Origin of the sequence: Pseudomonas sp. MWU12-3088, from assembly GCF_023242405.1 — a bacterium.
In the GTDB taxonomy this organism is placed as follows: domain Bacteria; phylum Pseudomonadota; class Gammaproteobacteria; order Pseudomonadales; family Pseudomonadaceae; genus Aquipseudomonas; species Aquipseudomonas kribbensis.
This window is the reverse complement of the sequence record NZ_JALJEA010000001.1, coordinates 855,811-913,481: the sequence shown is the minus strand read 5'-3', so window position 1 is coordinate 913,481 and position 57,671 is coordinate 855,811. Positions and strand designations below refer to the sequence as shown.

The 57,671-nt window shown below is 57.5% G+C and carries 45 protein-coding genes (2 of these 45 only partly in view); 22 read left to right on the top strand and 23 right to left on the bottom strand.

The genetic code is table 11. The features are described 5' to 3' along the window. Together M5B98_RS04060 and M5B98_RS04055 are read right to left on the bottom strand one after the other, a co-directional pair. Positions 1–174, bottom strand: partial view of an AAA family ATPase gene (locus tag M5B98_RS04060; protein ID WP_248741909.1) — the 5' portion only. It extends 3,468 nt beyond the left edge of the window; only the first 174 of its 3,642 coding nucleotides appear in the window; it begins with the start codon at positions 172–174; its stop codon lies off the left edge, out of view. After that, positions 171–1,415 carry an exonuclease SbcCD subunit D C-terminal domain-containing protein gene (locus tag M5B98_RS04055; protein WP_248741908.1) on the bottom strand — a complete coding sequence of 415 codons (1,245 nt, stop codon included), beginning with the start codon at positions 1,413–1,415 and terminating at the stop codon, positions 171–173. Before M5B98_RS04055 ends, M5B98_RS04060 begins: the two co-directional genes overlap by 4 nt. Positions 1,416–1,835: 420 nt before the next feature. Between M5B98_RS04055 and M5B98_RS04050 the strand changes: the two genes are divergently transcribed. The 6 genes from M5B98_RS04050 to M5B98_RS04025 all read left to right on the top strand — a co-directional run bounded on the left by M5B98_RS04050 (position 1,836) and on the right by M5B98_RS04025 (position 17,817). After that, positions 1,836–14,858: a hemagglutinin repeat-containing protein gene (locus M5B98_RS04050; protein ID WP_248741907.1), complete on the top strand. Its 13,023-nt coding sequence runs from the start codon at positions 1,836–1,838 to the stop codon at positions 14,856–14,858. 19 nt (positions 14,859–14,877) lie between these two features. Continuing rightward, positions 14,878–15,288 (top strand): hypothetical protein, encoded by a 411-nt coding sequence (locus tag M5B98_RS04045; protein ID WP_248741906.1) that lies wholly within the window; start codon positions 14,878–14,880, stop codon positions 15,286–15,288. Positions 15,289–15,704: 416 nt separating this feature from the next. Further along, positions 15,705–15,983, top strand: a complete 279-nt coding sequence (locus M5B98_RS04040; RefSeq protein WP_248741905.1) for a DUF6966 domain-containing protein — start codon at positions 15,705–15,707, stop codon at positions 15,981–15,983. 338 nt (positions 15,984–16,321) lie between these two features. After that, positions 16,322–16,849, top strand: a complete 528-nt coding sequence (locus M5B98_RS04035) for a hypothetical protein (protein ID WP_248741904.1) — start codon at positions 16,322–16,324, stop codon at positions 16,847–16,849. 234 nt (positions 16,850–17,083) lie between these two features. Then, a complete protein-coding gene (locus M5B98_RS04030; protein WP_248741903.1) occupies positions 17,084–17,476 on the top strand; it encodes a hypothetical protein in 393 nt (130 codons plus the stop codon). A gap of 23 nt (positions 17,477–17,499) precedes the next feature. Next, entirely contained in the window at positions 17,500–17,817 is a 318-nt protein-coding gene (locus M5B98_RS04025; protein WP_248741902.1) for a hypothetical protein, read from the top strand. Positions 17,818–18,116: 299 nt separating this feature from the next. Here the strand turns inward: M5B98_RS04025 and M5B98_RS04020 are convergent, their stop codons facing one another. From M5B98_RS04020 to M5B98_RS03990, 7 genes are all read right to left on the bottom strand, one after another. After that, entirely contained in the window at positions 18,117–19,757 is a 1,641-nt protein-coding gene (locus M5B98_RS04020) for a BatD family protein (protein WP_248741901.1), read from the bottom strand. Continuing rightward, on the bottom strand, positions 19,754–21,490 hold the full coding sequence (locus M5B98_RS04015) for a tetratricopeptide repeat protein (RefSeq protein WP_248741900.1): 1,737 nt from the start codon (positions 21,488–21,490) through the stop codon (positions 19,754–19,756). The genes M5B98_RS04020 and M5B98_RS04015 overlap by 4 nt, the downstream gene beginning before the upstream one ends. Then, positions 21,487–22,566: a vWA domain-containing protein gene (locus tag M5B98_RS04010; RefSeq protein ID WP_114883579.1), complete on the bottom strand. Its 1,080-nt coding sequence runs from the start codon at positions 22,564–22,566 to the stop codon at positions 21,487–21,489. The genes M5B98_RS04015 and M5B98_RS04010 overlap by 4 nt, the downstream gene beginning before the upstream one ends. Next, positions 22,559–23,056, bottom strand: coding sequence for a DUF4381 domain-containing protein (locus tag M5B98_RS04005; RefSeq protein WP_085734027.1), 498 nt, complete (start codon positions 23,054–23,056; stop codon positions 22,559–22,561). Before M5B98_RS04005 ends, M5B98_RS04010 begins: the two co-directional genes overlap by 8 nt. After that, positions 23,053–23,997: a DUF58 domain-containing protein gene (locus M5B98_RS04000; protein WP_085711312.1), complete on the bottom strand. Its 945-nt coding sequence runs from the start codon at positions 23,995–23,997 to the stop codon at positions 23,053–23,055. Before M5B98_RS04000 ends, M5B98_RS04005 begins: the two co-directional genes overlap by 4 nt. 5 nt (positions 23,998–24,002) lie before the next feature. Continuing rightward, a complete protein-coding gene (locus M5B98_RS03995; protein ID WP_007913915.1) occupies positions 24,003–24,962 on the bottom strand; it encodes an AAA family ATPase in 960 nt (319 codons plus the stop codon). Positions 24,963–25,173: 211 nt separating this feature from the next. After that, positions 25,174–25,527, bottom strand: a complete 354-nt coding sequence (locus tag M5B98_RS03990) for a hypothetical protein (protein ID WP_248741899.1) — start codon at positions 25,525–25,527, stop codon at positions 25,174–25,176. 516 nt (positions 25,528–26,043) lie between these two features. Between M5B98_RS03990 and M5B98_RS03985 the strand changes: the two genes are divergently transcribed. After that, positions 26,044–30,930 (top strand): NAD-glutamate dehydrogenase, encoded by a 4,887-nt coding sequence (locus tag M5B98_RS03985; protein ID WP_248741898.1) that lies wholly within the window; start codon positions 26,044–26,046, stop codon positions 30,928–30,930. Positions 30,931–31,199: 269 nt separating this feature from the next. Here M5B98_RS03985 and M5B98_RS03980 read toward each other — a convergent pair whose 3' ends face one another. From M5B98_RS03980 to M5B98_RS03960, 5 genes are all read right to left on the bottom strand, one after another. After that, a complete protein-coding gene (locus tag M5B98_RS03980; protein ID WP_248741897.1) occupies positions 31,200–31,913 on the bottom strand; it encodes an ATPase in 714 nt (237 codons plus the stop codon). A 275-nt stretch (positions 31,914–32,188) separates the two neighbouring features. Continuing rightward, the gene (locus M5B98_RS03975) at positions 32,189–33,421 is read right to left on the bottom strand and encodes a hypothetical protein (RefSeq protein ID WP_248741896.1); all 1,233 of its coding nucleotides are present in this window, start codon (positions 33,419–33,421) and stop codon (positions 32,189–32,191) included. 228 nt (positions 33,422–33,649) lie between these two features. Next, positions 33,650–34,051, bottom strand: a complete 402-nt coding sequence (locus M5B98_RS03970) for a cupin domain-containing protein (RefSeq protein WP_248741895.1) — start codon at positions 34,049–34,051, stop codon at positions 33,650–33,652. Positions 34,052–34,276: 225 nt separating this feature from the next. Beyond that, a complete protein-coding gene (locus M5B98_RS03965; protein ID WP_085711307.1) occupies positions 34,277–34,570 on the bottom strand; it encodes a putative quinol monooxygenase in 294 nt (97 codons plus the stop codon). A gap of 120 nt (positions 34,571–34,690) precedes the next feature. Further along, positions 34,691–36,127: a PLP-dependent aminotransferase family protein gene (locus M5B98_RS03960; RefSeq protein ID WP_248741894.1), complete on the bottom strand. Its 1,437-nt coding sequence runs from the start codon at positions 36,125–36,127 to the stop codon at positions 34,691–34,693. A gap of 206 nt (positions 36,128–36,333) precedes the next feature. On the opposite strand from M5B98_RS03960, the gene M5B98_RS03955 reads away from it, so the two are divergent. Next, on the top strand, positions 36,334–36,777 hold the full coding sequence (locus tag M5B98_RS03955; protein ID WP_248741893.1) for a carboxymuconolactone decarboxylase family protein: 444 nt from the start codon (positions 36,334–36,336) through the stop codon (positions 36,775–36,777). A gap of 46 nt (positions 36,778–36,823) precedes the next feature. On the opposite strand, the gene M5B98_RS03950 is transcribed toward M5B98_RS03955, so the two are convergent. Beyond that, positions 36,824–37,138, bottom strand: a complete 315-nt coding sequence (locus tag M5B98_RS03950; RefSeq protein ID WP_025109823.1) for a hypothetical protein — start codon at positions 37,136–37,138, stop codon at positions 36,824–36,826. A gap of 195 nt (positions 37,139–37,333) precedes the next feature. Between M5B98_RS03950 and M5B98_RS03945 the strand changes: the two genes are divergently transcribed. Genes M5B98_RS03945 through M5B98_RS03935 form a run of 3 tightly spaced genes read left to right on the top strand, consistent with a single transcriptional unit; the run spans position 37,334 to position 39,540 of the window. Further along, positions 37,334–38,008 carry an STN domain-containing protein gene (locus M5B98_RS03945; protein WP_248741892.1) on the top strand — a complete coding sequence of 225 codons (675 nt, stop codon included), beginning with the start codon at positions 37,334–37,336 and terminating at the stop codon, positions 38,006–38,008. Beyond that, positions 38,005–38,556, top strand: coding sequence for an RNA polymerase sigma factor (locus M5B98_RS03940; RefSeq protein ID WP_011334580.1), 552 nt, complete (start codon positions 38,005–38,007; stop codon positions 38,554–38,556). Before M5B98_RS03945 ends, M5B98_RS03940 begins: the two co-directional genes overlap by 4 nt. Positions 38,557–38,601: 45 nt before the next feature. Then, on the top strand, positions 38,602–39,540 hold the full coding sequence (locus tag M5B98_RS03935; RefSeq protein WP_248742169.1) for a FecR family protein: 939 nt from the start codon (positions 38,602–38,604) through the stop codon (positions 39,538–39,540). Between the two features lie 155 nt (positions 39,541–39,695). Here M5B98_RS03935 and M5B98_RS03930 read toward each other — a convergent pair whose 3' ends face one another. Together M5B98_RS03930 and gspH are read right to left on the bottom strand one after the other, a co-directional pair. Continuing rightward, positions 39,696–40,304, bottom strand: a complete 609-nt coding sequence (locus tag M5B98_RS03930) for a prepilin-type N-terminal cleavage/methylation domain-containing protein (protein ID WP_248741891.1) — start codon at positions 40,302–40,304, stop codon at positions 39,696–39,698. Then, the gene (gspH, locus tag M5B98_RS03925) at positions 40,301–40,753 is read right to left on the bottom strand and encodes a type II secretion system minor pseudopilin GspH (RefSeq protein WP_248741890.1); all 453 of its coding nucleotides are present in this window, start codon (positions 40,751–40,753) and stop codon (positions 40,301–40,303) included. Before gspH ends, M5B98_RS03930 begins: the two co-directional genes overlap by 4 nt. Positions 40,754–40,886: 133 nt before the next feature. Between gspH and M5B98_RS03920 the strand changes: the two genes are divergently transcribed. From M5B98_RS03920 to M5B98_RS03900, 5 genes are all read left to right on the top strand, one after another. Beyond that, positions 40,887–41,318, top strand: a complete 432-nt coding sequence (locus M5B98_RS03920; protein WP_096820023.1) for a type II secretion system protein N — start codon at positions 40,887–40,889, stop codon at positions 41,316–41,318. 179 nt (positions 41,319–41,497) lie between these two features. Further along, the gene (locus M5B98_RS03915; protein WP_248741889.1) at positions 41,498–43,114 is read left to right on the top strand and encodes a dsDNA nuclease domain-containing protein; all 1,617 of its coding nucleotides are present in this window, start codon (positions 41,498–41,500) and stop codon (positions 43,112–43,114) included. A gap of 124 nt (positions 43,115–43,238) precedes the next feature. Next, positions 43,239–45,293, top strand: a complete 2,055-nt coding sequence (locus M5B98_RS03910; RefSeq protein WP_248741888.1) for a DEAD/DEAH box helicase — start codon at positions 43,239–43,241, stop codon at positions 45,291–45,293. A 266-nt stretch (positions 45,294–45,559) separates the two neighbouring features. Then, positions 45,560–46,621, top strand: coding sequence for a hypothetical protein (locus tag M5B98_RS03905; RefSeq protein WP_248741887.1), 1,062 nt, complete (start codon positions 45,560–45,562; stop codon positions 46,619–46,621). Then, positions 46,614–47,930 (top strand): hypothetical protein, encoded by a 1,317-nt coding sequence (locus M5B98_RS03900; RefSeq protein ID WP_248741886.1) that lies wholly within the window; start codon positions 46,614–46,616, stop codon positions 47,928–47,930. The genes M5B98_RS03905 and M5B98_RS03900 overlap by 8 nt, the downstream gene beginning before the upstream one ends. Before the next feature lie 207 nt (positions 47,931–48,137). Here the strand turns inward: M5B98_RS03900 and M5B98_RS03895 are convergent, their stop codons facing one another. The 5 genes from M5B98_RS03895 to M5B98_RS03875 all read right to left on the bottom strand — a co-directional run bounded on the left by M5B98_RS03895 (position 48,138) and on the right by M5B98_RS03875 (position 50,755). Further along, entirely contained in the window at positions 48,138–48,500 is a 363-nt protein-coding gene (locus tag M5B98_RS03895) for a DUF6124 family protein (protein ID WP_085701843.1), read from the bottom strand. Between the two features lie 495 nt (positions 48,501–48,995). Beyond that, complete coding sequence (locus tag M5B98_RS03890) at positions 48,996–49,337, bottom strand: hypothetical protein (protein WP_248741885.1); 342 nt, start codon at positions 49,335–49,337, stop codon at positions 48,996–48,998. Positions 49,338–49,461: 124 nt separating this feature from the next. Beyond that, positions 49,462–49,872, bottom strand: coding sequence for a hypothetical protein (locus tag M5B98_RS03885; RefSeq protein ID WP_248741884.1), 411 nt, complete (start codon positions 49,870–49,872; stop codon positions 49,462–49,464). Further along, a complete protein-coding gene (locus M5B98_RS03880; RefSeq protein ID WP_248741883.1) occupies positions 49,869–50,342 on the bottom strand; it encodes a hypothetical protein in 474 nt (157 codons plus the stop codon). The genes M5B98_RS03885 and M5B98_RS03880 overlap by 4 nt, the downstream gene beginning before the upstream one ends. Before the next feature lie 140 nt (positions 50,343–50,482). Further along, the gene (locus tag M5B98_RS03875; protein ID WP_248741882.1) at positions 50,483–50,755 is read right to left on the bottom strand and encodes a hypothetical protein; all 273 of its coding nucleotides are present in this window, start codon (positions 50,753–50,755) and stop codon (positions 50,483–50,485) included. Positions 50,756–51,127: 372 nt separating this feature from the next. Between M5B98_RS03875 and M5B98_RS03870 the strand changes: the two genes are divergently transcribed. Continuing rightward, positions 51,128–52,396 carry a hypothetical protein gene (locus tag M5B98_RS03870; RefSeq protein ID WP_248741881.1) on the top strand — a complete coding sequence of 423 codons (1,269 nt, stop codon included), beginning with the start codon at positions 51,128–51,130 and terminating at the stop codon, positions 52,394–52,396. A 510-nt stretch (positions 52,397–52,906) separates the two neighbouring features. Here M5B98_RS03870 and gspI read toward each other — a convergent pair. Beyond that, on the bottom strand, positions 52,907–53,287 hold the full coding sequence (gene gspI / locus M5B98_RS03865; RefSeq protein ID WP_248741880.1) for a type II secretion system minor pseudopilin GspI: 381 nt from the start codon (positions 53,285–53,287) through the stop codon (positions 52,907–52,909). A 146-nt stretch (positions 53,288–53,433) separates the two neighbouring features. On the opposite strand from gspI, the gene gspG reads away from it, so the two are divergent. The 5 genes in view from gspG to gspD are tightly spaced (at most 8 nt apart) and all read left to right on the top strand, a layout consistent with a single transcriptional unit that may run on beyond the window. Next, complete coding sequence (gene gspG, locus M5B98_RS03860; RefSeq protein ID WP_085610505.1) at positions 53,434–53,892, top strand: type II secretion system major pseudopilin GspG; 459 nt, start codon at positions 53,434–53,436, stop codon at positions 53,890–53,892. 8 nt (positions 53,893–53,900) lie between these two features. Further along, on the top strand, positions 53,901–54,854 hold the full coding sequence (gene gspK, locus M5B98_RS03855) for a type II secretion system minor pseudopilin GspK (RefSeq protein WP_248741879.1): 954 nt from the start codon (positions 53,901–53,903) through the stop codon (positions 54,852–54,854). Then, positions 54,851–55,996 carry a type II secretion system protein GspL gene (gene gspL / locus M5B98_RS03850; RefSeq protein ID WP_248741878.1) on the top strand — a complete coding sequence of 382 codons (1,146 nt, stop codon included), beginning with the start codon at positions 54,851–54,853 and terminating at the stop codon, positions 55,994–55,996. The genes gspK and gspL overlap by 4 nt, the downstream gene beginning before the upstream one ends. Continuing rightward, the gene (gene gspM, locus M5B98_RS03845) at positions 55,989–56,534 is read left to right on the top strand and encodes a type II secretion system protein GspM (protein WP_248741877.1); all 546 of its coding nucleotides are present in this window, start codon (positions 55,989–55,991) and stop codon (positions 56,532–56,534) included. Before gspL ends, gspM begins: the two co-directional genes overlap by 8 nt. Next, positions 56,531–57,671, top strand: the 5' end (the start) of a protein-coding gene (gspD, locus tag M5B98_RS03840; protein ID WP_248741876.1) for a type II secretion system secretin GspD. 1,232 nt of this gene lie beyond the right edge of the window; the window shows 1,141 of its 2,373 coding nt (coding positions 1–1,141); the start codon lies at positions 56,531–56,533; its stop codon lies beyond the right edge, outside the window. The genes gspM and gspD overlap by 4 nt, the downstream gene beginning before the upstream one ends.

Sequence of the window (57,671 nt, the reverse complement as noted above, 5' to 3'; positions counted from 1 at the left end):
TACGGCACCGAACAACGCCAGGCACAAAGCATCGAGCAAGGTACTTTTGCCGGCTCCGGTGGGGCCGGTGATGGCGAACAGACCGGCACTGGCCAGCGGTTCGGCGGTGAAGTCGATCTCGAACGGGCCGGCCAGCGAAGCAAGGTTCTTCAAACGAATGGCGAGAATCTTCATGGCTGCTCGCCCTCCATTTGTACGTCCTGCAGCAGCGTGGCGAAGTCTTTGAGAGTTTGCTCATCGACCTCGTTGCCGTAATTGTCGAGCCAGGCGCGGCTGAACAATTCCTGTGGCGTGAGCTGGTCCAGTTCGATCAGCGCGCTGCCGTCTTCTGCGCCGTCAGCGCCACGGTTGCCGGCGTATTCGGCGGCGATTCGCACCAGTCGCACGGCCTTGCCTTGCTGAGCGCTTTCGATTTGATGGCGCAGATCCGGTTGCGGCTCGTCGAGGGTCACGCGCACTTCCAGCCACGGCTGGCGCTGGGTTTCGGCCAGCAGGTCGATGTTCGGCAGATCCGCCAGTTGCAGCAGAATTTCCGCCAGCGGCGCAGGGCCGAGGCGTTGCAGGTTGACGGAGCGGGGGATCAGTATCGGCTCGACGCTGACCAGGGTTTCGCCGTCGAGCACGACGTCGAGAATCTGGTGCTGATAGCTGATTTCCGAAAACGACAACGGAATCGGCGAGCCGCTGTAGCGAATCCGCTCTTCGCCGTTGACCTTTTGCGGCTTGTGCAAATGGCCGAGGGCGACATAGCTGATGCTCGGTCCGAACAGGCTGGCGGGCAGGGCTTCGGCGTTGCCGATGATCAGGCTGCGTTCGGAGTCTTCCGACACCGAGCCGCCGGCCATGTGCGCATGGCTGATGGCGATCAGCGCCTGGCCCGGCTGGCGCCTGGCGTTGGCCGCTTCGATCAGCCACTCATGCACCTGACCGATACCGCGCAAATAGTTGTCGCCCAGATGCGCGCCGGTCACCTCGGCAGGCCGCAGGAACGGCAGCGCCAGACACCACGCGGCGATCTCGCCCGAGGCATTCGGCAGCGGCAACAACAGGCGTTCCGAATCGAGTTGGCCGTCGTCCAGCCACAACACCCGGCCCAATGCATGGGTACGCAAACGCCGCATCAACGGTGCGGGCAGTTCGATCCGCGAGCCGGAATCGTGGTTGCCGGCAATCATCACGATGGTCAGCAACGGCTGCTGCTCGTGGGCGCTGACGATGAAATCGTAGAGGCGTTCCTGGGCTTTGACCGGCGGGTTCACCGTGTCGAAGATGTCGCCGGCGATCAGCAGCACGTCCGGCTGCACCAGCTTCAATTGGCGCAGCAGCCACTCAAGAAAACAGCTGTGCTCGAAATCGCGCTCCTGGCCGTGCAGGTTTTGCCCAAGGTGCCAGTCGGAGGTGTGAAACAGACGCAAGGCTGACTCCGCAATATAAAAAGGTGATGGCCGCGTGGAAGGAGAGGGCGGCGAAAGAGGGGGAGTTTACAGATTATTGCGAGAGGAGGGCCGGTCGGGGAATTTGGAAACCATCGTCAGAAAAGTATGACTGTATTGCTACCGTTCGTCGGCAACGCTGTACCAGTTCATACATTTATTGACGCCAAAATAGTGGCCATCTAATATCGCGCCACTATTGTGATATCAGTGTGCTGCTATGAGGGAGCTGGCAGATGTGTCGCGGCCTGCTCCGTGACCGATCCCGCTATATCCAGGTTGCCCCGGCAACTTTTCCCCTTACCCACTTCTCGGTCGACCGGCGTCTTGTGAATGCCCGTCGGGAAGCGCTGCGCCTGCGGTCTGCCTGCCATTTCTGTTTGCTGCATCGAGACCCTCTACATGGACGTTCGTCAGTTCGCCTTCCTCGCTCGCCTGCCATCCGCGACCGTAAAACACCGCGATAACTTTCTGGGCATGCCCAAACGCGGTCTGGCGTTTTTGCTGGCCAACGTCATGTTCTGGCAACCGATGTGGGCCCAGGCCGACGGCATTGTGGTGGCCAACCCCGGCACCACCCTCGACCGCGCCGGCAACGGCGTGCAGATCATCAACATCGCCACCCCCAATGGCAGCGGTCTGTCGCACAACCAGTTTCATGAATACAACGTCAGCGCCCAGGGCGTCATCCTCAACAACGGTTCCAGTCAGGCTTCGTCCACCCAACTGGGCGGCTACATCATTGATAACCCACACCTGAAAAACAGTGGCTCGGCCCAGGCGATTCTTAACGAAGTCATCGGTGGCAGCCCGAGCCAGCTGCGTGGTTACACCGAAGTGGCGGGGCAGTCGGCGCGAGTGATCGTCGCCAACCCGTACGGCATCAGTTGCAACGGGTGCGGTTTCATCAACACGCCACGGGTCACACTGACTACCGGTAAACCGGTGCTGGATGGCAGCGGCCGACTGGATCGTTTCCAGGTCGATCAGGGCACCGTCGCCATCGAAGGCGCCGGTCTCAACGCTACCAACGTAGACCGTTTCGAAATCATCACCCGCAGCGCGAAGATCAACGCCGAGATCCAGGCGAAAAACCTGGCTATCATCGCCGGTCGCAACGACGTCAACGCCGACAACCTCAACGCCACGGCCCGCGCCGATGACGGCAGTGCCAAGCCACAACTGGCCATCGACTCCTCGGCACTGGGCGGCATGTATGCCGGGGCGATCAAACTGGTGGGTACCGAAGCCGGGGTCGGGGTGAAACTCGACGGCAAGCTGATTGCCAGCGGCGGTGACATCCAGCTCGACGCCAACGGTCAATTGAGCATGGTTGATGTGTCGTCGGCCGCAGGCGCGGTCAACGTCAAAGCTGCGAGCCTCGATGCGCGTGGTCCGGTCTATGCGGGTACGGCGCTGAACGTGCAGACCCAGGGCAACCTGAACAACCAGCAAACCCTCGCGGCCCGGGACAGCATCAACCTCAGCGCCGGTGGGCAACTGACTAACGGCGGCGCCATCGAAGCCGGCGTGAATGCCGATGGCGGTCGCAATGCCAATGGTGATGTGAGCCTGAGTGCGCAAAACATCGTCAACACCGGCAAAGGCCTGGTGGCCAGCCGTAATCTGACGGTCAGCGCTGCGCAGACCCTCAGCAACCAGGGCGGCACGCTCAGCGGCCAGACCACCGCGATCAACGCTGGCACGCTGGACAACCGCAGCAGCGGTCGCGTGCTGGGCAACGCCAACCTGACTCTCAACGCTGGCACAGTGCTCAACAGCCAGGGCGTGATCAACAGCAGCGGCAATCTCGGCGGCACTATTGGGCAACTTATCAACCGCAACGGTGAGCTGAGCAGCCAGACCGATACGGTGCTGACACTCACCGCGCTGGATAACGTCGCCGGTGTGATGACGGCGGGTCGTGCGCTGGACCTTACCGCGCTCGGCATCATCAACAACACCAAGGGGAAACTCGGTAGTAAGACCGCGCTGACTGTCCGGGCGCAGAGTCTCGACAACAGCCAGCAAGGCCAGTTGCTCAGCGAAGGCACCCTGACCACTCGTATCAGCGGTGAATTGAACAACCAGAACAAGGGCCTGATCCAGGCCAACGGTGCCATGGATGTTCAGGCCACCCGCCTGGATAACCGTGGCGGAAAAATCTCTGGCCTCGGCAACTTGACCGTCAGCAGCGCCAACACCGACAACCGTGGTGGGGTGATCCGCGCCGATCAGGCGCTGAAAGCACTGGTCGATAATCTGGACAACCGGGACAAAGGCCGGCTCGAAAGCAAGGCAGCGCTGACCTTCGAAGGCAGCAAACTCGACAATCGCGACGGTGGCCTGCTGACTTCGACCGGGCTTTTGAATCTGAAAGCCAAAGACGTAGCCAACGCGGCAGGGCGGATTTCCGGCAAGGGCGATATCGAGGCAACCATTGATAGGCTCAATCAGCAGGGTGGCGAACTGGTCGCCGAAGGCAATCTGCTGCTCACCGGTAAAAGCCTCGACAACCGCCAGGATGGCCTGGTCGGCGCGCTGAAGAATCTGACGGTGAACGTCGAGCAGATCGACAACCGTGGTGGTTCGCTCTCCAGCCAGCAGGCGTTGCGGGTCAACGGCGCGCGGCTGGACAACAGCGAAGGCGGCAAGGTGTTGTCCGACACCACCCTGGGCCTGAAGGTCGGGCAGATAATCAACGCCACCAACGGCCTGATCTTTAGCAAGGGCGCAAGCACCCTGGGCGGCATTGGTATCAGCAACGTCGGCGGACGGATTGTCAGTCAGGCCGATTTGCAGCTGGCGTTCGAGGAGGCACTGGACAACCAGGGCGGTCTGGTCAGCAGTGAAGGTCGATTGACCCTGAACCTCGGCAGCTTCGACAACCGCTTGGGCAAGCTGTCGAGCCTTGAGACGATGGCGCTGACCTCGACCGGTGCAGTATTGAACCAGGGCGGTCTGATCGCCTCGCAAAAAGGCCTGACGTTCAACAGTGCCAGCCTCGACAACAGCGACCAAGGCATTGTCAGCGCCAAGGCTGACTCGACGCTGACCACCGGCGAGTTCAAGAACCTTCGCGACGGCAGCCTCGCCACCGACGGCACGCTTGTACTGAAAGCCGCACACCTGGACAACTCCGGCGGGCGCATCGGCAGCCAGCAGCAGTTCGACGTGTCCGTCACCTCGCTGGTTCAGGATGGCGGCGAGCTGTTCAGCAATGGTGATCTGACCCTGGACATGAACCACGGGCTGCTGAACAACCAGCGCGGCAACATTCACACTCCGGGTCAACTGCTGCTGAAAAACCTCGCCGAGGTGAGCAACAGCGCCGGTGAAATCTCCGCTGCCAAAGCCTGGAGTCTGAATGCGCAAAGCCTGAATAACGACGGCGGCAAACTGCTGAGCAACGAAAAGCTCAGCCTCGTCGTGGACGGTGCGCTGAGCAACATCAAAGGCCTGATCAATTCCGCCGGCCTCGACAGCCGCAGCGCCAGTCTGAACAACACCGAAGGCGAAATTCGCAGCCGTGGCGAAATGGATCTGACCGTCGCCGATCTGCTCGACAACCAGGCCGGTGTGGTCATCGCCGATAACGGCCTGACGATCACGGCGGCGCGTCTGGACAACCGCCAGAAGGGCCTGGTAGGCGCCACAAAAGCGCTGAAACTCACGGTCGACCGGCTCGACAATCGCAGCGGCGAACTGTCGAGCAAGGCCGATGTAAGTCTGATCGGCGCCTGGCTCGACAACAGCGACAGCGGTTACATCGCCGCCGGCGGCAATCTGGCGCTGACAGTCGGCCAGGTCATCAACCATAACAAGGGCCTGATGTCCGGCGACACCGGGCTCACGCTGACCGGGCAGACTCTGGAGAACAGCGGTCGTCTGAAGTCGCAACGCGATCTGGCGATCACGCTGTCGTCGGACCTCAACAACGATCAGGGCAGCCTGATCAGCGAAGGCGCGCTCGCCATCAATGCCCAAAGCCTGAGCAACAATGGTGGCAAGGTATCGAGTGCCAAGGACCTCACCGTCGAAACTCGCGGTGCCGTCAGCAACCGGGGCGGCGAACTGCTCACCGACACCGCAATCACGCTCAACAGCAGCGCGCTGGATAACCAGCAAAAAGGCGTCATCAGCAGCAAGACCTTGCTGAGCATCACCACCGGGGATCTCAACAACAGTCAGGGCAGTATTTACTCAGCCGATCAACTGTCGTTGAACGCCGGTCAGGTGACCAATACCGGCGGCAGCCTCGGCGCGGCCAGTTCGTTGGTGGCCAACCTGCGTGGTCTGGATCAGCAGGGCGGCAAGCTCTTCAGCACCGGTGACCTGACCCTTGACCTGAACGGTGGCGCGCTGAACAACCAGGACGGTTTCGTGACCGCACCGGGCCAGTTGCTGCTGAAAAACCTCGGCGAGGTGAACAACCGTGGCGGCGACATTTCCAGCGAACAGGCTTTTGATCTGGTCGCCACGTCGCTGGACAACAGCGGCGGTCAGGTTTTAAGCAACCAGAAACTCACCCTGACCATCGACAAGGCCCTGACTTCGATTAAGGGCAAGATCGCCGCTGCTGCGTTGACGATCCGGGCGGCGAGCCTGGACAACAGCGAGGCCGGTGTCCTGCTCAGTGACAGCGATCTCGACGTGACCGTCGATGGCCTGTTGAGCAACCGCAACAAAGGCAGCATCAAGGCTGCACAACAACTGACTCTCAACAGCACCGGTCTGGACAACCAGGGCGGTGAACTGGTGGGCATCGCCGGCCTGTCCATCGATCTGGGTACCACTGCACAGGATCTGAACAACCAGAACGGTCTGATCAGCAGCAAAGGCCTGCTGAGCATCGCCCACCTGCGCGATCTCAATAACCAGAGTGGTGTGATCAACAGCAAAGGTGTGCTGAGCATCGCCACGTTGCGTTCTCTGAATAACCAACTGGGTGAAATTTCCAGCGTCAACAGTTTCAGCCTGACCGGCAACAGCCTGGACAATCGCGGCGGCAACCTGATCAGCAACGATCAACTGGCGCTCACCGCGCCCGACCTGAAAAACCAGGGCGGTCTGGTGTCGGGCTGGAAAGGGGTGAAGGTTACCGGCAACACCCTCGACAATAGCCTGGAGGGCAGTGTCTCCAGTCTTTTCGGCAACCTGAACATCGACCTCAGTGGTGCACTGCTTAACCACAGCAAAGGCGGGCTGGGCGGCGTCGGCGAGGTGAGCATCAAGGCTGCCAGCCTGGATAACACCGGCGGCATCGTGAGCAGTGGCGGCAAGCAGACGCTGACGATCACAGGCGGCACAATCGGCAACGCCTCGGGTGGCCTGATCGAAAGCGGCGATACCCTCGACATCCGTGCGGCCACCTTGAATAACGCCGGCGGCAGGATCACGGCCACCAAAGCGCTGACCTTCTCCGGCACTCAACTGGACAACAGCAGCGGCAGCCTCGTCGGCAAAGACAGCGTCACCCTCGACCTGCTCGGCGCGCTGACCAACGTCAACGGCGCGCTCGGCAGCACCGGGCCGCTGGTGATCAAACGTTCGACCAGCGTCGACAACCGTGGCGGCCAGTTGATCAGCGAAAGCCTTTTGAACCTGCTGACCCACGGCGATCTGAACAACAGCCAGCACGGCACGATCTCGGCCAATGGCCAACTTGATCTCACCGCCGACGGCACTCTGCACAACAGCGCTGATGGTCTGATTTCCAGCCGTGATGCCGGTGTGACCATCAACGCCGCTGCACTGAACAACGGCAAAGGCGCGGTCCAGAGCTTCACCGCGATGACCGTGAACACCGGCATCGGCGCCATCGACAACCAGGGCGGCAAACTCATCGCCCAGACCGGCGATCTGAACATCACCGCCGCCAGCCTCGACAGCCGTGGCGGTGTGCTGTCCAGCCTCAAGGGTCTGCTGCAAACCCGTTTGACCGGAGTGTTGCGCAACGGGCAGGGCGGCAAGATCGAAGGCAGCCGCCTCGACCTGCGCGCATTGGGCGGTATCTACAGCGATGGCGGCCGTATTGCTGCCAACAGCGGCGACATCCTGCTGGACGCGGGCAGCAATGCCCTCGACAACAGCGGCGGCGGGATCTACGCCAAGGGCATGGTGAAAGTCGCTGCCGGTTCGATGAACAACAACGCCGGCCAGGTCAGCGGCAGCGTCATCGACCTTGGAGCAGGGACGGGTTTGAGCAACCGTGGCGGCCTGATCGAAAGCGCCGGCACTCTGGCCGTACGAGCCACCAACCTCGACAACCAGGGCGGCAAACTGCGTGCACTGGGCATCAACGGTAAAACCGATTTCCAGATCGGCAGCCAGTTCGACAACCGCAACGGTCTGGTGGAAACCGCCAACACCGATTTCACTCTGGCAGCGCCGGGCTTCCTCAACGTTGGCGGCTCAGTGACCCACGTCGGTGTGGGTGAGTTCGACATTTCCACCGCCAACGTCATGAACGCCGGCGGCTCGCTGGTGACCCGTGGCGGCCTGACCCTCAACGCCGACAGCTGGACCAACAGCAGCGTGATCCAGGCCGGGCGCCTGACGCTCAACGTCAACAACTTCACGCAAACGGCCAGCGGCCAGGTGCTGGCCTCGAACCGGCTCACGGGTCGCGGGGTGAACTGGTACAACGACGGGTTGATTGCCAGTGATGGCGGGATGGATATCCAGTTGGGGGGCCGTTACAACGGCAACGGCCGGATCAGTAGTGTTGGAGAGATGGGGCTCACCGCGTCGCAGATAGATGTGACTGCCGCTGCCAGCATCACCGGCGCTTCCGAGTCCACGATCACCAGTCGCGGCAGCCTGACCAACCTCGGACGGATCACCTCGGCCGATCGACTGACCGTCAATGCCGATTCTCTGGTCAACAACGGCACTCTTGGCGGCGGCGGGAAGCTACGGATCAACAGCAATTCGTTGCTGAACCAGAACGGGCTGATCTTCAGCGGCGATGACATGGCCCTGCGGGTCGGTACGTTGACCAACCGTTACGCCGACATCTATGGCATCGGCAACATCAGCATCGCCCGGGACGACAGCAATGGCTGGAGCTCCTCGATCAACAACATTTCCGGGACCATCGAGAGCACCGGTGACCTTAGCCTGGCGGCGGATCATATCGAGAACCGCAAGGATGTGTTTGAGGTGGCTGCCGGGGGCGGGCTGATCTCCGGGGCGATTGGTGTCCGTTGTTACAGCTGCTCTTCATTCGGTGATATCAGTAATGGGGATGCTTCCCCGAGTCATATGGTCTGGGTTGAAAACTACAAGTCAACCATTGTTCGGGACTCGGCATCGGGCACATTGACGGCAGGCCGAAATCTGACCGGCACAGGTCGCGAGTTTATAAACAACGCCTCCGTGGTCAGTGCGGCCAGCAATCTGACGCTTAATGTGCAGAACTTCACCAACCAAGGCGCGTCTGTCGGCGAATACACCGTTACCCGTTGGTTTGATGCACAAAAAGGTACGAGATTCTGGCAAGACATCATGAACTACAACGCCGCGAATGATCCGGGCTATGACTCGGGGACTCTTGGCTACATTGCCGGGCAAGGGAGTTTCGTAAGGCCTAATCTGCACGTATGGAACAGTCAGAATGTCGAGTCGTTGACACGTGTACGCACTCGTGCGACCGGTGGTGAGTCCGATAATTACGTTGCTTTCGGCACAATTCATGAAGAGCTCGGTAAATACACTTTTCAAGTTCCTCATTATGACGATGGTGTACGAGTAGAGGCCCCTGACGCCGTCAAGAATGCCGCGTTCTTCCGGGATACCATTGTTGAAAGCAGCACGACTGCAAACGCCAACGCAGTAGTCCAGGCGGGCGGCACCGTCTACATCAACGCAACCAACAAACTGGACAACGGCGTCGTTCGCAACGGTAACGCGTCGGCGGGCGGGGCGTCTCGCCTGGGCTCCACTCAACTGGGTGGCGGGGTGATCCCGACGGTCATCCGCATCAATTCCCAGTTGCCACCGGATCTGGCCCAACAACAGGTCAACCCGCTGGCTCTTCCTGGTTTCACCCTGCCAACCGGCGACAACGGCCTGTTCCGTCTCAGCCGCAAGGATGGTAGTGATCAAACACTTGTAGCGGGTCGCGACTGGACCATCGGCACCATCGCCGGCAGTTCCACCCAGCGCTCGGACGGCATGCCCGTCAGGTCAGCCACCCAGCTGCAGTTCGACCAGAACGACCCGGTCTCGATGAAAAAACGTGATCTGACACTGGCCTCGCGTCCGTCGCTGAACCTTAACGACAAGACGGTACTGATCAACGTCAACGCGGTTGCCGGCGACGGCCCGGTCGGCGTACTGGCACCCAACCGTGGTCAGGTCTCCTTCGACGTGCCGCGCGTGCAGGGCCTGCCCGACACCAGCGTGCGCTCCAACCCGCACAAATACCTGATCGAGACCAACCCGGCACTGACCAACCTCAAGCAGTTCATGAGCTCGGATTACCTGCTGGGCAAACTCGGCTACGACCCCGACACCAGCGCCAAACGTCTGGGCGATGGCCTGTTCGAACAGCGCATGGTGCAGCAGGCCGTGGTCGCCCGTACCGGTCAGCGTTTCATCGACGGTCAGACCTCTGACGAAGCGATGTTCAAGTACCTGATGAACAACGCCATCACCAGCAAGGACCAGCTCAACCTGTCCCTCGGCGTGACCCTGAGCGCCGAGCAAGTGGCGGCGCTGACCCATGACATCGTCTGGCTCGAAGAACACGAAGTGAACGGCGAAAAAGTCCTGGTGCCCGTGCTGTACCTGGCCCAGGCCAACAATCGCCTGGCGCCGAATGGTGCTCTGATCCAGGGCGGTGACGTCACCCTGATTGCCGGCGGCGACCTGAACAACGCCGGCACCTTGCGCGCCTCCAACAACCTGTCGGCCGAGGCCGGCAACAACCTCACCAACACCGGCCTGATCGAAGCCGGCGACCGCCTGACCCTCAAGGCCGGCAACGACATCATCAACAAGTCCGGCGGCATCATTTCCGGCAAGGATGTCACGCTGACCGCCACCAACGGCAGCGTGATCAACCAGCGCGACGTGTTCAGCACCGATGTCAACCGGGGCGGCAACCTGTTCCACCGCGATGTACTGGACAACGCCTCACGGATCGAAGCGGCCAATGACCTGACGATCAACGCCGGCAAAGACATCAACAACATCGGCGGCGTACTGCAAAGCGGACGCGACATGACGCTCGATGCCGGGCGCGATGTCAACATCACCTCGGTACAGGATCGCAGCACCACTGGCCGGGGCAGCAACTTCCTCAATCAGACCATTACCCAGCATGGGGCTGAAGTGAAGTCCGGGCGGGATCTGACGATTACGGCTGACCGGGATATCGCTGTCGTTGCCAGCCGTCTGGATGCGAAGCTCGATCTCGATTTGACGGCAGGCAAGAATATTCTCCTGACCTCCGCAGCTAACGAGAGCGACTTTGTGTCGCGTAGCAAAAAGTCTGCTCAGGAAAATCACAGTATCAGCCAGCAGGCGACCGTGGTGAACTCGGGGCGAGACATTGCGATCCATGCCGGCAATGATCTGGGCATCATCGCGAGCCGGATCAAGGCCGATGAAGACATCAGCCTGAACGCTGAGCAGGACATCCTGGTCGCTTCAGCCAAGGACGAAAGCTCTTCGTACTATTACAAGAAGAAAAACGGATCGTTCGGGCGCAGCAAAACCACTCAGAGCGAGAGCTACGAAAGCACCAACGTCGCCTCAGTCATCGAAGCGGGTCAGGACCTGACAGTCAACACTCATAAAGACGAAGATGGCAGCGTCAACCTCGACGGTGGGCGCAACGTCGCCATCATCGGCAGTCAAATGAAGGCTGGAAATGATCTTGTCCTGGGGGCCAAGAATGATATCTCCGTGCTTTCAGCGACCGAGGAAAACGGTTCTTACACCAAGAAAACCAAAACCGGGCTATTCGGGTTGTCGTCCAAGGGCAGCAGCCAGCTCAATACCAGCGTTACCCAGATCGGCAGTGAACTCAATGCAGGCCAGGATGTGGTCATCATTGGTGGCCGAGATATCAACCTGAATGCCAGCGTCATCAACGCTGACAACAACGCAGAGTTGCACGCCGGGCTTCTGGATAAAACCGGTGATATCAGTCTTTCTTCCGCCGACAACGAAGCCTACAGCCGCTCTGAAGAGTTCAAGAAAAAGCTGGGCCTTTCACTCAAGGACGCAGTCGGTTTGGCCGCGGGCACGCCAGGCGCGGGTGCAGACATCACGGCTAATGCCTCACACAAGGGCGGCCGCGAGGTTGTCAGCTCCACTAGCGTCGGCAGTGAAATCAACGCGGGTCATGACGCCATTCTCAAAGCGACCCGGGATATCAACATCATCGGTAGCGGCATCAACGCCGGTCACGATGCAAACCTTGATGCCGGTCGCGATGTAAACGTGGTTGCCAGCGTTGATGAGCAACGTAGCAGTAGTTGGGAAACCAACAAAAGCTATGGCATCAAGCAGGCCATCGACATCAACGGCTTCAGCACATTCGTCGGTAACGAAACTGCCAAAAAAGGAAATGAAAGCACCGGGCATACCGCTGCGGGTAGTTCGATTTCTGCTGGACAGAACCTGACGGTCAACGCAGGTCGTGATTTAAACCTGCAGGGTTCGGATATGCATTCCGGCATCGATCTCAAGGTGAATGCCAAGCGCGACATCAATATTGATGCGACAGAGCAGGCCAATGCGATTACCACCTGGGACAGCGTGAAGCGCAACGGCACCACGACCACGATTGCCTACAACATCGGCAATACGCTCAATACCCTCCAGGGTACTGGCAAGGGAGAGGACGGCGTCAGCAAAGGCTCAAGCGTGCTGAAGTCGGTCGACGCCATAAGCCAGTTTGGTTCGGCGACGTTTGATGGTCACGCCGGGGCCTCGAGCACAGGACGCACCCATACCCAGACATCGGTAAGTAATCGCCCTTCGACACTTTCGGCCGGCAATGACATCAGCCTGGACGCGGTGAACAATGTCAGTGTTCATGGCAGCCAGTTGGATTCCGGACGCGATATCAATATCACCGGGAAAAACATCCTACTCGATGTTGCTCACGGGACAGAGGCGAGTGAGGAGAATCAGACCCAGAGTAAAGGCGGCCTCAAGGGCGGCACGACGGGTGGATTCAAAATCGGGGCGGGTGTCAGCAATGCTGGGAGCAAGGCTGAATCCAATCAGGGCAACTCGACGGCGACACAGCTAACTGCCAGCGGCAGTATCAATCTGGATGCAAAAAATGACCTGACACTCATTGGTACCCGGGCGATTGCCGAGCACGACATCAAGCTAAAAGCGGGCAACGATCTGAACATCCTGTCGGCGCAAAATGCATCGAGCAGTGAAAACAGCCGTCGCAGTTGGGGGGCCGAGGGTGGAGTCATCGCTGGCAAGGATGGTTTCGGCTTCTACGGTTCCGTCAATGCGGGTCTGGGTAACCTCGAGCGCGAAGGTGTGCAACAGCAGGAGGCCTACCTGTATGCAGGCAAAGGGCTGAGCTTCGAAAGTGGTCGCGATACCACAATTGCCGGAGCTACCTTGCGCGGCGATGAAGTGACGGGTGATGTGGGGCGCAACCTGACCGTGACGTCCGTGCCCAATACCGGGAAAGTCGAAGGCAAGGAAATGGATGCCAGCCTGACGCTTGCTTTCAGCTTGGGCATGACAGCGAGCGGTTCGCTGGGCTATGGGCAGACGACTGGCAAGACCAACTGGGTAGAAAACCAGACTGTCATCAGTGGTAAAAGCAAAGTCGACATCCGCACCGAAGATCACACGCAGTTGGACGGAGCAGTTATTTCGGCCGACAACGGCAATCTGAAACTGGATACCGACACACTCGGCTATCGGAATATCACTGGCAAAGACAACGAACACGGTTATTACCTGAACGTCAGTGGCAGTTACGGCGGTGGCGGGAACGCCCAGGCCGATAAACCAAACAAGGGAATGGAGGGGCCGGATAAAAACAGCTGGGCTATCGAAGGTTACAACTACACCAAGAATCGAGAGCAGGTGCTTAACGCCACGATTGGCGCCGGTGAGATCGTTGTTCGCCATGACAAGGAAACTGGCCAGGACTCTACGGCCGGGTTGAATCGCGATGTGAGCAAGGCCTATGAGGTGACTCGTGATGACGAGCACCGCACGGATCTCTATGCAAGCAATACGTCTATTGGCGCGGTGAGGGATCCGGTAAAGACCTACAACGACTGGATAAAGAGCGTCGAGCATTATGGCGAGAACAGTGTTGAATCGCTGAACACGCTGTTGGACCTGGTGTTTGCGACGAACAACTTTGCATTGCATCAAAGCATCGGAGAAGCAAGTAATGTTCTCGCCGATCGCGCCGTAACTCGAGCGCTCCTGAAGCTCCTGAAAGACGAAGCAACACGGAAAAAAACGATCGGCATCGCTTTCGTGAACATGACGAATGGGAACTTGACGCCAGAAACGCAGGCTCTGGCCGAGAAAGTTGCTCAAATTGCATCGACCAACCCGGATGCAGCGCTCAGCATGATGTTGACCCTCATGCGCTTGCAAAGCGGCGTGCCAGGTCAATCCAACTTTGTACAGGTTGCAGTGGCTGGAGGTGCCCTGATCGCTTTGGGTGCTGCGTTGCTGACTGCAACCAATTCACCAGAAAATCAGGAGGCGATGCGTACGGCGGTCAACGCCTTCATGGAATCAACCAAGGCCTCAGGCTTGCAAATGCAAGAGCGACTGAGGATGGCTGCCGCGCTCTGGTGGGTCACGTTAGGTACGTCTTTCCCTATAGAACTGCTGGATCCTAGATTCGGAACACTGACCAATCCCATTGTGGAAACGGACGTGCTCCACCCTGTGAGTGCCGGCGGATACACCATCGAACCTACGTCTCCGAGCAGTACTGGTGGTAGTACGATCGAAAATGGGGAGGGGTGGAGCACGATTTCTCCGGTGGTCGATCCTCTGTCGCCGGGTATTATGTATAACAGTCCGGTTGACTATCCTCATATTCTTGGGGCGGACTATAAAAATAATGGCACGCCTACAGGTGGTCATAGCTTGGTGAAAGGCGATGTGCGGATTGTCCCTGGCACGGCATCTGCACCCGATGCAACAGGTGTTTATATTGCAAGAATACTTGTGCCCTCCAAGAATGATCCAAATGTCTGGATACCCAAGCCAGGCGCCCTGCATACAATGTTTCCTGCCACATGGGATGAGCAGCGCATAGTCAGTGAAGTCGACGCGGCGTGGAATAGTCCTCATAAGACTGTTAAAGGAGACAGCTGGGAGTCGACTACACCGTCAGGTGTTATTATCAAGGGGTACACGACACCTAGAACCACCGCTTATCCTGTTTACACACCGTAGCCACAAATAAGGTCAGAAAATGAAGCTAAAATTTTTCTACAGATACGGCGGACCTCATCCTGTTTTAGGACACGTGTATTACGCCTCTGCTGAAACCTTGCCGGGGCAAGCAGGAGCAGAGCGGTATGAACGGTACGTCTGCGGAGTGCTAACTGCGATAGCTCAAACCCCTGCATGTTGTGATCGAATTATTGAGTCCATCGGAACTATCGAAAGAGGTTTGGAAACCTCCATCATTGAAGGCGGGAATGATGTGCTGCTGAATATGGACGCCTCAGGTGTACAAGTGGATATTTTGGTCAACGATGACTGGATAGGACAGCCGGAAAGTCATTTTTCATTAGTTGAGTGGCGCATAGTCATTGAAAACTGGAAACGCCTTCTTCAGCGTCCTAAGGATTCTGGCGAGATAGATTTAGTAACTTTGTAATAATGGGGTGAAAAAGTAGACAGATTTATTTGATTAATAAATCTGTCTACTTTTTGGTCATATATTTATGGAGGTGTATATGATTTGCCCAAGATGTGAGCAGGATGACGTTGTCAAAGCGATGATAAAAGCGACTAAGTCGATTATTTTTATTTGCCCTGAGTGCGAAGCGATGTGGTTCTCGATCGACGAAATAAAGTTTCCAGGATTTGTGGATTACATGACTTATATGAGAAGTATTGGTCTGTCCCATCTGTGGGATGAGTTGGAAATTATTTCGGAGAAAATATAGGTGTCAGTATTTAAAGGGGGCAGATTTATTTGATTAAATAAATCTGCCCCCTTTGTATGTGGATTGTAGTTGAAAAACCCTGGTTAATTAAGGGTGTCGAAGTAATCGGTTTGAGTCCGCTGAAATGAACCTAAAAGATATTGATTTGACTCTTAAACGAATGATTGAACTTCTTCGCGGTGTCGGGGGTGGGCGCGTGGTGGGGTGGGCGGCGGCTCTTGAGGGGGTTCGGGAAGATTTTCACAGCGATCCTAAGTATGCCTCGTCGAAGTTGGTATCTATGGCTGGTGGGATGGGCTCTCTGAGTGATCTTGTTCTTTATAGCGGTGGTCAGGCATTAGTTGTAGAGAATAATGAGTTTGATATGCTGAGGTCGCGGCTTTATGAACTTGTAAAAAGTTAACTTGATGAAAGAAAGGGGGCAAAAATGGGGCGCCCATTAGCTGGTCTCAAGTCAAAGAAAAGGGGGGGCAATAAATCAAAAGGGGACAGATTTATTTGATTAAATAAATCTGTCCCCTTTTTCTGGTCCCCTTTTTCTGCTTACGCCAATCTTGGAAATGGGCATGCTGCTGTCTATGGCCCTGAGGGCCGTGCACTGTACGATGTGTCAACCTCTAGGATTAAAGTGATCGAATGGAACCAGGCACCGAATGGCACCTATTTCCCCAAGAAGGGAAATGACACAAAAGCCTTTGAGGAAAGCGTTTCTCAGTCGGTTCTGGAAAGCTTGGGGTTGAAATGATGAAGATTTATAAGAGCAATATTTCGAAGGAGTCATTGAATCTATTTGTTTCGGGAATTGGTTCCGGCGAGTTTTTTTCGTATGCAGGTAATTTCGTTTCATTGGAGCAAACAATTTCTGTTCTGGGTTTGCTTTCTCCTGATTTTATTGAGGTCGATGGTCACGTCTTCTGGCTGCCCAATGCTGAACAATACGATCCGCATAAATTGCCTTTGAGGGGGATGGTCGAGGCTGAAACTGGTGTATTGGAACAAAGTGCATTGCGTAAAGACGTTGAGCGGTACAGGAATATTTTTTCAATAAATCAGTTCTTTTCAAGGTGGGAGGATGCGCCGGACAGGCCGGTATTCAAGGTGGGGCTGTCGGATGAAGATTATCGTCTTTGCCATTTGTTTGCCGAGCAGCTCACTGTATATTGGAAGCGCGCGTTATCAGGCTGCTTTCCAGGAAAGGACTTTCAGTTTGAAATTGCCGATGATCTTCTAGATGAATATGGAGTTTGTCTAACTTTCTGGCAGTCATAGTTGAGAGTGGTTGCAAAAGAAAATAAGAGCGGTGAAGGGGTGGGGTGGTGGTAAAATTTAAACGTGAGAGCCCAGAGGTAATTTGGCCTGATTCAATGCGGATTGTTTACACTATTAGCGGGAGTGATTAAATAAATCTGTTTCCTTTTTGTTATTTGCATTAGGTGCTCAGCACGGCATGCTGGATGGAGCAATCTCATGCGGCGCCAATGCTATTGTCATAGGGAAGCAGTCATGAAAGTAGGCGATGTTGTCGAGCTGGAGGGGTGGCTGGTTATTATTGACTTTAGGCTTTTTCTCGTGCCCGATGATTATTCAGCGAATTACGAGCAAGGTGAAAAGGTTGAAATATCCAAGCCTGAAATAATGTTTTCCATAACCGATAGCGTTCTTCCTCTGGGCGGTGGGAGAAGTTTTATCTTTCATCGATCGAGACTCTCAGGCGTTTTGGAGAGTGTTCTGCCGACAGTGGTTGCGGTAACGTCTTTGTTTGTTGAAGAAAGAGGGAGAGGTTTTGTGCGTATAAATCTTGAAGAGAAAAATATTGAGAAGTGTAAAGCTCGGCATGATGAATTTCTCGAAAAGAACAAAGGTGTCAATTCGGATGATTGGCTTGATTATGTCTGAGTGTTTGCGAAAAGGTGCGAAAAGTGGACGGGTTTATTTTAATTAATAAATCAGTCCCCTTTTCTAATGTTAGTGTGATTTTTATAAGGAGTCAGGCGGTGAGAAATAATATTGTTTCTCGTATGATGATTTTTTTTGGCCTGCTTGGGATGGTGTTGTCAGTGTGTTTTTTGATTTCCTTGGTGATGGTTTCTTTACTGATGTTTTTGCTCTATTTTTTTTGCGAACCTGATTTTAATGTGCTTTTTCTGTGGGTGGGTATGCCATTAACATTGCTCTTTTCTATTTTGTGGATGGGCAAGAATATCGATTATATAAAAAGCGCTATGGATGGGCGTTAACAAGAAGTGCTGGAATTGGAGAGTGAAAGGCGATAGATGAATCTGATTGAATAGATCTGCTCCTTTCTGGTCGTTCCTCTCTGGTGAAGGTAATAAGTTCAGGATTGCTGAAATGAAGCTAAACAATATTAATTTGACACTTGAGACAATGATTGAGCTTCTTTGTGTGAGTGCAAAGGGGACGGACTTGTTTGATTAATAAATCCGTCCCCTTTTTTATTCGAGGGCAATTTGATGATGAAGCCCGTGAGAGGCGATCGTCAGTTGCCGTAATAATCACACTCTGACGATTCCCCAATCTACTTCGGATAAAGCGGCGGCAACCCACTATCACCCACCGGATCCTGCACCCGCTCCGCCGTCGGAATCGTGCGAATCGCCCGCCACAAATCTTCACCCTGCCAATGCTGCCCGGTCTCGCTGTACAGCGCGCCGTTCAGCCCATCAAGCGCATCCGACAGCGGCACAAAACGCGCTGCCATATCCGCCAGTGTCTCCGGCTGCTGACGGGCCCAGGCGTCGAGGGCCTGGCGGGTGGCTTGCGGGTCGTTGGCCTGGCTGGCGCGTTTGATGTCGTCGAGCAGGGTGCGCGGGCTCGGGCCGGTTTGGGCGGCGCGCAGGATTGCCGGTTGCCAGCGGGCGCGCCACCAGAGGCCGAAGCCGAGGAGGGTGGTGCAGGCCAGGATCAGCGTGCTGAGTTTCCACCACCACAGCGCTTCGCTGTCGGCGGCGTTGAAGGATTGCGCGCTGCCGGCCGGGGTGTCGACCTGCAGGCTCGGGTTGTTCACCACTTGCAGGGTGCGGGCCGGCAGGCTGGTGTGTTCCAGGTGATCTTCGAAGGTGTTCCACCACACCACGTCCACGGTCGGCAGTTCGATCGAACCGCTGCGGCTCGGCACCAGGGCTTCGCGTTCTTCACGGCTGCCGATCAAACCACGCTCGCTGCTCTGGTTGTTGAGCACCGGTTGGTCCGGGTAGCGACGCAGGCCGTTGGCCTCGGTGGCCGGCAGGGCGGGCAGTTGCGAACTGGCCAGGCCTTCGACCTTGAGGGTCAGGCTGCGGGTCAGGGAGTCGCCGACCTGGGTGTGATCCGGTTCCGGGTTCCAGCTTTCGCTGAGGCTCAGGCTGCGGGCCGGCAGCCACGGCGCGTCGGCCGGATAAGTCATCGGTTTGGGTTTGACCGTCAGCGGGATTTCCGTAGAGGTCACTCGCAACACTTTGCCCGGTTTCGGCCCCTGTGCGTTGGCGTCCTTGGCAGGCTGGGTGTCCACCCGTGTGGCGCTGAAGGTTTGCGGGGTGATGGTCAGCAAACCGCTGTGCTGCGGGAAGATCGCGTAGCGCATTTCGATCACGCCATGCCGCACGCCGTTGATGTCTTTTTCGTAGGTGCGTGTATCGCCCAGCTGTTCGACTCGTGCATCGGTGATCTGCAACGGGGTGACGCTGCTGTCGTCGTACAGCGACACCGAATGGTAGATGCGCAGGGTCAGGACGGCCTGGGCCTGCACATAGACGCTGCTCTGGTCGAGGCTGGACTCGATGAACACCGGGTCGAGCACGTTCTTTTCTTCGGTGACGTCGCTTTCCACCACCTGCACGGTGATCGGCTGGCTCTGGGTTTCACCCAGTTTCAATGACGGAATTTCCACGCTGCCGTTCTGTTTCGGCAGCAGGGTAATGATCCAGCGGGTGGTGGCGCGGTTCTCGTTGTTAAGCGTGTTCAACTGGTTGACCTGACGCGTGCCGCGCACTTCGAACAGCGGTTCGAGCGGGGTCAGGTCAGGCTTGCCGAACTGCGTGACATCGTTGGATTCGAGGGTGAGTTCCACCGTTTCGCCGGAGTTCAGGCGACTGCGATCCACACTGGCCGTCAGCTCGGCCGCCTGGGCGGTGGCCGTGCAGATCAGCAGGGGTAGCAAGAGAGCGGTGAAACGGGTCATCGAGTGTTTTCCTGATCCTGATGTTGTTGCTGTTCGTACCAGAATTTGCGTCGCAGCAGTTCGCCCGGATCGTCCGGGATCTTGCCCAGCCATTGCTCCAGTGCCTGACGTTGCTCGCCTTCGAGGTTGTCCTCGCCGGGGCTCAGCGTCGGGGCCGTGTTCAGTTCCGCGTCCGGCGCGCTGTCCGGCAATTCGTTGGGGCCCGGCTGTGGCGGCGTGGTCGGCGGCGGTTCGCTCGCTGACTCCGCAGGCTGGGCCTCACTTTGCGCGTCATTCTTGATCGCCGGTGGCGGCGCGGTGGCGGGCGGTGGTTCGTCGCCCGGCACGTTTTGCTGCGTCGGTTGCTTCTCGGGCTCGGCGGGCGGCGGGGTGTTTTTCTGCTTGAGCAGGTTCTCCACCAGTGCCTTGTTGGTCAGCGCCGGGCGCAAGTCAGGCTGCAATTCCAGAGCCTGTTCATAGGCGTCGATCGCCGCTTCCAGCTCACCGCTTTTCGCCAGTGCGTTGCCACGATTGTAGTGGGCGCGGGCATCGCTGCCCTCGGCGAAACGCTCGGCGGCGCCACTGTAATCGCCGGCCTCGTACAACGCCAGCCCTTGCCATTGGTGGTCTTCGAAGTGTTGCGCAGCCTCGGCCGGACGCTTCTGTTTCAGCAGATGCAAACCCTGCTGGTCGGGACGCAGCCACAGGTCTTCGAAATTGAAAGCGTAGCTCGGTTGCGGCAGGCAGAAGAGCAGCGGCAGGCAGAACAACCAGCCACGGCGCCCGGCACAGGCGGCGAGCAGCAACAACGGCAACAGCAGCCAGTAACCCTGATCGGCCCAGGTATCGAGGCGCAAGGTCTGGCCGTCATTGCGCAGGCTGCGCGGGCCATCGAGCAGGCCGAGGCTGCGCAAGTCCGATTCATCCAGCCGCGCGCTGTGGTACTCGCCACCCACCGAATTGAGGAAGGCACCGAGGCCGGGGCTGTCGAGTTGCGGCACGCGGATCGCACCCTGTGCGTCCTTGAGGAAACTGCCGTCCTCCTGAGCAATCGGCGCGCCCTCGGCGGTGCCGATGCCGAGCATCAGCAGCTGCGCCGATTGCCCGCTCAGTGCGCGGCGAATGCCCTGTCGCTCTTCATCGGACAGCGAAGAACCGATCAGCAGAATGCGGCCCTGACCCAGCGCCCCTTGTTCCAGCAATGCCAGCGCCTTGCTCACTGCGAGGTCGGCGCGATGGCCGCTCTCCGGCATCAGTGACGGCTTGAGGGCATCGAGCAGATTGCGACTGGTCGCCAGATCATCCGACAGCGGCACCAGCGTGTGGGCGCTGCCGGCGTAAACGACGATGGCGGTCTGCGCATCGCTGCGTGCTTTGAGCAGATCGAACAGCTTGCGTCGGGCCTGTTCCAGACGGGTCGGCGGCGAGTCGGTGGCGAGCATTTCCGGGGTCAGTTCCAGCACCACCACCAACGGATCCGCCGGTTTCTGGCTGGTCTGTTCGACCCGTTCCCAGCTCGGCCCGAGCAGCGCCAGGATCGTCAGCAACCACGCAACGCCCAACGCAACCCACGGCAACTTGCTGTCGCGACCGCTGCCGCCACTGAGCAATGCGGCATGGAACGCCGGCGGCAGAATCATCTGCCAGCGTCCGGCGCGTTTCTGCCGGTGCCAGAGCTGCCAGATCAACCAGCCGAGCAGCGGCAACAGCAGCAACCACCAAGGACGGAACCAGTGCGGCCAGAGGGCGATCATCGGCGCCTCCGCAAACGCAGGCGCTTGAGGCGCTCGCGCCAGTCAGGCAGTGGGCTTTGCAGATACAGCTCCTTGGTGAACAGGCGTTGCAACGGGTTGTCCGGCCACAATTCACGGGCCACCAGCAACATGCTCAACAGCAACGCCAATGCCAGCGGCCATTGATATAGCGCTTGGGCCGGGCGCGCCTGAGTCGGTTGCTGGGCCACCGGCTCCAGTTGGTCGAGGGTGTCCTTGATCGCTTGCAGTTCCTTGCCGTCGCGGGCACGGAAATAGCGGCCGCCGGTGGCATCGGCGATGGCCTTGAGTGCCGGCTCGTCGAGGTCGAGGGTCGGGTTGCCGCCGAGCAGCGCCGTGGCGCCGCTCTCTTCGGGATCGGCACCGATGCCGATCGGATAGATTTTCACGCCTTCGTTGGCTGCCAGTTTTGCGGCGGTCAGCGGCTCGATTTCGCCGCCGTTGTTGGCGCCGTCGGTGACCAGAATCAGCACGCGGCTCTGCGCCGGGCGCATGCGCAGGCGTTTCAGCGCCAGACCAATGGCGTCGCCGATGGCGGTGTTCTTGCCGGCAATGCCGATCCGCGCTTCGTCGAGCCACACGCGCACGGTGCGCCGGTCAAACGTCAGCGGTGCCTGCAGGTAAGCCTGGCTGCCGAACAGGATCAAACCGACCCGGTCGCCATCACGGCTTTCCAGAAAATCACCGAGCAAATGCTGGACCAGCGACAGGCGACTGACGTCTTCGTCGTTCCATTGCATGTCGGGAAAGTCCATCGAGCCGGACACGTCCACCGCCACCAGCAGATCACGACCACTGGCGGCAATCGGCAACGGCTCGCCCAGCCATTGCGGGCGGGCGGCGGCGATCAGCAGCAACAGCCACAGCAGCATGAACGGTGCTTGCTGACGCCAGGCCGGCAGATTGGCCCGGGCGCGGCGGCGGGCGAGGCCTTCCAGATCACCGAGAAAGCTCACTTTCAGCGCCGGCTCGCCGCTGTCGGCCACCGGTAGCACCAGGCGCATCAGCCACGGCAGCGGCAACAGCACAAAGATCCACGGCCAGGCGAACTCAAACATGCTTGCGGATCCACGTATCGACGGCTTGCGTCAGGCCGGCGATGGCCTTGTCGTCGAGTTTGCATTCAGGTTTGTACGCGCCCTCGACGAGCACCATCCAGCGAGTCAGGCCGGCGGCAGGGCAGCGGTTGTCGAGAAATGCCAGCCATTTGCGGCCGTTAAGGGTGTGGCTCTGGCTGTAGGGGTAATGGTTGCGGCACAGGCGTTTGAGCAGGCCATTGAGCTGCTGCAGCCAGGCACCGGCCGGTGCGCCGTCGTAGGGTTTGACCATTTGCGCCAGCTCGGCGAGTGCGGCAATGCGCACTGGATCAAGCGGGATTTCGGCGCGCACGACGGGTTTCTTCTTGATCGGAATGAAACGGCGCAGACGCCACAACGCGTAGCCGATCAGTGGCAGCAGCAAAAGCAGCAGCCACCAGCCCGGCGCCGGCGGCCAGAAGGCGATCGGTGGCGGGGAAATCAGAGGTTGCAGTTGTTCGAGACCGTTCATCGAACGTTCCCCGGGCGCTGCGGATTGAGGAACTCGCGCATCTGCTCGACCATTTCGCTCTGGGTGCTCAAGGGCATCAGCAAGACCCGCAGTTTCTGCGCGAGCAATTCCCAGCGAGCGATGCGCGCTTCGGCCTGGGCGCGATAGGTCTGGCGCAGATCGAAATTCAGTGTGTCGAGTTCCAGTTGCGCGCCGCGCTCGGCGAATCGCAGCAGACCGGCGGCGGGCAGGGCGTGGTCCAGCGGGTCGGACAGCGGCAGCATCAGCAGATCGCAATGACGTGACAGCAGGCTCAGTTGCTGCTCGGCGCTGTCGCTCAGGGCGCGCTCGTCACAGATCACGATCACCAGACTGCCCGGACGCAATACTTCACGGGCCCGACGCAATGCAACACCAAACGCATCGCGATCCGGCTCCCGCTCGCTGTGCAGTGATTGATTGACCTTCACCAAGCGGTTGAGCAGTTGCAGCAGGCTCTGCTTGCTGCGGCGCGGTTTGATCTCGTAATGCTCGTTGTCGCCAAACACCAGTCCGCCGACCCGGTCGTTATGGCCCAGCGCAGCCCAGCCGATCAGCGCCGCCGCTTGCGCCGCAAGCACCGATTTGAACATCAGCCCGGAGCCGAAGAACAGCCGCGTGCTTTGCTCGACCATGATGAAAATCGGCCGTTCGCGTTCTTCATGGAACAGCTTGGTGTGCGGCTCCTGAGTCCGTGCGGTGACGCGCCAGTCGATGGTGCGCACGTCGTCGCCGGCCTGATAGACCCGCACCTGATCGAAGTCGACGCCACGGCCGCGGAATTTCGAGTGATGCAGGCCGATCAGCGGGCTGCGCTGGCTCGGCGTGGAAAACAGCTGCACTTCGCGCACGCGGTGGCGCATCTCGATCAATTCGGCGAGGGAGATGCGGATACCGGGTTCGGACGGCAGGGAGGCGTTCATGGGGGTCAAGCGACGGCTACGACGTCGAGAATCCGTTGCACCACCCGATCCTGGTCGATGCCGGCGGCTTCGGCCTCGAACGACAGAATGATGCGGTGACGCAATACATCGAACAGCACAGCCTGGATGTCTTCCGGGCTGACGAAGTCGCGACCGGCCAGCCAGGCGTGGGCGCGGGCACAGCGGTCGAGGGCGATGGAGCCGCGCGGGCTGGCGCCGTAGGCAATCCACTCGGCCATTTCCGGATCGAACTTGGCCGGGTTGCGCGTGGCCATGACCAGTTGCACCAGGTATTCCTCCACGGCGTCCGCCATGTACAGGCCAAGGATTTCCTTGCGCGCGGCGAAGATCGCCTGCTGGCTGACCCGGCGCTCGGGTTTGGTTTCGCCGTTCAGGGCTTCGCCCCGTGCCTGTTGCAGGATCCGACGCTCGACGGCGGCGTCCGGGAAACCGATTTTCACGTGCATCAGGAAGCGGTCGAGCTGCGCTTCAGGCAGCGGATAGGTGCCTTCCTGCTCGATCGGGTTCTGCGTGGCCATTACCAGAAACAGCGGCGACAGCTCGTAAGTGCTGCGTCCGACACTGACCTGACGCTCGGCCATGGCTTCGAGCAGCGCCGATTGCACTTTGGCGGGGGCACGGTTGATTTCGTCCGCCAGCACCAGGTTGTGGAAGATCGGGCCTTGCTGGAACACGAAGCTGCCGGTTTCCGGGCGATAGATCTCGGTGCCGGTGATGTCGGCGGGCAGCAGGTCCGGGGTGAACTGGATGCGATGGAACTGGGCTTCGATGCCCTCGGCGAGTTCTTTGATCGCTTTGGTCTTGGCCAGACCCGGGGCGCCCTCGACCAGCATGTGGCCGTCGGCGAGCAGGGCGATGAGCAAGCGCTCGATGAGTTTTTCCTGGCCGAGAATCTGCGTTGAAAGAAAGGTTCGCAGCGCCAGCAGCGCTTCACGATGTTCCATCGATGACTGTTCCTGGAAAGGGTGGCCACAGGCGTTCGGATAACGCCGGGGCTGGGGGCGTTACTTTAATCCATCGCAGGGGGTGGCGACTAACGGCATTTTGCGCAAAGTGCGGGAAATGACCGGGGCAATTGTTGGAAATTTGTAGGGCGGGGGAGGTGCGGTGTTCTTTCGGGCCCTTTCGTACGCGAAAGGGCCGGCCCAGAGACCCTCAAATCTGGCTGATAAAGGTGCCAGTACCGTCAAGAATGTTCTTCAGGGTTTCTTCAACCTCTGCCAGATCCACCATGTCCGGGTTGTAGGTGATTTCCAGCACATCATCACCATTCAGCGCATCGGCATCCGCCGCCGCGATTTCGATCTTCAGCAGGGTGTTGGTCAGGGTGACCTTCACGCCGTCGAGAGTGGACGGCTCGCCATCAAGCGTGATCTCCAGCTCATCCTCGTCCGGATAGCGGCTCATCAGAAACATTTCGCCCTTATCGCTGTGGCAGCAGAGCATGGCCATGTTGTCTTCTTCGTCGTCGCACGGGTTGACGATCAAAAGGGCGGTGGTCATTTGCATGGGGAATTCCTGCCTCGGCGGGCTTGTTGGTCGCAATTGGGCGCGATTCTGCCAGCCCCCGGGAATTTCTGCATGTGAGAGTGTCAGAGGATGTGTCGTGAGCGCGACACAGGTCAATGGTCATTTCTGGCACGCCTGTACCGTGAAACCGGGGATTCAGACCGGCGTTGCGCCCCATGAATGCTAGTGTTTACCGATGCGCCTGCCCGGGTTTACGTGCCAATGACCGAATATGTCGCAGCACCGCAAGCAGACACATTGTCGCACCCATTAAGCTGCGCAACGGATGAGCACCCGTAAAGGCATTGTCGCAGGCTCCAAAATGATGCCGGACAGTCGTTTTTGCAGATGCCCATTCATGGAAGGTGAATGTGACCTGAGTGTCTCGTCCAGCTTCACCCACCTGTCACCCTGTTTCCTCTGCCCGAGATTCAGGAACAGGGCGACGGAACGCCCCGAAAGGGGTTTTGTACGCGACGCTTTCCATCAATAACAAGCCCAAGCGGAGTACCACAGATGGCGTTCTTCACCGCAGCCAGCAAAGCCGACTTCCAGCACCAACTGCAAGCGGCACTGGCGCAGCACATCAGTGAACAGGCACTGCCACAAGTGGCGCTGTTCGCTGAACAATTCTTCGGCATCATTTCCCTGGACGAGCTGACCCAACGTCGCCTCTCCGACCTCGCTGGCTGTACTCTTTCTGCGTGGCGCCTGCTTGAGCGCTTCGATCACGCGCAACCGCAAGTGCGCGTCTACAACCCCGATTACGAACGTCACGGCTGGCAGTCGACCCACACCGCGGTCGAAGTGCTGCACCACGACCTGCCATTCCTGGTGGACTCGGTGCGTACCGAGCTGAACCGCCGCGGCTACAGCATCCACACCCTGCAGACCACCGTGCTCAGCGTGCGTCGTGGCAGCAAGGGCGAACTGCTGGAAATCCTGCCGAAGGGCACCACCGGCGAAGGCATCCTGCACGAGTCGCTGATGTACCTGGAAATCGACCGCTGCGCCAACGCGGCCGAACTGAATGTGCTGAGCAAGGAACTGGAACAGGTTCTGGGTGAAGTCCGCGTCGCGGTCGCCGATTTCGAGCCGATGAAGGCCAAGGTGCAGGAAATCCTCACCAAGCTCGATAACAGCGCATTTGCCGTCGATGCCGGCGAGAAGAACGAAATCAAGAGCTTCCTGGAATGGCTGGTGGGCAACCACTTCACCTTCCTCGGCTATGAAGAATTCACTGTTGTCGATCAGGCCGATGGCGGCCACATCGAATACGACCAGAATTCGTTCCTCGGCCTGACCAAGATGCTGCGCACCGGTCTGACCAACGAAGACCGCCACATCGAAGACTACGCCGTGAACTACCTGCGCGAACCGACACTGCTGTCGTTCGCCAAGGCTGCACACCCGAGCCGCGTCCACCGTCCGGCCTACCCGGATTACGTGTCGATCCGCGAAATCGACGCCGACGGCAAAGTCATCAAGGAACACCGCTTCATGGGCCTGTACACCTCGTCGGTGTATGGCGAAAGCGTACGTGTCATCCCGTTCATCCGCCGCAAGGTCGAAGAAATCGAGCGTCGCTCCGGCTTCCAGGCCAAGGCTCACCTGGGCAAGGAACTGGCCCAGGTTCTGGAAGTGCTGCCGCGTGACGACCTGTTCCAGACCCCGGTCGACGAACTGTTCAGCACCGTGATGTCGATCGTGCAGATCCAGGAGCGCAACAAGATCCGCGTGTTCCTGCGCAAAGACCCGTACGGTCGTTTCTGCTACTGCCTGGCCTACGTGCCGCGCGACATCTATTCCACCGAAGTCCGCCAGAAGATCCAGCAAGTGCTGATGGAGCGCCTGAAGGCGACCGACTGCGAGTTCTGGACCTTCTTCTCCGAGTCCGTGCTGGCCCGCGTGCAACTGATCCTGCGCGTCGACCCGAAAAACCGCATCGACATCGACCCGCTGCAACTGGAAAACGAAGTCATCCAGGCTTGCCGCAGCTGGCAGGACGACTACGCCGCCCTGACCGTCGAAACCTTCGGCGAAGCCAACGGCACCAACGTGCTGGCCGACTTCCCGAAAGGCTTCCCGGCCGGCTACCGCGAGCGTTTCGCTGCGCACTCGGCTGTGGTCGACATGCAGCACCTGCTGAACCTGAGCGAGAAGAAGCCGCTGGCCATGAGCTTCTATCAGCCGCTGGCGTCCGGCCCGCGCGAGCTGCACTGCAAGCTGTATCACGCCGATACCCCGCTGGCGCTGTCCGACGTGCTGCCGATCCTGGAAAACCTCGGCCTGCGCGTGCTGGGCGAGTTCCCGTATCGCCTGCGTCACAACAACGGCCGCGAGTTCTGGATCCACGACTTTGCGTTCACTGCCGCCGAAGGCATGGACCTGGACATCCAGCAGCTCAATGACACCCTGCAGGACGCGTTCGTCCACATCGTGCGCGGCGACGCCGAAAACGATGCGTTCAACCGTCTGGTGCTGACCGCCGGCCTGCCATGGCGCGACGTCGCGCTGCTGCGTGCCTACGCTCGCTACCTGAAGCAGATCCGTCTGGGCTTCGACCTCGGCTACATCGCCAGCACCCTGAACAACCACACCGACATCGCTCGCGAACTGACCCGGTTGTTCAAGACCCGCTTCTACCTGGCACGCAAGCTGGGCAGCGATGATCTGGACGACAAGCAACTGCGTCTGGAACAAGCGATCCTGACCGCGCTGGACGACGTTCAAGTCCTCAACGAAGACCGCATCCTGCGTCGTTACCTGGACCTGATCAAAGCGACCCTGCGCACCAACTTCTACCAGACCGACGCCAACGGCCAGAACAAGTCGTACTTCAGCTTCAAGTTCAACCCGCACTTGATCCCTGAGCTGCCGAAGCCGGTTCCGAAGTTCGAAATCTTCGTTTACTCGCCTCGCGTCGAAGGCGTGCACCTGCGCTTCGGCAACGTTGCGCGTGGTGGCCTGCGCTGGTCCGACCGTGAAGAAGACTTCCGTACCGAAGTCCTCGGCCTGGTAAAAGCCCAGCAAGTGAAGAACTCGGTCATCGTGCCGGTGGGTGCGAAGGGCGGCTTCCTGCCGCGTCGCCTGCCACTGGGCGGCAGCCGTGACGAGATCGCGGCCGAGGGCATCGCCTGCTACCGCATCTTCATCTCGGGTCTGCTGGACATCACCGACAACCTGAAGGACGGCAAACTGGTACCGCCGGTCAATGTCGTGCGTCATGACGACGATGACCCGTACCTGGTGGTCGCGGCGGACAAGGGCACTGCAACCTTCTCCGACATCGCCAACGGCATCGCCATCGACTACGGCTTCTGGCTGGGTGACGCGTTTGCGTCCGGTGGTTCGGCCGGTTACGACCACAAGAAAATGGGCATCACCGCCAAGGGCGCGTGGGTCGGCGTACAGCGTCACTTCCGCGAGCGCGGCATCAATGTCCAGGAAGACAGCGTGACCGTGGTCGGCATCGGCGACATGGCCGGCGACGTATTCGGTAACGGCCTGTTGATGTCCGACAAGCTGCAACTGGTTGCCGCGTTCAACCACATGCACATCTTCATCGACCCGAACCCGAACCCGGCCACCAGCTTCGTCGAGCGTCAGCGCATGTTCGACCTGCCGCGTTCGGCATGGTCCGACTACGACACCAGCATCATGTCCGAAGGCGGCGGTATCTTCTCGCGCAGCGCGAAGAGCATTGCCATCTCGCCACAGATGAAAGAGCGCTTCGACATCCAGGCCGACAAGCTGACCCCGACCGAACTGCTGAACGCCTTGCTCAAGGCGCCGGTGGATCTGCTGTGGAATGGCGGTATCGGTACTTACGTCAAAGCCAGCAGCGAAAGCCACGCCGATGTCGGCGACAAGGCCAACGATGCGCTGCGCGTGAACGGCAACGAACTGCGCTGCAAGGTTGTGGGCGAGGGCGGTAACCTCGGCATGACCCAACTGGGTCGTGTGGAGTTCGGTCTCAATGGCGGCGGTTCCAACACCGACTTCATCGACAACGCCGGTGGCGTGGACTGCTCCGACCACGAAGTGAACATCAAGATCCTGCTGAACGAAGTGGTTCAGGCCGGCGACATGACCGGCAAGCAACGCGATCAGTTGCTGGCAAGCATGACCGACGAAGTCGGTGGTTTGGTGCTGGGCAACAACTACAAGCAGACCCAGGCCCTGTCCCTGGCTGCCCGCCGTGCCTACGAGCGTGCCGCCGAGTACAAACGCCTGATGAGCGACCTGGAAGGCCGTGGCAAGCTGGACCGCGCCATCGAGTACCTGCCGACCGAGGAGCAGCTCACCGAGCGTGCCGCGACCGGCAAGGGCCTGACGCGTCCGGAACTGTCGGTGCTGATCTCGTACAGCAAGATCGACCTCAAGCAGCAGCTGCTGGACTCGCTGGTGCCGGACGACGATTACTTGACCCGCGACATGGAAACCGCGTTCCCGCCGAGCCTGGTCAGCAAGTTCGCCGATGCCATGCGTCGTCACCGTCTGAAGCGCGAGATCGTCAGCACCCAGATCGCCAACGATCTGGTCAACCACATGGGCATCACCTTCGTTCAGCGACTCAAAGAGTCCACCGGCATGACCCCGGCGAACGTTGCCGGCGCCTACGTGATCGTGCGTGACATCTTCCACCTCCCGCACTGGTTCCGTCAGATCGAAGCGCTGGACTATCAGGTCTCCGCTGACGTGCAACTGGAGCTGATGGACGAGCTGATGCGTCTGGGCCGTCGCGCTACGCGCTGGTTCCTGCGTGCCCGTCGCAACGAGCAGAACGCTGCCCGTGACGTCGCGCATTTCGGTCCGCACCTCAAGGAGCTGGGTCTGAAACTGGACGAGCTGCTGAGCGGCGAAATCCGTGAAAACTGGCAAGAGCGTTATCAGGCTTACGTGGCGGCCGGTGTACCGGAACTGCTGGCGCGTATGGTGGCGGGTACGACCCACCTCTACACGCTGCTGCCGATCATCGAAGCGGCCGACGTGACTGGCCAGGATCCGGCCGAAGTGGCCAAGGCGTATTTCGCCGTGGGCAGCGCGCTGGACATCACCTGGTACATCTCGCAGATCAGCGCCTTGCCGGTTGAAAACAACTGGCAGGCCCTGGCCCGTGAAGCGTTCCGCGACGACGTCGACTGGCAGCAACGCGCGATCACCATCGCCGTTCTGCAAGCGGGCGGCGGCAACCTGGACGTGGAAGAGCGTCTGGCGCTGTGGATGGCGCAACACGACGCGATGATCCAGCGCTGGCGCGCCATGCTGGTGGAAATCCGTGCCGCCAGCGGCACCGACTACGCCATGTACGCGGTGGCCAACCGTGAGCTGAACGACGTGGCGCTGAGCGGTCAGGCGGTCGTGCCTGCTGCAGCGACTGCGGAGCTTGAGCTTGCTTGAGTAGCCGTTGAATGAAAAAGCCCCGCTCTCGAAAGAAGCGGGGTTTTTTTATGCCTGTTGTTCGGCGGTATTTGTGTGGTGCTGCGTAGATCCAACCCCCTCACCCCAGCCCTCTCCCCCAGGGGGGGCGAGGGGAAAGGGAGCCGATCTTCATGCTTTTCAAACTCAAGTTCGACTCGGTATCTCACGTCGGTGTAGTTCGAAAGAACACCTCGGTCAGTCCCCTCTCCCCCCGGGAGAGGGTTAGGGTGAGGGCAGCGGCCTGATAGTCACTGCAACTTATGTAGTTGTTTAGTATCGAGCATCGACACTTTATCTGTCGGTCTGGTCAGCAAATTACTGAGCGACTGGTCAAACTTCTGCAGCGCCCGGACCTGAACTTCCTGCTGCTGATTAATATCCGCAACAATCTCCTCCGAACGCTTGAAGTCCGCCCACACCGGCGTCAACTCTTTCGCCTCGGACCCCTTGGCCGTCCCGATATAGTTGAACTTGCCGTCATAGAAGTCCGCACTCACATCCGCCTTGATGTCCGAACTGCGCGAAGTAATCAACTGGCTGTGAGTATCGACGATCGCCACCACGTCCGGATTCGCCGCACGCAGGCTCTGCATGTCCGGGTACACCGTAACCGAGCCGAACTGGCGTTGCAGCGAGGCTTTCACCCAATCCACGGCCATGTCCGGTTTTGAAGTGGCGACGTAGGCGTCGTGGATCGGCTGCACCAGCAAACTCTGGCCGAAACCGGTGCCGGCGTTGGCCTGATACTCGCGCAGGTATTCGCGGTTGGTCTGGGTGCTCGGGCTGTAGAGCATGCCCAGTGACACACCTGGACCGCTTTTTACAGCGGTCGCACTACTGCGGCCCACCGGTTGAGTGAAGAGGGTGTCGAGCGACGATACCATTGTTGGCGCGGTGGGCACCGAACAGGCAGTTAATGTCAATAGTGAGATGGTGAAGGCGCTGGCGAACACAGGTTTCATGGTGTTTCTCCCGTGAAAAACTTGAGTCGGAAATCTCGGGCAGCCGTCAATGCCGGCTGTTGATTCATGTTAACCCCGCAAAAGTCATATTGAATGTGAAATTCATGTGATGTTCAGCAGAGTCGTAGTCTTGTTTGGCTTATCCTTGGTTTTCTAATTGCGGTAGGAAATAAAAAAGCTCAAATCAACGATTTGAGCTTTTTTACTTATGAGTGGACGAGTTTTCTATTGATTTGTTAATGCTCAGTGGTAGAGGTGTTTAGTATCCGGTGGCTTTACGCCAAAATTCGTATCAGTACTGGCTTCAGTTCCAAATTCACTTGGGTGATGCCGCCAACCAGAAGCCGCTCCTGCTTATCGATTGCAATTGCCTCCGAAAGTTGAAGGCCATTCAAGGTGAGCAATCCATTGTCCCTGTGAAAGGTTAAATCAGGTTCGCCATCTTGCAGGAAACGGGCAATCGGGAGGTAGGCAGGCGCTGCACCATTCTCCATCGAGCCACCGACAGCGATAATTCTGCTCTGTCGGTCAATCGCGCTTGTGTGCCAAGCGAGACTTCTGCTTTCGTCGTTCGGAGTCAGGACAGGTTTACCTCCGTTGAAGTCTTGCACAATTTTTCCTGAGTCGGTGATGCTCGTAATATACCCTTTGTTGGGGAATCCGATCTTTTGACCGGTAATGAGCAGTTTTTTCGAGTTGAGTTTTTCGATGGAAACAATGTTGTTTTCGAAGCTTAAATGTTCGAAAAGCAGATATCCGTTGTCTGCAAAGCCGTGTACAAGCTCTCCGGCTGTTGTATACATGGTCACAATGCCCAACCAATTGTTGGCGACTTTTGCGTTGCCTGCTACGCAGATCAGGTCATCGGAAACTCGAATGATGTTATAGAGGTTTACTGGGTAATCAGTGTGCTTGATATCAATGTAGGGTTTGCCCTTGTTGAAATCGTTGTTGGGTTGGCCGGATTTCAAAAGTTGAATGAGATAGTTTCTGTGGATCGCCAGTATTTTTCCGTCGGGAAGTACTATGGGCGCTCTCGAAGAGTGGCCATTACCCGAAGCAGGTGCAGGGGGTGGAGTCTGAGCAGAGGCGGGGAGCGGGATGACGATTTTTCCATGGTTGCCAAAATCGGTTTCGTAATTTCCGTGCCTATTAAAGCATGCAAGGGCGACCATCGTCCGGCCGTCAGTTTGATGTGAACCTTGAAGCAATATGCTTTCATCTTCTAAAAGCGTAATGCTGCCTCCTGATGAGGCTCCTTCGTTGCTAAATTTATCCAGGACAAAACCACGGTTTGCGAATCTTTCATCTGGGACGCCATTGTCTGCGAAACAGCCCAAAACAAATTTATCAGCGGTGCTGCTGACGAACAAAATTCCCCCCCTTGAGTCAACCGCCAGTCCCTGAATTCGCGACAGGCCGATCTCATTGTTTGGTATATGAACGATAGCTTTTCCATTAAGCCCGAAAGTATCATCCAGATGCGCGGCTGAGCGTTTATCGTTCATGTTCAAATCCTCAGTTAATTGGAAAGCCCAGAGGATCATTGAGTTTGTTGCACTGGTTGTCTACTGTCAGTCTTGACAGTAGACAACATCATTAATTTAAGGGTGCTTCAATGGTTCGCTTTTTATAGAACGACTTTGGCACCAACTGATTCCAATTTATAGCAACGGGAAGCAAGAAAGTTCGTGATCGATGATTTGAACGCCTGTGATTTTGTCGCGCGATCTCAATCACTGTTCCAGCGGGATCAACACTTTTTCATCAGGCGACAGCACCATGAACACCAGCAACTTGGCAGGTTTGGTGTTGCTGGCGTTTTTCGACACCAGATGCTCGGAGCCGGCCGGTTCGTACCAGAACTGGCCTTTCTTGTAGGTGATCGCTTGTTCGCCCTTGACCTGGGAAGTCACTTCGCCTTCGAGCACATAGGCCATGGCCGTGCCGTCGTGTTTGTGGGCGATGGAGGACTGGCCGGGTTTGTAGTCGACTTCGATCATCATGGCTTTTTTGCCGGGGACGTTTTTCAGCATCTGGTCCTGCAGGACCGAGACCTTCTCGGAGGCATCGTGGGCCATGGCGGCGGCAGAAACAGACAGGGCGAGAGCGGCGGCGAAAATGGGCAGGAGTTTCATGGCGGGTCACCTGTGAAGTGGGGGAGTCGGTCTTCACAGTAGTCCCCGCTCCGGGCCATTCACACCGCCAATATTCGGGAAGTTCAGGTGACCAATCTGTGGTATTTCAGCGTATTCAAATACGCCATCGCGAGCAGGCTCGCTCCCACAAGTTTTGTGCCGTTCCAACCATTTATGAACCGCACGAAACCCTGTGGGAGCGAGCCTGCTCGCGATGGCATTGGTTCAGACGATAGGGAAACTGTTGAAATCCACACTATTGGCCAGCCGACTATCGATCAAGTCAATAAACCCCTGCGCCTCAGGCCGGTTGAAGTGCGCCTGCATCGCCGCCTCCGACTGCCAACGAGCACTGACGGTCCAGCGGTGGCTGTCGTCAGGGCAGCGGTCGACCAGATAGGAATCACAGCCCGGCGTTTCGCGAAGGGTTTCGACGATCTTCTGCAACTGCCTGCCCAGCTCCTCGGAGCGGCCGGCCGCAGCCTGCACCTGTACGGTGTTGATCACTTCGTTGGACATTGCTCACACTCCTGAATCAGGCCGGACGAATCCTGCTCATTGAGGGATAACGCCTGTGCAGAATAGGCCTGCACCCCGGGATCACCAATAACCAATCGGCGGGTAATCCGTTAGACCAATCTACCCGGCGACCTGTTGCAGAATGTCGCGCAGGCGATCCAGCGCGATATCGATATCCAGCGTCTCGATGGCGCCGAAACCGAAGTACATCCCGCTTCTGGCCGGCTGCTGGTAATAGAAGCCGTCGATGGCGTACAGCCCGACTTCGACCTTTTTCGCCAGTTCGATCACCAGCGGCAAGTCGATCGGCACACGGCAGAACACCGCCATATGAAAGCCTGCGCTGGCCGGCACTGCCTCCAGCCACGGCGACAGGTCGGTGGCCATGCGCGCCAGGATCCGCTCGCGGCGCTGGGCATAAACAGTGTGGCAGCGGCGAATGTGCTTGAGCAGGCAGCCCTCGGCGATGAACTTGGCCAGCGCCCATTGCGGCAGGGTGGAGGCGTGCAGGTCGGTGAGTTGCTTGGCGCGGATCACCGCTTCGAGAATCGCCGGTGGCAGGATCGCGTAACCGAGGCGCAGCTCGGGCAGCAGGGTTTTCGAGAAGGTGCCGACGTAGGCGACGATGCCGCGCTGATCGAGGTTGTGCAGCGAATCCGTCGGCCGGCCCTCGTAGCGGAACTCGCTGTCATAGTCGTCCTCGATGATGATCGCGCCGAGCTCGTAGGCCCGCGCCAGCAACGCCTCGCGCCGGGCATGGCTCATCGGCATGCCCAGCGGGAACTGGTGCGACGGTGTCACGTAGATCAACCGGGTGCCGTCGGGAATCTGCTCGACCTGAATCCCTTCCGCATCCACCGGCACACCGACCACGGTGGCGCCATGGGTGCCAAACAGCAGACGTGCCGGCGGATAACCCGGATCTTCCATCGCCACCAGACTGCCGGGGCGCAGCAGCACCCGGGCGATCAGGTCGAGCGCCTGCTGCGCGCCGTTGCACACCACAATGTCTTCGTCCTGGCAGTTCACGCCACGGGAGAACGCAATGTGCCGGGCAATCGCATTGCGCAGCGCCGGCAAACCTTCCGCCACGCTGTAGAAACCTTTGGAACCCGCCATCTGCCGCATGGCGTGGGAGACACAGCGACGCCAGTCATCGTGGGGGAACTGGCCCTTGCTGGTGGCACCGCCGATAAAGTCGTAACGCAGCGAGCCGTCCAGCGTCGGGTGGCGCAGGAACACCGGCAGGTTGCACCAGCTCTCGATCACCTCGGAACTGGCCAGCTCGGAATGGCTTTGCTTGCGCTGCACCGGCGTCGAGCGGGCGTTGACGTACGTGCCTTTGCCGATGACGCCGGTGAGGAAGTTTTCGTAAGTCAGCTGCGCGTAAGTGTCGGAAATAGTCTTGCGCGAAATCCCCAGTTGCTCGGCGAGCAAGCGGCTGGGCGGCAGTTGCGTGCCGGCGGCCAGGCGCCCGGATTCAATGGCGCCGCGCAGTTGCTGGTACAACTGACCGGCCAGATCCTTGCGGCCGTTGATCACGACATGAAGTTCCATACCGACGGGGCTCCTGGGGGCGAATGAGGCGGATTGTGCGCCCGCCAGATTACTCCCGAATGCACGCGGGGCAGAAGTTGCGCGGAGTAAAAACCGCAAATTGGTCAAGGATCAGTGGTCTGCCGGTTTTCCGTGCAATTGGGGCTGTAACCCTGGCCTGCCAGCGCTTACCGTGAAATGACTCTTCTGCTGCCCGAGACCCGCCCATGTCCCCGCGTCTGGATTACTACAGCGCTTCACCCAAAGCCATGAAAGCAATGATTGCCCTGGAAGCGCTGACCAGCAGCCTGAGCATCGAGGCGCCGCTGCTGCACCTGATCAAGATCCGCGCCTCGCAACTCAACGGCTGCGCGTTCTGCACCGACATGCATTCGGTGGAAGCGCGGCGGGCAGGGGAGACGGACCGGCGGCTGTACGCCATCGCGGTCTGGCGCGACAGCGGCTTCTTCAATCTGCGCGAGCGGGCCGCACTGGCCTGGACCGACGCGGTGACGCTGCTGGCGGAAAGTCATGTGCCGGATGACGTCTATGAACAAGCGCGAACACAGTTCAACGAAGGCGAACTGGTGGACCTGACCATGGCTGTCAGCACCATCAGCAGCTGGAATCGCCTGGCGGTGAGTTTTCGCCAGGTCCCCAGCGATCACTAGTTGATGATCGTTCCCACTCGGGAGCGTGGGAAGGAACAGGTAAAAACTAGTTCGGCGGCCGCTGCGGTTTCACCGACGTGCCAAACGTATTGCCCATCCGCGTGCTGGTCGCCGCCGGTGTCGCCAGCCCCACCTGATTCGGCGGGCGCTTGTTGACCGGCACATTCATCGCTTCCTGATTCTTCTGCGCAGCCGCCGCGCCGTCGGGGTTATTGCCCATCTGCTGGCTCAGGCAGTCGTAATTCGGCGCCTTGTAACCGCCCACGGTCACCTCGACGCAACCCACTGCCTGCTCGGCATGCACGCCGCCCGACAGGGTCAACAACAGCCCGCTCAGCGCCAATGTCCACAGTGATTTCATGTGTGCCTCCTGGCCGGCCCGAAGGGGCCGCTCTAACTCAAGAGTCTAGTGCAACGGGCGCGCCGATCCCGTGATGGTTTTTTTGCAGTGGCCGTCACACCAGATTCATAAACAGCCCTCAGGATGACGGTTTTCAGGGGTGCATCAGCCGTGCAGCGAGGCCGTGCCAGGGACGAATTTGCGCGCTCAGCGCTCATGCGCCAGCTCTGTCTGGGGCTGCTGCTTGGCTTGTTTCTGAGCCATGCCAGCGCCGACCCGGTGCCGGCGACGATGCGCATGACGCTGCACATCCCGGCCCAGGAGCTGGCCCGCGCCCTCGATCAGTTCAGCCGCGCCACTGGCATGGCGGTGCTGGTCGACAGCCAGTTGAGTCGTGGTCGACGCTCCCTGGCGGTGGATGGCGAATTCACCGCCGCCGAAGCGTTGCGCCGGATGCTCGGCGGCAGCGGCTTGATGGCCAAATACAGCCGCGACGACGCGTTCACCTTGCAGGTTGCGCAAGTCGAGGACGTGCCAATGCCGGCGGAGAAACCGACCCCCGCCAGCGTCGCGGTCAACCGCAGTTACGCCACGGCGGTGCAGGCGGCCATCGAACGCAACTTGTGTCGTTCGCCGCTGACCCGGCCCGGCAGTTTTCGCGCGGTGTTGCAGTTGTGGATCGGCCGCGACGGCGTGGTGCAGCACAACCGGTTGGTCACCACCACCGGCGATGTTCGGCGCGATGCAGCGCTGGTAGACAGTTTTCACACGCTCAAGATCGACCGGCCCACACCCGGCGCATTGCGCCAGCCAGTCACGTTGCTGTTGTTACCCGAATCGTCAGGAAAGCGCATGGAATGCACACAATGGGAAGGAGTTTCCGGGGGATGAAAGACGCCGGACAAAGTTCGATGGTCCAGCTGTTCCTGACGTCCTACGAGGACTTTCGGGTGCGCCTGCGACGCCGTCTCGGCTCGGAGGACCTGGCCAACGACGTGCTGCACGAAACCTACCTGCGGGTCGACCGCATGGAAGCGCCGCCGAACCTGCTGCGGCCCAACGCCTACCTCTATCGCATGGCCCTGAACATCGCCGCCGACCGCCGCCAGGCCGATGCGCGGCTGCTCACCGGCAGCGAAGTCGAAGAACTGCTGCAAGTCAGCGACGAAGCGCTGGACCCGATGCGCGTGGTCGGCGGGCAAAAGGAAATCCAGTCGCTGCTCAGCGCCCTCTACGAACTGCCAGCCCGGCGTCGCCGGATCTTCATCGCCGCACGGCTGGAAGAAGCGCCGCACCTGGAAATCTCCCAGCGATTCGGCATCTCCACGCGCATGGTCGAGAAGGAAATCAAGGCTGCCCTCGGACACTGCGCGGCCAAACTGGAAAGAAAAGTGTTTCAGCGGTTCGGTCGCGGGGCCGGAAAACCGTCTAGTGAATGAAGCTCCGATTGAGTGTCCCGATCAACCCGTCGAGTACCTGTGCGTTTGAACATCTTCCGTCTGACACCTGCCGAGCCCACGCCTGCCGAGCGTCTGCAAAGCGAAGCCCGCGACTGGCTGATCCTGCTGACCTCCGGCCGCGCCACGGTCGCCGACGCCCGAGCGCTGCGCCAGTGGTGCGCCCAAAGCCCCGAACACGCCCGCGCCTTCGAAGAGTGCAAGGCGTTGTGGCACCTGCTGCAACCGGCGGCGGAAGAATTGCGGGCACCACGCCGGTTCGGACGACGGGCCTTTATCGGCGGCGCCATTGCCGCATCGGCGGCGTTCCTGCTGGTGCGCGGCACGATCCCGGGCGGGTTCTCCGGGCTCGGCGCCGATTACATCACCGAAGTCGGCCAGCAACGTCGCGTCGAACCGGCCGATGGTTTGAGCCTGGAACTGAACACCCAGACCCGAATCAATCAGCGTTCGGTGGATGAGGGCGTGCAGGGTTTTGAACTGGTCAGCGGCGAAGTCGAAGTGCAGACCGCACGGCTGCCCATGGCGATGCAGGCCGGTGGCGGTTGGTTGCGGGCGAGCAGGGCGCGGTTCAACCTGCGCAACCTCGATCAACAGGTGTGCGTGACGTGCCTGGATGGTGCGGTGGATGTGGAAGTCGAAGGCCGCAGCCTGCGCCTGGAACCGGGCCAGCAACTGACCTATGACGCGCAGCAGGTTGGCACTGTGCAAAACGTCGACACGGCGGCGGTGATGAACTGGCGTCAGCAGGTACTGGTGTTCAACGGCACGAGCCTCAGCCAGATGATCGACGAGATCAACCGCTATCGTCCGGGCATGTTGCTGCTGCTCAACCGAGAACTCGGCCAGCGCCGCGTACAGGCACGTTTCTCCCTCGATCAACTGGCCGGCGTAGGCGCACTGATTCGTGATGCCTACGGCGTCAAATGCACCGAACTCCCAGGCGGCGTAGTCGTCCTCAGCTAACCCAACACAACACCCACAAACACCCTAGAACCCTGTGGGAGCGAGCTTGCTCGCGAAAGCGGTAGTTCAGTCAATGAGATGTTGAATCTTCCGGCCCCTTCGTCGGATCGCCGCCCGGAGCAAGCTCGCTCCCACAGGGATCTCAGTGATTCAAATTACTCCAACGGCCCCATAACCTGCCGATACTTCTCCACCCCCTGCGCCGTCTCCCGAGTCAACCGCACCTCCAACCCCAACGGATCCTCCCGCCGATTCCCGCTCAACTGCCGCCACCCCTTGTCCGCCTCCCAAACCCGCACCTGCAAATCACTCACCTCACCCAAAACCGCCACCCCAGCCGTCGGCGCCGGCAACGGATACCGACTGCGCGCCGGCGCCACCGCGCGATACAACGTGTCCCCCTTGAGCCACCAGCGCACCCGCTGCAAAGCCCCCGGCTGATCCGCCGCACTCCGAATGATGTCCAGCCGAAACCCCTTGCTGTCACTGCTGCGCACCGTAAGCGCAGGCGGGGCCGTCGCCGGTTCATCCTCAGTGCCGACCTTCTTCGGCTCCGTCAGCTCGATCCCCGCGCGCATCTCCACATCCCGCTGCATCTGATTCAACGCCCGCAACAGGCTGTCGCTCTGCTCACCACTGGCCTGCAAATGACTGTCAGCGCGGGTGACACTGTCCAGCCCCTTCCAGGCAATCAGACTGACCACCGCCATCAACAGAATCGCGACCATCACCTCGATCAGCGTAAAACCTTGTTGTCTGTTCATTGCACGCTAATCCGGCCCGAAGCATCCCGCAGCACACTCAACCGATTGAGCCCGTCAGACAGCGTCAACTGCAGCGGCGGATTGATCCACTCCGCGTTGAGCACCACTTTCTGCTTCGGCTCCACCCGCACCTCCAGCTTCGGACTCTGCCAGGGACGCGGCCGCAACTGCGGGTCCCGATCGAAATGATCAAACCCCGTGCCACTGTCACTGCGCCGACTGAACCGAAACCCCTTGCCATCGCTCAACCACGCAATCGGCCGGCCATCGGCGCGGGCCTCAGCCTGGGCAATCTGCAGCAACTGCGCCACGCGCTCGGCGTCCTTGCGCAGCAACTGCAACGGATCGGGCTTGATACTCAGACTGATTGCCGCACTGGCGATGCCGATGATCACCAGAACCACCATCAATTCGATCAACGTAAAACCCTGCTGCCTGCCCCGGTTCATCGAATGCGCACTCCTTTGCGTCCAGCCCCGTCCCAAAAAACCATCCTGCACGGCCAACATGTAAGGCGTGTGAAATAAAACCGTGAGAATTGCCGCGTAGTCTGGTCACCGGGACTAAAAGGAGATTCAGCCCATGAGATTCACCGCACGCTTTTCACCCCCCCAACTCATCCAGGCCGCCGCACTGCTGGCCGCCCTGGTCGGCATCGCCACCTGGTCATCCCTGCTCCTGACCACCGCCGAATCCCACACCCCGGCGGCTACGCCGCAACTGCTCGCTGCGCGTAGCGATAACCCGGCATTGCAGTGGTTTTCCAATCGAACGGCGCCGGTGGAGATCAAGGTCAGTGGCGTGATGGCAGGGAGTCGCGGGGCGGTGGCGATTTTGAGTTTGAACGATGGGCCGCCGAGGAGTTTTTTGCAGGGAGAGCGGGTGAGCCCTGGGGTGAAGTTGGTGGCGGTGGAGGGGGATGGGGTGGTGATTGAGCAGGGTGGGGAGCGGGTGCGGTTGGGGGTTGAGAGGTTGGGGGAGGGGGTGGAGATGCCTAGGTTGGTGAGGCCGTGAGTTGTGGGGATGTAGATAGTATTCTGGCTTTTTCAGCTGGTGATGTGCCTGTTGTAGTGCCGACTCAAACGCATTTGTGAAAGCAGATAACTTGTACTCTGCTGGCGAAATGGTGTCACTTGTGTGGACTATGGCAAAGAAATCCCCTAGATTCTCGGCAAATTGTCATGGATGTCGAGATGGAATCAAATGATTCAGGTGGCGTAGCAGCCAAACACGGTTTTCTATTCCAAGATTGTGTCGCCGCCTACCATGTCACCCAAATGCTTCGCGATAAAACTATCCGAAGTGTCCGTTGTGAGGTCACAGACGATATTGATATCGTCTTTGACGGGTACGTCAATTTCGTGCAGGTGAAGAGTACCGAGAAGACGCGCTGGAACATCTCCGACATCGTCAAAAACTCGAAGGGCGCCGACAGGAAGACAATCGCCTGCAGTTCGATATTGCACAAATCAATGCAATGCGAATCAGGTGCCGGTTTGTCGTGTAGGTATTCGATCGTCACCGAAGACAAAGTGAACAAAACTCTTGAGTACTTGACGATCAGCCCAAAAGCCCGAATAGGGAAGACTGGGCGGCAGGAGCTAATTGACGACCTCAACAAACGCACGAGCAATTATCAGACTGCGGCGGGTGTGAGCGTCGCGGGCTGGGTCGACGCGGCCACTTGGGAGATCTATCACACCCTGCGCGAACTGGAACTAATGGGGATCAGAAATATACGAATGGCCTCCCAAGATTTGCATGGGGTCATTCTTAGCTCTGAAACCGTTTCTGAAGATATATGGAACCGCATCCTCGATACCGTCACACGTAGGGGCGAGCATTCTCGGCGGATCCACAGTGTTGATGACAAGTCCTATAACAGACTCGATCTTCTTGGGTGGTTCAAGTTGCGCGTAGAGGATGACCAGTCCCGATCAGGGCGCAAAATCTACGTTAAACGGGACTTGCCCCACATCCTTATACCATTTAGAGCGCCTATGGCTTCGACGTGTGCTAAGCGCAATGGGCAGGTTCTGCATCAGCAGTACTCGCTTAAGAAATACCGCTACCAGCACATTGTGGACAACGTTTGCCAATGGTTGGATGAGATTTTTCTCCGGCCAAAAGAAATGTCAGATATTTACAAGCTGACGCTTGTAGAGAAGCGAGAGCGTCTACGGACATCCGTTTTCACATCTCTCGATGACGTCAGTGAGTTTCTAGGGCGTGTTCTGTTGCACGCCACAATCCGGCAACACCATGAAAGCCAGCCCATACCCTGCATGCTGCATGTGGAAAGACCTGGGGCCGAGAAAATTCTGGAAAATGTGCACATCGTCCGCCGCGACCCAGAAGGTGATCAACTCTGGATTGGCTTCAGTGAGTTGGTAACGGATTTCGACATCGCCATGAGACTTCCTCAGATACGGGATCGGTTGTACGAGGACATTTCGCAGTGCTTCGATACCGCACGCAGAAAAATCCTCGATATAAAAGACGATGACTACCTGCTGCGCCACGACATCGACGAAATCCTTGATGGCAGCCAAGCATTCGATGCCCACATTGATCGCTTCACCTTCGTTCTGTTCGTGGGTTACGACTCGAACCTGCTTACCGACCCTGAAACACCGGGGCACGAAGATGAATTGGAGTTGGAAACGAGAGCGTTATTTGAGAAGTTCGCAGCAGATCTCATTGAGGACTCACCATTTGCTGATCTTTGTATCCAGATCTTTATCTATCCGGCTCCGAGTCTTGAGCGGTTAACCAAGTTGGTCGAGGATAAGGTAAGGGAGGTGATATGACGGAGTTCTATGAGCAGGCAAAAAAAGCCTGCAAGGGGGGGAGTTCTCGTCTTTCGAATACCTGTCCGCGGTCAATAAGCTTTTATCCAACCCTGTTTCATATGACCTGGGCCGAGACCTGATCGTGCGGGCCCTCGATGCGCGCAATCGATTTAGCAAGCACAATACTCTTCTAAAAAACATGGTGAGGAAATCAGGTTTATTTCCGTACCTGAAAAAGGAGTTCACCGACCTCACGCCGGACGACCTTAGGGTGTTGGATCTGTACCGAACACCATTTTCGGATAATTTCGTTTTTCACTCCATGCAGTTCCACATATTCGATCTGCTGAAGGCCGGTCATAACGTTGTGCTTAGCGCGCCTACAAGCATGGGTAAAAGCGCAATCGTGGACTCGTTGCTCGGTTTGGGTACTCTAGAGAGGCTCGTCCTAGTTGTCCCAGCAGTGGCTCTTGCGGACGAGACTCGCCGTCGGTTGCAAGACCGGTTCGGTGACCGATATCAAATCATTCACCACAGCTCGCAAGAGTGCTATTCCAACCGGGCCGTCTACGTTCTCACGCAAGAAAGAGTGAATGAACGAGATGACATAGTTGACATTGACCTCTTCGTCATCGACGAATTTTACAAGTTGTCGTTTCGGGAGCTAAAAAACGGCACTGTGGACTACCAAGATGAGCGAGTCATCGAGCTCAATATTGCGTTGAGCAAATTGCTTAAGGTCTCCAAGCAGTTCTATCTGACCGGGCCATTCGTCAACAGCATTCGCGGACTTGAAAAACTCGGATATCCGCATACTTTTGTTTCTACCGACTTCAACACGGTCGCGCTTGATGTACAAACCTTCGGCATTAAGGCGAATGATGAGAAATCCAAACTTAAGGCGCTGGCTGAGATCGCAACCGCATGTATCGGCGCTACGATCATCTACTGCAAGTCGCCAACTGTAGCAGGCCTCGTGGCACGAGAGCTGATCAGGCTCGGGCACGGCTCTCCAAATTCGAGTCCTCATATCGATTGGGTGAGCGACGAATTCGATGCCGATTGGGATTACACCGTTGCGCTAAAAAACGGTATTGGACTGCACTTTGGAGCCTTGCCAAGAGCTTTGCAGCAATACACAGCCGATCAGTTCAATGCGGGAAACTTACGTTACCTACTCTGCACATCTACAATCATTGAAGGAGTGAACACCATCGCGAAGAATGTTGTGATCTACGACAACCGCGATGGCATTCGCAGCATCGACAAATTCACTCATGGGAACATCAAGGGGCGCGCTGGGCGGATGGGTATTCACTTCGTGGGCAAAATTTTTTGCTTGGAGGATATTCCAGAAGACAACCTCAATCAAGAGGTGGAGATTCCGCTCGGAATTCAGGACGTTGATACTCCAATCAATCTTTTGGCCTGTGTTCAGCCAGACCATCTGTCCGAGTTTTCACAGGATCGCTTCGATGAGATCTTCACAAGTGATCATGTCTCTATTGATCTCGTTAAAAAACACTCGTACTTCCGTGTCGAGCAGTTCGAGGAGTTGCAAAGTATGGTCGAAATGATGGACGACACCGAATTTGCCACGTTGGTTTTTCATTGGGCACCCGCGACCAATTTTCTGAAAACGTTTGCCAAAATTATCGCAAGACTTGTACCTCATACGTTCAGTCGGAACGGGGTCAATGTTAAACCTACTGACGTTATGGTCGCCAAGCTCGCTGGCTACCTCAACGCTTCGAGCTATTCGGAATATTTGAAAAGCCAGATGGCCTATGCGAGGCAGTCGATCATCGAAGGGGAAAAACGCACGCTTTCAAGCACGCTTAATAATGATTTGAAAATTATTAGCAACACGTTCGGATATACCCTGCCCAAACTATTGAGCTTGCTGGAGGATGTCGTCAAAAATCATGCACTGAAGCTAGGTATCCGCAGTAAGGTCGATTACACACACGTCAAGATGGCCTTCGAGGGGTTTCATTTACCAGCTGGTGTTAACGCCCTGGAGGAAATCGGAATCCCCATTCAGACACTGCATCGTCTGACAGAGAGGCTTGAGTTTCCAGAACAGGCGGACGTCGATAGTCTGGGGCGATATCTTCGGGATACTCAGGTCTCTTGGAGTCAATTTTTGGGCGCTGTAGATCAGGCGTTTATCAGACGCGCGCTCGGTACGGGATGACATCAGTTTTGTAGCAGTGGAGACGGACCGGTCTTCAAAAGTCAGACCCGTCTCCTTTAAAATTCCGCGAAGAGCAGGTTTTGTTCTTTACAGGATTCGCTAGGTGGTTAGGGTGTAGCTGGAAGCTGTGGTTTCTAGCGAAATTAAATATTGGATGAAAGTGCGGCAGGTCACATATCGGTAAGGAGGGTCTTATGAGCAGGAAATGCATTTTTTACAGCGTGCCCTATAATAAAATCGTTTTTTATTATGCTGAGGGTGTCTAAATGCCTTCTGAAAAAAGCGTTTCATTCAGAACTCATTTGGTATCGAATACAGTAGATCTCATTGAGGAGATTGGTATCCATTGCGGTAGAACCTCAAGATTGATTGCCGGGATAGTTTCTCAGCTTGCTGCTTATACGGAAGAGGGTGTTCCTTTAACTCCGGCTGTGTTTATCTGTAACTCGATATCTGAGCTCTTGCAGAGGGCGGGTGTAGGAGAATACGTACCTCTATCTGAAGAGATACCATTGGAAACCGCTGGGCCTACTATACTTAAAGCGGCGGCGCCTCTGTGTAGGGATAATTGGCGTATATATATTGAGCGATCTCCTAATGGCGAGAATTGTAAGTTTGGAGTTTTTTGTGGGAGCAGTGACCCATCTTCATTGACTGTCGATGAAGCGGTTCTCTGCGATTTTTCCGCTGGATTCCCTATAGTTAAAATAGCTCAAAGTGCGATAAATAAGGTTGAGGTAAGAACTAATTCCGGGAGTGGCGTAGAGTTTCGATTCAATAATGATGCTGACGTTGCTGAGTTGAATGGTCAAGCACATATAGACGGACTTGCCGGTTCAATATCGGCTGAGTTGGGTGAACAGGCAGGTATGTTTTCCAGTTTCGTTGCGCGCTTATTGTCCTCTGCAATAAGTAACTGCCATGGGACGTTGATTGCTGTTGTGTCATCTGATGTCAAAGAACTGCCAGCTTCATTGCAGGATGCTGTGCGTTTAACTCCGCCAATTGATCTGTTTGAAAGGGTTAGGCTACACGCCGATGAGGGTAAAACTGCAATGTCAGTAAGCCGCTTACAGGCTGCTGCGGAATTAATCTCAGGTTTTATAGGTAGTGACGGTATAACTGTGTTTAACAGTGCTGGTTGTATTTTGGGATATCGAGCATTCATTAGTAGTAATGATGTTTCTAATGCGTCTGGCGGAGCCCGGAGTCGGGCGTTTTCGTCAATGAAACAACTAGTTGGTTCGGAGTTGTCTGCAGCTTTTTTTAGGTCACAAGATGGACGTACAGATCTTCATGTGAATGTTGGAGGTGGTGCTAATGAATAATTCAGTTAACGTTTGGCGAGAACCTACAGGGTCGATTGTGCCTAAGTCGGCAGATACCGCACTAGCGATCGCAAGCGTTGCCAAAAATCTTAGTGCTCGTGATCAAAAGCAAATTATTACAGCGTTTCAATCTGACGCATTTGAAATGATGGCGGGGTTTGTTCTCAATAAAGCACTTTCTCAACTCAAGCGGGCGCTCTCTTCTCTAGGTATGGCATTTGTAGGGGAGATGCTTGGGCGCGCTGATTTGGACGAGGACTCAGTTCCTACGGTTAGTATCTCTAACTATGAAGCTATAACTCTGGCTAGGGAGTTGGGATTAATAAATTCAACCGACGCTACTCGTCTTACTCAGCATCTTGAGCTTTTAGCTCACTTTGATAGTCTCAATATAGAAGACTCTGAAGCAGAGGAAATGTCGAGGGAAGAGGCTCTCTCCTTTCTTAGGACGTGCGTCAATTCTGTGCTTGGAAGAGAGGATAATATTGCGCCTGCCGAGTTTATGGCCTTTCGTTCAGAGTTAGAAGGGCGGACATTCAAAATCGCTGATGCAGAAGCAAGTACGCTTCACGCAGCCCCTTATTTCTTTAAGAAAACCACTCTGAGTATTTTGCTTTCTGGGATAAAAACAAAGGTTGGTGCGCAGTTTGAGCACACATTAGGTAACATAGTAGTATTGGTACCATTTTTATGGGAAAGTTTGAGGGATGCGGAGAAATGGTCTATAGGTCAGTCTTATGCAGAGGCTGTTAGTGCTGGTCATTCTCCGGCCGTCTCGGCACTGAAAAAAGCATTGACTTCGATTCAGGGATTTGATTATGTGCCCGAGTCCCTGCGCTCGCAAACATTTGCGGCAGCAGCATCTAATGTTATAAGTGTTCACACGGAAATGAATAATTTTTATAATGAGCCTGCAGCTATTTCAGCCCTCGCCAAACTTGGAACTACTATCCCATGGCCAGCTTTCCCAATAAGTATGTCTGCCATATTGGCTGTCCGTTTGGGGAATAGTTATGGGTCTTCAAATGCCGCGCAGCCTGAAGCAATTAACTTGCTGGAGCGTTTAACGGTTAACCAATGGGAGTATTACCTAAATGAATGCCTGCCCGGTGATGAGTTGATTCTTCAAAAGTTGGCATGGTATGGTAAGCCACAGTCACGTTGGTCTGATCTTGTGGATAAGTTCCAGTTGCTCGATAAAAATATCAAACATAAAAGACTTACCAAGTTGCTTGAGGCAAGTGTCAATCGCGATGGTGGGACGATGAAGTCTACTGCTGAAACATTGCTTTCACAAATGCATAAGTAAATTTGTGTTGTGTGCCCAGATTTTCATTGGTCAATCTGGGCTTTTTGACTTTTGAAAAATGTTGGCCTGTCATTGAGAAAGTAGTGTATTGCGGTTATGACAGGTGCTGAGCTGGTTGTCGGTTTTTTAATTTGGCCGAGGTCGTCAGTTACACCTGACAACCTCGGCCATTTTCTTTCCGGCTATTGAGCTACAGCACTCAACCGCTTACGTCTTCACCTCAACATGATCCAACGCCTGATTCACCGCCAACCCCGCAACCATAACCACCTGCGCGATGCCCAGTGCCGTTTTTCGGTGGGCGGGTTCCAGGATGGCGGCGAAGTTACTGAGCATTTCGCTGGCGGAGTCGAGGGATTCGCTGGCGTTGGCCAACAGGGATTCGCTGTTGTAGGCGGGGTTGGCCAGGAACATGGGGTCGTGTTTGGTGTGGCTGCCCATGATGCGTTGTTGCGGAGTGAGGTAGTGGTCGAGGGCGCGTTCGGCGGCTTCGTTGAGGGTTCGCGAATCGGGGAATTGGTAGGGGGAAACTGGATCGGTTTCTGGTGGGTTTGGTGTTGGTTTGATCATAGATGTAACTCCAGTACTGATTGAATTGGAGTCAACCACTCTCGCTACCAAACGAGGGGGTGGCGACCATACGCAGGTTGGTAGACCGGAGCACTGGAACCGGCGCTTCCGAAGAAGCCCTGAGCATGGCCACCATAAATCCAGTCGCATGAATGCAACTGCATGAGGTGACGCAATGCGTCAGCGCTGCGGGCTACCAAACCCGATCACTGTCTTTCAGTGACCCGGAAACGATAAGACCCGCACCCTAGACGCACAAGCCGGCGGATTCTGGCGTAGTCGTAGGCAATGACGCAAGGCGTTGTAGCCTTGAGGAAGTAACGATGAGTGTCTTTAAACAGGGTTAAAGAAGTCGGTTAAACAGGTGGGTAAAAAGCGACTATCACCCATGCACTCCCGATATGTCGGACTGCCCGGAGGGAGAGGGGACTGACTGGGCTGGCTGGCGTCATACATCGGCCTGAACGACCGCAAAAAAGGAACAGGTTTCTGGCATCAATCCTTTTCAGGACATTTGAAGTTCCAGGAATAAATCTTCATGTCTTTGACCTCTTCGCCGACTGTTCCTACACCTAAACAATCTCCGTTCTTGATGTAGTTGAAGCTGCAGTAACGGACGCCCTCCGTGCATGACTCGATTTCACTGAAGCCTTTTCTTTGGATGACGCTTTCAACCCCGAACTCACCTGAGTAGGTCGGGTTCGGCTTCCAGCCATTTTTGATCAAAGCTTCTCGGGCTTTCGAAAATGGCATTCCCTCTTTGATAGCAAGGTCTGCTGCGTTAGAAAATAAACTGACGCAACCTAGAAGGCTGATGGCTAATGGGTTTAGTTTCATTTTTTGATGCTTTTCCAACTGCAGTTTTTAAGTCGCCTACGATCAGCGGTTCGCACGTTGCGCAGGAGCTCAACGGCAATGGGGAAAAGGGGACTGAATTATTTCATTCAGTCCCCTTTGTTTCTTAACCCGCGTCTCCGCGATCTGGCTCTGAAGGCGCATCCGGACATTCATCAGCCCATCGCGTTACCGTCATGTCTTTGAGCTGCTCACCCATGGTGTCAACGCGCAAGCAGGCGTCTTTCTTCGAATAGAACAGGATGCAGCGCGAGCTATCAAAAGAGCAGGTATCGAGTTCCAGGATATTGCGTGCAGCCAGCTCTGGCTCGACACCGCTATATTCGTAGCCATCGCGGGTGTGCATCCGGGTTGGCTTCCATCCTTGTTTGATCAACCTGGACCTGGCCGACACCAAGGGCTCACCGACGGTGATGCCTGCTGGCCCGTATTTGTCGTTTGCCGCTTGCGAGCCATCAGCGAACGCGACGCTTGGACCCGTGCAACAAATGGCGATGAGCAGGATCGGGGCCTTCATTTAGCCGTTCTCGTGATTTTTCTTGCGGCGTAATAAATGACACCTATCAAAAAGTGCTTGAGTTCCCACGCCCAAGCGCCCGCGAGCATGCAGATAACCAGAAAATGAATATATTGAGCAAATTCTGTAAAGGGCACTTTTTGTGCGCTTTTTCCAACCAGTCCAAGAGTCATCAGGCTGATGCAAAAAGAACTCAAACACCGTAAGGCGAGATAGCAAATGTCTATGATATTGGTCGTGAACACCCAGCTTTTTGCGGATTCAGAAAACAAGGCAGACCACACCAGATGAAACGCGCTTGCGTAGATGAAGCTCAGGCTTAGGCGTTGCGCCACGTCAACACCGGAGCTGAGGTAAAACTCCGAATAGAGTTGGTCGAGAGAAATGCCTACCGGACGAAAGAGGTCGAGGAGGGGAAACAGGGCAACTCCGCCTGCGAGATAGATAGCTACAAAAGCGATGATTTTCATCCCGCACTCCATTGCTCCGTAAAACGGCATCAGTTGACGACTTTTCGGCTAGGGCAAGCCGATAGCATAGTCATCCTTGTCACATCCGTTTATTTGGCCTGGGAGCAATGTCTACTGCCTGACCATTGGCTGCGTCAGGTTCATATCTGGATGTCTTTTTCGAACGCCTGTAGTTGCCTTATCGGGTCCCAACCGCTCGGCGACGCCTGCGCTTCGCTCCACCAATGCATCCCGCTGGAGACCCATGATCTGCGTAAATCAGCATGAGCCGCGGTCGTGTCGTCGTAGCCAAAGTGCGTACCGCAGCACGGGCAGATGCCAAACGAAGAGCAGCCCAGTTCGTCGTACGGAGCCTCTTCAAGCCCGGTGTATCCACAAACCGGACAAAGATATGAAACGTTGCTTGCAATCATCCCAACTCCGGATTCCTGGCCTATAGGCCCTGTTGTCGGCGTGCTCGATGATCTCTGGAGCTTTATTCCGACTCTTTTCAACTGACACCCAAAACGTAAAAAAGGGGACTGATTATTTCCATAAAATAAATCAGCTCCCTTTGTTCAGTCCCCTTTGTTCATGCATCAACATGATCCAACGCCTGATTCACAGCCTGGTCCGCGATGATGACCACCTACGCGATACCCAATACCGTTTTTCGATCCTTCAAGCAGAGCTGATTTGTCAGTGATCACGCCGTCGCTGTCTTCTTTTATTGAGCGTGCTGACCCATCGCCGCCTACACTCAACTTGTCTAGCCACTGGCCTGGAAATCAACGGAGTGAGATTAAATGTTCAATTTCGCAGGTAAGCGAGGAAGGGTGGCCTTGACGGTGTTGCTGGGCATCGCCGCCGTTGTTTTGACCGGTTGCAATTACGGACATCGGTCATTTCAGCAGTCACCATTGTCCATGCACGACCTTTCGAATGTGGACGTGGAAATAGATGATTTTGGCAATTTCTGGGATCGCACAAAGGCGGAAAATATCCTTACTGCGATTGATGAGAACGCGAAAAAGTCCAATGTGGTTGTACTGCTGTTCGTTCATGGCTGGCACCATAACGCAGCCGAAGATGACACCAACCGCCGAGACTTTCACAGAACCGTTAAGGCGGTAGATGAAAAGCTCAAAGAGCCAATTTACCGGTTTGCCAGATCGACGTTAAACATCGACGGTGATGTAAAGGTCGTCGGTGTTTATCTTTCCTGGCGAGGCGAGTCGCTCCCTGGTCTTTTGGATTACTCAACGTTCTGGGGGCGCAAGGCTGCCGCGGAGCGAGTCGGGGAGGGAGCGGCTCGGGAGTTTATCTTCCGCCTAAACGAGATATACAAAAAACGTAATCAAAGTAATCAGAAGCATTTCATGGGGCTGGTCAGCATTGGCCATAGTTTTGGTGGGCAGGTGCTTTATAAGTCTGTCGCGGCGTCACTTGAAGAAAATTTTATGCTGCATGAGGGGCTGCCGGCCCAGATGCCAGTGGCCAGCGTGGGTGATGTCACCGTATTGATCAATCCAGCCTTTGAAGCCGCACAGTTCGATCGTCTGTGGGCTTTGCAGTCCAGATACACCTACAGCCTGGCACAGACACCTGTGCTTCTTGTGTTTTCAGGGGAGGGAGATTGGGCTCGGCAAAGGTTCTTCCCGCTTGGGCAGCGTATAAGCGCTTGGTTCAGACCGGCATTTTCGAGTGATGAGAAAAAAGCTGAGTGGATTACGGCATTGGGTGAGTATGAGCCACAACGAACGCATTCACTGAAGTTACAGCCTAATACTGCTTCCTATGTGTTTTCGAAAGATTATTGCCAACAGGCTTTAGGGTTTGACCTGACTAACCCTGGTATTCCGTTCGCTGATGCGACATTGGCCGCATTGCCTGGCCGAAGCAAGACGTTCAGCCCAGTCGTAGTCGCCTACAGTGAGAACGAGTTGATAGAAGCGCACGACGGCATCTTCAGGGAAGATTTTCGTAGATTCCTGATCGACTACGTTGCGTTGTTAGAGGGGAAACGGTTATGCCTGAAGGCTCAGTCTTTTTCACCTTCGCACGGTCCGACTTAATGATGCTGTGAGAAAGGCGGGGAGGCCGGGTAATGAACTCACTTAAATTGGTTGTGGGGGTGTTGGCCTTAGGCTTTTGGTTTTCCTCATTTTTTTCCTGAAGTTACTTTGATTCTCATGGGCTAAGAATACCGAATCCTCAAAGTGGAAATATCTATCGGCTGGATACCCACGAATCGATCGTATTTCTAACGAGCGCGAGCATTACTTTTTGTATGGCTTGATGATCGCTGGCGTCGTGTTCTTCCTGGTTACGGTTGGTGTCTTTTAAACGGGGTTTTGGAAGGGGGTAAACGGGTGGGTTGAAGAGCGGCCCTCACCCCAGCCCTCTCCCGGAGGGAGAGGGGGCCGACCGAAGTGTCTTGCGCTTTACATCGACCTGAGAGACCGGGTTGATTATGGATTCAACGCGGTATGTGCAGGTTGGTTTAGATCTTTTGGTGGGTGTCGGAAATGTCCCACGCTGATTCATTTGCCATCGAGGGGGCCGACATTTAAGGCGGGCTCGGGCTAGGGATTCTCGGGACGGCTAAGCAACGTTTCAATCTTAGCCAGCGGGGGGCGCTCCTGGCTGCGATCAAACACCTGAACTCCAACCTTGAGCAACCGCCCATTCTCCACCCCCCCAATCACCTGCTCACACCGCAACAACAACCGCCCTTGATCACACTCCATCGCTTTAACCCCCATCGGCAATCTCCCTTCCAACCGAAGTTCAGCCATCCGACTCTGCGCCGCAATCATCGCAATCGAACGATCCCGCAATATCCCGCTGCTCTGCGTCATCAACCCCGCCACACGCACGGCGGCGGACATGGCGACGGCGATGATCGCCAGTGCGACGAGCACTTCAATCAGGGTGAATCCGGCTTGCGGGGAGGGGGTGCGCATCGGGGTCTCGGGCGGTCGGGCAGCCCTTGACGCTAACGCCCGTGCTTGACGGCTTGACGACGAAAACACCCGAGGATTTTCAACATCCCTGACATATCTTCTTGCAACACTGCGCGTCGAATCGAATCAAGCCAGGGAATGACGAGATGGATATCGCGCAATTCAAACAGCCCAGTCGACCGAGCCGGATGCCCCGTGGGCAGCAGGGTTTCACGCTGATCGAGATCATGGTGGTCGTAGTGATTCTCGGGATTCTGGCGGCGATGGTGGTGCCCAAGGTGCTCGACCGGCCGGATCAGGCGCGGGCCACGGCGGCGAAGCAGGACATTGGCGGGTTGATGCAGGCGCTGAAGCTGTATCGCCTCGATCACGGCACTTACCCGAGCCAGAGTCAGGGCTTGAAAGTGCTGGTGGAGCGGCCGGCCGATGCGAAGAACACCAACTGGCGCTCGTACCTGGAGCGTCTGCCGAATGACCCGTGGGGTCGTCCTTATCAGTACCTCAATCCCGGTGCCAACGGCGAGATCGACATCTTTTCCCTCGGCGCCGACGGCCAGCCTGACGGCGACGGCGTGAATGCCGACATCGGTTCCTGGCAGTTGTAAGGCCGGTCATGAACAGCCAATCGAACCAGCAGGGGATGGCGATCATCAGTGCGCTGCTGATTGCGGCGGTGGTTGCGGTGATCGCTGCCGGCATGCTGACCCGCCAGAGCGTTTCGACCCGGGCGCTGGAAGCCGAACAACTGCGTGTGCAGGGCCGCTGGGTGTTGCACGGCGGGCTGGAGATCAGCCGGCAATTGTTGTGGGATGCGCGGCAGCGCGATCCGCTGACCCGACTCGACCAGCCATGGGCGCAGCGCTTGAACACCCAGGGTTTCGAGGGGCGGCTGGAGGACGAGCAGGGCAAGTTCAACCTGCGCAATCTGGTGGCCAACGAGCGGATCGATGACGCGCAGGTGCAGGCGTTCGAGCGTTTGTGCGAGTTGATCGGTGTCAGCAGCGGCCTGAGCCGGCGCATCAGTCAGCGGGTGATCGGCTCTTATCCGCACCTGCTGAATGCCCAAGTGGTGGACAAGCCTGTGACGAAAAATACCTTCGACAGCGGGCGCGCCACGTCGCCGTCCGCGTCGCGCAAACCGCAATCGCCGACCTTGCCGATGCTGCGAACGCTTGACGATTTGCGCAGTGTGGATGGGGTCAACGATGCAGTGTTGGCGAAACTGGCGCCGTACCTGACGGTGATTCCGGCGACCACCTGGCTCAACGGCAACACGGCCACGGCGCCGGTGCTGGCGGCTTATGTGCCGGGGTTGTCGCTGGAGCGGGCGCAGGCGTTGATCAATGAGCGTGACGCCGGGCGCTGGTTTATCAATCGCGGGGATTTCGTCAATCGGCTGCGACTGCCGCAACTGGAGATCACCAGCGTCAAGGTCGGCATCACCAGCGACTGGTTCCGGCTGCGCGGGCAGGCGCGGCGGGATCAGCGACGAGTGAGCCTCGATGCGTTGTTGCATCGCAGTCAGGATCGGTTGCCGCAAGTGATCTGGTCGCGGGTGGGCGTATGAGCCAGTTGCGCGTGAGTTTGCCGCCGCTGGCGGAGCTGGGTCTCGACAGTGAAGTGGAGTGTGCGTGGCTGGATCGTCAGGGGCAGGTCACGCGGCAGGAACGCGTGCGGCTTGGTGCACTGCCGAAGCAACCGCTGGTGTGTTTTCTGCACCCGTCGGACAGCCTGTTGGCGAGCATCGATTTGCCGCCGTTGCCCGCAAACAAAACCGCTGCGGCTGTGCAGTGTGCGGCGCAGGCCTTGATGCTCGGTGACAGCGCCGAAATGCACATCGCCCACAGCGCTCGCAATGAAAGCGGCCAAGTGCAGATTGCCTGGGTAGCACGCAAGGATTTGCAGCACCTCGGGCAATTCGGTTTGAACCTCAAAGGCCTGTACCCGGCGGCCTACAGCTTGCCGGTGATGGCGGGCGGTGTCGGTTGTCTGCACGACGATCATCTGTTACTGCGCCACGGCCCGAATGCGGCGCAGGTGCAGCCGATGATCGATGAAGCTTGGCTGCTGGAAACCGGTCTGCCGGCGCACTGGATCGGTGATGGAGCGCCGGAAGCGGTGCAATCGATATTGACCGACACACAGCGAAACGCCGGCCCATTGCCGAATTGGGGCCTGCACGGCGGCCTTCAGCAACCGGGCACCGAACATCGCGGCTGGGGCAGGGCGCTCGGCTGTTGTGCGCTGGCGTTGGCGGTGTGGGTGATCGGTTTGAACCTGTACGCCGCCCGCGAGGCCGGGCAGGGCCAGCAGCTCAAGGCGCAGATGGCGCAGCGGGTGAAGCAGGCGTTCCCCGAGTTGCCGGTGATCCTCAATCCGCTGCAACAGGCCCGTCAGCAAATCGCGGCGCGCCAGCAAGGTGCGGTGGATGCGCCGGGGCAGGACTTCACGCGACTGGTGTCGCAGGCCGGCAGCGGCATGCCGTCCATGGCGGGCACGGTGCAGCGGCTGGAGTTTGTCGACGGCGCGTTGCAATTGAGTCTGCTGCCCGAGGCCCGGCGTTCGGGCAACGACAAGGATTGGCAAGGCACGCTGGCCCAGGCTGGCATCAGCATCACCCCGAATGACGACGGCTGGGTCCTGCGCCCGGCCGGCGAGGCGACCGCCGCCACCGACAACGACGACAGCAGCGGAGCCGAAGATGAATAGCCCCTCGCTTGCGAAATACCGCGCCGGTTGGCAGCGCTTCAATGCTCAGTTGCAGGCTCGTTGGCAGCCGTTGGCCTTGCGGGAAAAACGCATGGTCGGCGGCATGGCGGCGCTGTTGCTGGGGCTGTTTGTGTGGGTGGTGATGGTTCAGCCGCCGTTGAAGAAGATTGCCGCATCGCAAGTCGAAACGCCAAAACTGCGCGCCCAGGCCGAAGCGCTGGAAGTGCTGTTGCGTGACGTCAGCGTGCGCCCCGACGGGCAGAACCTGGAGCAGTCGCTGCAACAGACCTTGCAGGCCAGCGGACTGGGCGGCCATTACCAATTGGCGGCCGCGTCCGCCGGCTGGCAGTTGACCTTCGACGCGGCACCGGCCGACGCCGTGCTCGACTGGCTGCTGAGCCAACCCCGGAATTTTTCACTGCAAGTGGTCGAGGCCCGTCTGCAACGCGCAGACGACGCCGCGACCGATGACACGGCCGGCACTCTGTCGGGCACCGTACGCATGGATCAGGCGCTGGGCGCTAAGGAAGCTTCATGAAGGGGTCAGGGTCCAAACGCATGGCGTTGCCGATGCTGTTGATGGCATTGAGCGCGTGCAGCAACACCACACCACCGAATCAACCGCCGCTGCTGGTGGACAGCGAACTCGGCCGGCCGCTGGCCAACACCCAGCGCAGTGGCGACGCGGTGCTCGACCGCGAGCGGGCGCAGGCTCAGGCCAGACCTGCGCCGAAGCAATTGCACAACATCACCGAACGCGCCCGCAGTGGCGGTGCGGCCCGGGGCACGACGTTGCCGGCCAATCCGTTGGGCGATCAACCGGTGACGCTGAATTTTGTCGATGCGGATATTCAAGCGGTGGTGCGGGCGTTGTCGCGCTCCACCGGCCAGCAGTTTCTGGTCGATCCCCGGGTCAAGGGCAACCTGACGCTGGTCTCCGAAGGCCAGGTGCCGGCGCATCAGGCCTACGACATGTTGCTGGCGGCGCTGCGCATGCAGGGTTTCAGCGTGGTGGACGTCGGCGGCGTGGCGCAGGTGGTGCCGGAGGCCGATGCCAAGTTGCTCGGCGGGCCGATCTACAGCGCCGACAAACCGGCCGGCAACGGCATGCTCACCCGCACGTTCCGCCTGCAATATGAGAACGCCGTGAACCTTATCCCGGTGCTGCGCCCGATCGTCTCGCCGAACAACCCGATCAACGCCTATCCGGGCAACAACACCATCGTCGTCACCGACTACGCCGAGAACCTCACGCGGGTCGCTCAACTGATTCAGGGCATCGACACCCCGAGCGCCATCGACACCGACGTGGTGCAGATCCAGAACGGCATCGCCGCCGACATCGCGCCGATGGTCGCCGACCTGCTCGACGCGCCGGGCAATGACCCGACGCAGAAAATCGCGGTGATCGGCGACCCGCGCTCCAACACCATCATCATCCGCGCCGGCAGCCCGGAGCGCACGGAGCTGGCGCGCAACCTGATCTACAAACTCGACAACGCCCAGAGCAACCCGAGCAACCTGCACGTGGTTTATCTGCGCAATGCCCAGGCCGGCAAACTGGCCCAGGCACTGCGCGGTTTGTTGACCGGCGAGAGCGACAGCGGCACTAGCGACAGTGCGCGCTCGGTGCTCAGCGCCATGGGCAGTTCCACTAATTCGAACGGTGGGCAGA

Coding starts and splice junctions, on each gene's coding strand:
- M5B98_RS04050 (WP_248741907.1), top strand. CDS start 1,836: ATGGACGTTCGTCAGTTCGCCTTCCTCGCTCGCCTGCCATCCGCGACC.
- M5B98_RS04045 (WP_248741906.1), top strand. CDS start 14,878: ATGAAGCTAAAATTTTTCTACAGATACGGCGGACCTCATCCTGTTTTA.
- M5B98_RS04040 (WP_248741905.1), top strand. CDS start 15,705: ATGAACCTAAAAGATATTGATTTGACTCTTAAACGAATGATTGAACTT.
- M5B98_RS04035 (WP_248741904.1), top strand. CDS start 16,322: ATGATGAAGATTTATAAGAGCAATATTTCGAAGGAGTCATTGAATCTA.
- M5B98_RS04030 (WP_248741903.1), top strand. CDS start 17,084: ATGAAAGTAGGCGATGTTGTCGAGCTGGAGGGGTGGCTGGTTATTATT.
- M5B98_RS04020 (WP_248741901.1), bottom strand. CDS start 19,757: ATGACCCGTTTCACCGCTCTCTTGCTACCCCTGCTGATCTGCACGGCC.
- M5B98_RS04015 (WP_248741900.1), bottom strand. CDS start 21,490: ATGATCGCCCTCTGGCCGCACTGGTTCCGTCCTTGGTGGTTGCTGCTG.
- M5B98_RS04010 (WP_114883579.1), bottom strand. CDS start 22,566: ATGTTTGAGTTCGCCTGGCCGTGGATCTTTGTGCTGTTGCCGCTGCCG.
- M5B98_RS04005 (WP_085734027.1), bottom strand. CDS start 23,056: ATGAACGGTCTCGAACAACTGCAACCTCTGATTTCCCCGCCACCGATC.
- M5B98_RS04000 (WP_085711312.1), bottom strand. CDS start 23,997: ATGAACGCCTCCCTGCCGTCCGAACCCGGTATCCGCATCTCCCTCGCC.
- M5B98_RS03995 (WP_007913915.1), bottom strand. CDS start 24,962: ATGGAACATCGTGAAGCGCTGCTGGCGCTGCGAACCTTTCTTTCAACG.
- M5B98_RS03990 (WP_248741899.1), bottom strand. CDS start 25,527: ATGCAAATGACCACCGCCCTTTTGATCGTCAACCCGTGCGACGACGAA.
- M5B98_RS03985 (WP_248741898.1), top strand. CDS start 26,044: ATGGCGTTCTTCACCGCAGCCAGCAAAGCCGACTTCCAGCACCAACTG.
- M5B98_RS03980 (WP_248741897.1), bottom strand. CDS start 31,913: ATGAAACCTGTGTTCGCCAGCGCCTTCACCATCTCACTATTGACATTA.
- M5B98_RS03975 (WP_248741896.1), bottom strand. CDS start 33,421: ATGAACGATAAACGCTCAGCCGCGCATCTGGATGATACTTTCGGGCTT.
- M5B98_RS03970 (WP_248741895.1), bottom strand. CDS start 34,051: ATGAAACTCCTGCCCATTTTCGCCGCCGCTCTCGCCCTGTCTGTTTCT.
- M5B98_RS03965 (WP_085711307.1), bottom strand. CDS start 34,570: ATGTCCAACGAAGTGATCAACACCGTACAGGTGCAGGCTGCGGCCGGC.
- M5B98_RS03960 (WP_248741894.1), bottom strand. CDS start 36,127: ATGGAACTTCATGTCGTGATCAACGGCCGCAAGGATCTGGCCGGTCAG.
- M5B98_RS03955 (WP_248741893.1), top strand. CDS start 36,334: ATGTCCCCGCGTCTGGATTACTACAGCGCTTCACCCAAAGCCATGAAA.
- M5B98_RS03950 (WP_025109823.1), bottom strand. CDS start 37,138: ATGAAATCACTGTGGACATTGGCGCTGAGCGGGCTGTTGTTGACCCTG.
- M5B98_RS03945 (WP_248741892.1), top strand. CDS start 37,334: ATGCGCCAGCTCTGTCTGGGGCTGCTGCTTGGCTTGTTTCTGAGCCAT.
- M5B98_RS03940 (WP_011334580.1), top strand. CDS start 38,005: ATGAAAGACGCCGGACAAAGTTCGATGGTCCAGCTGTTCCTGACGTCC.
- M5B98_RS03930 (WP_248741891.1), bottom strand. CDS start 40,304: ATGAACAGACAACAAGGTTTTACGCTGATCGAGGTGATGGTCGCGATT.
- gspH (WP_248741890.1), bottom strand. CDS start 40,753: ATGAACCGGGGCAGGCAGCAGGGTTTTACGTTGATCGAATTGATGGTG.
- M5B98_RS03920 (WP_096820023.1), top strand. CDS start 40,887: ATGAGATTCACCGCACGCTTTTCACCCCCCCAACTCATCCAGGCCGCC.
- M5B98_RS03915 (WP_248741889.1), top strand. CDS start 41,498: ATGGAATCAAATGATTCAGGTGGCGTAGCAGCCAAACACGGTTTTCTA.
- M5B98_RS03905 (WP_248741887.1), top strand. CDS start 45,560: ATGCCTTCTGAAAAAAGCGTTTCATTCAGAACTCATTTGGTATCGAAT.
- M5B98_RS03900 (WP_248741886.1), top strand. CDS start 46,614: ATGAATAATTCAGTTAACGTTTGGCGAGAACCTACAGGGTCGATTGTG.
- M5B98_RS03895 (WP_085701843.1), bottom strand. CDS start 48,500: ATGATCAAACCAACACCAAACCCACCAGAAACCGATCCAGTTTCCCCC.
- M5B98_RS03890 (WP_248741885.1), bottom strand. CDS start 49,337: ATGAAACTAAACCCATTAGCCATCAGCCTTCTAGGTTGCGTCAGTTTA.
- M5B98_RS03885 (WP_248741884.1), bottom strand. CDS start 49,872: ATGAAGGCCCCGATCCTGCTCATCGCCATTTGTTGCACGGGTCCAAGC.
- M5B98_RS03880 (WP_248741883.1), bottom strand. CDS start 50,342: ATGAAAATCATCGCTTTTGTAGCTATCTATCTCGCAGGCGGAGTTGCC.
- M5B98_RS03875 (WP_248741882.1), bottom strand. CDS start 50,755: ATGATTGCAAGCAACGTTTCATATCTTTGTCCGGTTTGTGGATACACC.
- M5B98_RS03870 (WP_248741881.1), top strand. CDS start 51,128: ATGTTCAATTTCGCAGGTAAGCGAGGAAGGGTGGCCTTGACGGTGTTG.
- gspI (WP_248741880.1), bottom strand. CDS start 53,287: ATGCGCACCCCCTCCCCGCAAGCCGGATTCACCCTGATTGAAGTGCTC.
- gspG (WP_085610505.1), top strand. CDS start 53,434: ATGGATATCGCGCAATTCAAACAGCCCAGTCGACCGAGCCGGATGCCC.
- gspK (WP_248741879.1), top strand. CDS start 53,901: ATGAACAGCCAATCGAACCAGCAGGGGATGGCGATCATCAGTGCGCTG.
- gspL (WP_248741878.1), top strand. CDS start 54,851: ATGAGCCAGTTGCGCGTGAGTTTGCCGCCGCTGGCGGAGCTGGGTCTC.
- gspM (WP_248741877.1), top strand. CDS start 55,989: ATGAATAGCCCCTCGCTTGCGAAATACCGCGCCGGTTGGCAGCGCTTC.